The 55157-nt window shown below is 71.0% G+C and carries 58 protein-coding genes and 1 pseudogene (1 of these 59 cut by a window edge); 31 read left to right on the top strand and 28 right to left on the bottom strand.

The window, feature by feature from the left end; all coding sequences use genetic code 11:
• Positions 1-10: 10 nt before the first annotated feature.
• Positions 11-811 carry a CPBP family intramembrane glutamic endopeptidase gene (locus ACGFY9_RS13440; protein WP_393753849.1) on the top strand — a complete coding sequence of 267 codons (801 nt, stop codon included), beginning with the start codon at positions 11-13 and terminating at the stop codon, positions 809-811.
• Positions 812-846: 35 nt separating this feature from the next.
• On the opposite strand, the gene ACGFY9_RS13435 is transcribed toward ACGFY9_RS13440, so the two are convergent.
• Both ACGFY9_RS13435 and ACGFY9_RS13430 read right to left on the bottom strand, forming a co-directional pair.
• Positions 847-1656, bottom strand: coding sequence for a PhzF family phenazine biosynthesis protein (locus tag ACGFY9_RS13435; RefSeq protein WP_393753848.1), 810 nt, complete (start codon positions 1654-1656; stop codon positions 847-849).
• A gap of 72 nt (positions 1657-1728) precedes the next feature.
• Positions 1729-2403: a class I SAM-dependent methyltransferase gene (locus ACGFY9_RS13430; RefSeq protein WP_393753847.1), complete on the bottom strand. Its 675-nt coding sequence runs from the start codon at positions 2401-2403 to the stop codon at positions 1729-1731.
• 156 nt (positions 2404-2559) lie between these two features.
• Between ACGFY9_RS13430 and ACGFY9_RS13425 the strand changes: the two genes are divergently transcribed.
• On the top strand, positions 2560-3198 hold the full coding sequence (locus ACGFY9_RS13425; protein ID WP_078652573.1) for a PadR family transcriptional regulator: 639 nt from the start codon (positions 2560-2562) through the stop codon (positions 3196-3198).
• 105 nt (positions 3199-3303) lie between these two features.
• On the opposite strand, the gene ACGFY9_RS13420 is transcribed toward ACGFY9_RS13425, so the two are convergent.
• Both ACGFY9_RS13420 and ACGFY9_RS13415 read right to left on the bottom strand, forming a co-directional pair.
• Positions 3304-3732 (bottom strand): SRPBCC family protein, encoded by a 429-nt coding sequence (locus tag ACGFY9_RS13420; RefSeq protein ID WP_393753846.1) that lies wholly within the window; start codon positions 3730-3732, stop codon positions 3304-3306.
• A 112-nt stretch (positions 3733-3844) separates the two neighbouring features.
• Positions 3845-4012 carry a hypothetical protein gene (locus ACGFY9_RS13415; protein WP_393753845.1) on the bottom strand — a complete coding sequence of 56 codons (168 nt, stop codon included), beginning with the start codon at positions 4010-4012 and terminating at the stop codon, positions 3845-3847.
• Between the two features lie 219 nt (positions 4013-4231).
• Between ACGFY9_RS13415 and ACGFY9_RS13410 the strand changes: the two genes are divergently transcribed.
• Both ACGFY9_RS13410 and ACGFY9_RS13405 read left to right on the top strand, forming a co-directional pair.
• Entirely contained in the window at positions 4232-4783 is a 552-nt protein-coding gene (locus ACGFY9_RS13410; RefSeq protein ID WP_393753844.1) for a Clp protease N-terminal domain-containing protein, read from the top strand.
• Positions 4784-4844: 61 nt separating this feature from the next.
• The gene (locus ACGFY9_RS13405) at positions 4845-5855 is read left to right on the top strand and encodes a DMT family transporter (RefSeq protein WP_393753843.1); all 1011 of its coding nucleotides are present in this window, start codon (positions 4845-4847) and stop codon (positions 5853-5855) included.
• Between the two features lie 131 nt (positions 5856-5986).
• Here the strand turns inward: ACGFY9_RS13405 and ACGFY9_RS13400 are convergent, their stop codons facing one another.
• Both ACGFY9_RS13400 and ACGFY9_RS13395 read right to left on the bottom strand, forming a co-directional pair.
• The gene (locus ACGFY9_RS13400; protein WP_366497315.1) at positions 5987-6910 is read right to left on the bottom strand and encodes an RNA polymerase sigma-70 factor; all 924 of its coding nucleotides are present in this window, start codon (positions 6908-6910) and stop codon (positions 5987-5989) included.
• Positions 6911-6966: 56 nt separating this feature from the next.
• The gene (locus tag ACGFY9_RS13395) at positions 6967-7443 is read right to left on the bottom strand and encodes a carboxymuconolactone decarboxylase family protein (RefSeq protein ID WP_393753842.1); all 477 of its coding nucleotides are present in this window, start codon (positions 7441-7443) and stop codon (positions 6967-6969) included.
• Between the two features lie 269 nt (positions 7444-7712).
• On the opposite strand from ACGFY9_RS13395, the pseudogene ACGFY9_RS13390 reads away from it, so the two are divergent.
• Positions 7713-7964, top strand: a pseudogene (locus ACGFY9_RS13390) (EamA family transporter); the annotation flags it as partial.
• Between the two features lie 15 nt (positions 7965-7979).
• On the opposite strand, the gene ACGFY9_RS13385 reads toward ACGFY9_RS13390, so the two are convergent.
• Both ACGFY9_RS13385 and ACGFY9_RS13380 read right to left on the bottom strand, forming a co-directional pair.
• A complete protein-coding gene (locus tag ACGFY9_RS13385) occupies positions 7980-8615 on the bottom strand; it encodes an FMN-binding negative transcriptional regulator (protein ID WP_393753841.1) in 636 nt (211 codons plus the stop codon).
• Entirely contained in the window at positions 8615-9301 is a 687-nt protein-coding gene (locus ACGFY9_RS13380) for a pyridoxamine 5'-phosphate oxidase family protein (protein ID WP_393753840.1), read from the bottom strand. Before ACGFY9_RS13380 ends, ACGFY9_RS13385 begins: the two co-directional genes overlap by 1 nt.
• A gap of 88 nt (positions 9302-9389) precedes the next feature.
• Between ACGFY9_RS13380 and ACGFY9_RS13375 the strand changes: the two genes are divergently transcribed.
• Positions 9390-10721, top strand: a complete 1332-nt coding sequence (locus tag ACGFY9_RS13375; protein WP_393753839.1) for an aminotransferase class I/II-fold pyridoxal phosphate-dependent enzyme — start codon at positions 9390-9392, stop codon at positions 10719-10721.
• Positions 10722-10763: 42 nt separating this feature from the next.
• Here ACGFY9_RS13375 and ACGFY9_RS13370 read toward each other — a convergent pair whose 3' ends face one another.
• A complete protein-coding gene (locus ACGFY9_RS13370; RefSeq protein ID WP_393753838.1) occupies positions 10764-11714 on the bottom strand; it encodes a DMT family transporter in 951 nt (316 codons plus the stop codon).
• Between the two features lie 74 nt (positions 11715-11788).
• Between ACGFY9_RS13370 and ACGFY9_RS13365 the strand changes: the two genes are divergently transcribed.
• Positions 11789-12691, top strand: a complete 903-nt coding sequence (locus ACGFY9_RS13365; protein WP_393753837.1) for a LysR family transcriptional regulator — start codon at positions 11789-11791, stop codon at positions 12689-12691.
• A 19-nt stretch (positions 12692-12710) separates the two neighbouring features.
• Here the strand turns inward: ACGFY9_RS13365 and ACGFY9_RS13360 are convergent, their stop codons facing one another.
• The gene (locus ACGFY9_RS13360) at positions 12711-13178 is read right to left on the bottom strand and encodes a pyridoxamine 5'-phosphate oxidase family protein (RefSeq protein WP_393753836.1); all 468 of its coding nucleotides are present in this window, start codon (positions 13176-13178) and stop codon (positions 12711-12713) included.
• Positions 13179-13326: 148 nt separating this feature from the next.
• Between ACGFY9_RS13360 and ACGFY9_RS13355 the strand changes: the two genes are divergently transcribed.
• Positions 13327-13977 (top strand): cysteine hydrolase, encoded by a 651-nt coding sequence (locus ACGFY9_RS13355; RefSeq protein ID WP_393753835.1) that lies wholly within the window; start codon positions 13327-13329, stop codon positions 13975-13977.
• Positions 13978-13980: 3 nt separating this feature from the next.
• Here the strand turns inward: ACGFY9_RS13355 and ACGFY9_RS13350 are convergent, their stop codons facing one another.
• Positions 13981-14466 carry a Rieske (2Fe-2S) protein gene (locus ACGFY9_RS13350; protein WP_393753834.1) on the bottom strand — a complete coding sequence of 162 codons (486 nt, stop codon included), beginning with the start codon at positions 14464-14466 and terminating at the stop codon, positions 13981-13983.
• 193 nt (positions 14467-14659) lie between these two features.
• Between ACGFY9_RS13350 and ACGFY9_RS13345 the strand changes: the two genes are divergently transcribed.
• The 7 genes from ACGFY9_RS13345 to ACGFY9_RS13315 all read left to right on the top strand — a co-directional run bounded on the left by ACGFY9_RS13345 (position 14660) and on the right by ACGFY9_RS13315 (position 20731).
• Positions 14660-15415 (top strand): HipA family kinase, encoded by a 756-nt coding sequence (locus tag ACGFY9_RS13345; RefSeq protein WP_393753833.1) that lies wholly within the window; start codon positions 14660-14662, stop codon positions 15413-15415.
• Positions 15412-15828 carry a DUF3037 domain-containing protein gene (locus ACGFY9_RS13340; RefSeq protein WP_393753832.1) on the top strand — a complete coding sequence of 139 codons (417 nt, stop codon included), beginning with the start codon at positions 15412-15414 and terminating at the stop codon, positions 15826-15828. The genes ACGFY9_RS13345 and ACGFY9_RS13340 overlap by 4 nt, the downstream gene beginning before the upstream one ends.
• Before the next feature lie 135 nt (positions 15829-15963).
• A complete protein-coding gene (fabG, locus tag ACGFY9_RS13335; RefSeq protein ID WP_393753831.1) occupies positions 15964-16725 on the top strand; it encodes a 3-oxoacyl-ACP reductase FabG in 762 nt (253 codons plus the stop codon).
• Positions 16726-16737: 12 nt separating this feature from the next.
• A complete protein-coding gene (locus ACGFY9_RS13330) occupies positions 16738-17499 on the top strand; it encodes an SDR family oxidoreductase (RefSeq protein ID WP_019059412.1) in 762 nt (253 codons plus the stop codon).
• Positions 17500-17697: 198 nt separating this feature from the next.
• Positions 17698-19275, top strand: coding sequence for an ABC transporter substrate-binding protein (locus tag ACGFY9_RS13325; RefSeq protein ID WP_393753830.1), 1578 nt, complete (start codon positions 17698-17700; stop codon positions 19273-19275).
• 112 nt (positions 19276-19387) lie between these two features.
• Positions 19388-20071, top strand: coding sequence for a uracil-DNA glycosylase (gene ung, locus ACGFY9_RS13320; protein ID WP_393753829.1), 684 nt, complete (start codon positions 19388-19390; stop codon positions 20069-20071).
• 102 nt (positions 20072-20173) lie between these two features.
• Positions 20174-20731, top strand: coding sequence for a hypothetical protein (locus ACGFY9_RS13315; RefSeq protein ID WP_393753828.1), 558 nt, complete (start codon positions 20174-20176; stop codon positions 20729-20731).
• A 63-nt stretch (positions 20732-20794) separates the two neighbouring features.
• Here ACGFY9_RS13315 and ACGFY9_RS13310 read toward each other — a convergent pair whose 3' ends face one another.
• The gene (locus tag ACGFY9_RS13310; RefSeq protein WP_393753827.1) at positions 20795-21277 is read right to left on the bottom strand and encodes a hypothetical protein; all 483 of its coding nucleotides are present in this window, start codon (positions 21275-21277) and stop codon (positions 20795-20797) included.
• A gap of 130 nt (positions 21278-21407) precedes the next feature.
• Entirely contained in the window at positions 21408-21920 is a 513-nt protein-coding gene (locus ACGFY9_RS13305) for a DinB family protein (protein WP_393753826.1), read from the bottom strand.
• 105 nt (positions 21921-22025) lie between these two features.
• Here ACGFY9_RS13305 and ACGFY9_RS13300 point away from each other — a divergent pair, with 105 nt between their 5' ends.
• Positions 22026-22937 (top strand): Gfo/Idh/MocA family protein, encoded by a 912-nt coding sequence (locus tag ACGFY9_RS13300; protein ID WP_393753825.1) that lies wholly within the window; start codon positions 22026-22028, stop codon positions 22935-22937.
• Here ACGFY9_RS13300 and lnt read toward each other — a convergent pair.
• Together lnt and ACGFY9_RS13290 are read right to left on the bottom strand one after the other, a co-directional pair.
• Positions 22855-24429, bottom strand: a complete 1575-nt coding sequence (gene lnt / locus ACGFY9_RS13295) for an apolipoprotein N-acyltransferase (protein ID WP_393753824.1) — start codon at positions 24427-24429, stop codon at positions 22855-22857. The genes ACGFY9_RS13300 and lnt overlap by 83 nt on opposite strands.
• A 125-nt stretch (positions 24430-24554) precedes the next feature.
• Positions 24555-25064, bottom strand: a complete 510-nt coding sequence (locus ACGFY9_RS13290) for a nuclear transport factor 2 family protein (RefSeq protein WP_393753823.1) — start codon at positions 25062-25064, stop codon at positions 24555-24557.
• 146 nt (positions 25065-25210) lie between these two features.
• On the opposite strand from ACGFY9_RS13290, the gene ACGFY9_RS13285 reads away from it, so the two are divergent.
• Entirely contained in the window at positions 25211-25951 is a 741-nt protein-coding gene (locus ACGFY9_RS13285; RefSeq protein ID WP_393753822.1) for an SDR family NAD(P)-dependent oxidoreductase, read from the top strand.
• 3 nt (positions 25952-25954) lie between these two features.
• On the opposite strand, the gene ACGFY9_RS13280 is transcribed toward ACGFY9_RS13285, so the two are convergent.
• From ACGFY9_RS13280 to ACGFY9_RS13265, 4 genes are all read right to left on the bottom strand, one after another.
• Positions 25955-26524 (bottom strand): chloramphenicol phosphotransferase CPT family protein, encoded by a 570-nt coding sequence (locus tag ACGFY9_RS13280; RefSeq protein WP_393753821.1) that lies wholly within the window; start codon positions 26522-26524, stop codon positions 25955-25957.
• Complete coding sequence (locus tag ACGFY9_RS13275; protein WP_318015009.1) at positions 26525-26704, bottom strand: hypothetical protein; 180 nt, start codon at positions 26702-26704, stop codon at positions 26525-26527.
• A gap of 108 nt (positions 26705-26812) precedes the next feature.
• Positions 26813-26971: a hypothetical protein gene (locus ACGFY9_RS13270; protein WP_393753820.1), complete on the bottom strand. Its 159-nt coding sequence runs from the start codon at positions 26969-26971 to the stop codon at positions 26813-26815.
• A gap of 127 nt (positions 26972-27098) precedes the next feature.
• The gene (locus tag ACGFY9_RS13265; RefSeq protein ID WP_393753819.1) at positions 27099-27974 is read right to left on the bottom strand and encodes an undecaprenyl-diphosphate phosphatase; all 876 of its coding nucleotides are present in this window, start codon (positions 27972-27974) and stop codon (positions 27099-27101) included.
• 319 nt (positions 27975-28293) lie between these two features.
• Between ACGFY9_RS13265 and ACGFY9_RS13260 the strand changes: the two genes are divergently transcribed.
• The 3 genes from ACGFY9_RS13260 to ACGFY9_RS13250 all read left to right on the top strand — a co-directional run bounded on the left by ACGFY9_RS13260 (position 28294) and on the right by ACGFY9_RS13250 (position 31180).
• Complete coding sequence (locus ACGFY9_RS13260) at positions 28294-29496, top strand: Gfo/Idh/MocA family protein (RefSeq protein ID WP_393753818.1); 1203 nt, start codon at positions 28294-28296, stop codon at positions 29494-29496.
• Positions 29493-30437, top strand: coding sequence for a PmoA family protein (locus ACGFY9_RS13255; RefSeq protein ID WP_393753817.1), 945 nt, complete (start codon positions 29493-29495; stop codon positions 30435-30437). The genes ACGFY9_RS13260 and ACGFY9_RS13255 overlap by 4 nt, the downstream gene beginning before the upstream one ends.
• Before the next feature lie 80 nt (positions 30438-30517).
• Entirely contained in the window at positions 30518-31180 is a 663-nt protein-coding gene (locus ACGFY9_RS13250) for a cupin domain-containing protein (RefSeq protein WP_393753894.1), read from the top strand.
• 12 nt (positions 31181-31192) lie between these two features.
• On the opposite strand, the gene ACGFY9_RS13245 is transcribed toward ACGFY9_RS13250, so the two are convergent.
• Positions 31193-31684, bottom strand: a complete 492-nt coding sequence (locus tag ACGFY9_RS13245) for a winged helix-turn-helix transcriptional regulator (RefSeq protein WP_393753816.1) — start codon at positions 31682-31684, stop codon at positions 31193-31195.
• Between the two features lie 123 nt (positions 31685-31807).
• Here ACGFY9_RS13245 and ACGFY9_RS13240 point away from each other — a divergent pair, with 123 nt between their 5' ends.
• On the top strand, positions 31808-32977 hold the full coding sequence (locus ACGFY9_RS13240) for a thiolase family protein (protein ID WP_393753815.1): 1170 nt from the start codon (positions 31808-31810) through the stop codon (positions 32975-32977).
• A gap of 13 nt (positions 32978-32990) precedes the next feature.
• Here the strand turns inward: ACGFY9_RS13240 and ACGFY9_RS13235 are convergent, their stop codons facing one another.
• Positions 32991-33827, bottom strand: a complete 837-nt coding sequence (locus ACGFY9_RS13235) for a TVP38/TMEM64 family protein (protein WP_393753814.1) — start codon at positions 33825-33827, stop codon at positions 32991-32993.
• A gap of 50 nt (positions 33828-33877) precedes the next feature.
• Between ACGFY9_RS13235 and ACGFY9_RS13230 the strand changes: the two genes are divergently transcribed.
• The 4 genes from ACGFY9_RS13230 to ACGFY9_RS13215 all read left to right on the top strand — a co-directional run bounded on the left by ACGFY9_RS13230 (position 33878) and on the right by ACGFY9_RS13215 (position 38347).
• The gene (locus ACGFY9_RS13230) at positions 33878-34600 is read left to right on the top strand and encodes a DNA alkylation repair protein (RefSeq protein ID WP_393753813.1); all 723 of its coding nucleotides are present in this window, start codon (positions 33878-33880) and stop codon (positions 34598-34600) included.
• Positions 34601-34882: 282 nt separating this feature from the next.
• Positions 34883-36052 carry an elongation factor Tu gene (gene tuf / locus ACGFY9_RS13225; protein WP_393753812.1) on the top strand — a complete coding sequence of 390 codons (1170 nt, stop codon included), beginning with the start codon at positions 34883-34885 and terminating at the stop codon, positions 36050-36052.
• Positions 36053-36231: 179 nt separating this feature from the next.
• Positions 36232-37083, top strand: a complete 852-nt coding sequence (locus ACGFY9_RS13220; protein WP_393753811.1) for a patatin-like phospholipase family protein — start codon at positions 36232-36234, stop codon at positions 37081-37083.
• A gap of 418 nt (positions 37084-37501) precedes the next feature.
• Positions 37502-38347 carry a fused MFS/spermidine synthase gene (locus ACGFY9_RS13215; protein ID WP_393753810.1) on the top strand — a complete coding sequence of 282 codons (846 nt, stop codon included), beginning with the start codon at positions 37502-37504 and terminating at the stop codon, positions 38345-38347.
• Positions 38348-38531: 184 nt separating this feature from the next.
• On the opposite strand, the gene ACGFY9_RS13210 is transcribed toward ACGFY9_RS13215, so the two are convergent.
• A complete protein-coding gene (locus tag ACGFY9_RS13210) occupies positions 38532-39845 on the bottom strand; it encodes an MFS transporter (protein WP_393753809.1) in 1314 nt (437 codons plus the stop codon).
• Between the two features lie 83 nt (positions 39846-39928).
• Complete coding sequence (locus ACGFY9_RS13205; RefSeq protein WP_393753808.1) at positions 39929-40954, bottom strand: hypothetical protein; 1026 nt, start codon at positions 40952-40954, stop codon at positions 39929-39931.
• Positions 40955-41143: 189 nt separating this feature from the next.
• Between ACGFY9_RS13205 and ACGFY9_RS13200 the strand changes: the two genes are divergently transcribed.
• On the top strand, positions 41144-41581 hold the full coding sequence (locus ACGFY9_RS13200) for a DUF4442 domain-containing protein (protein ID WP_393753893.1): 438 nt from the start codon (positions 41144-41146) through the stop codon (positions 41579-41581).
• A gap of 107 nt (positions 41582-41688) precedes the next feature.
• Here ACGFY9_RS13200 and galU read toward each other — a convergent pair whose 3' ends face one another.
• On the bottom strand, positions 41689-42678 hold the full coding sequence (gene galU / locus ACGFY9_RS13195) for a UTP--glucose-1-phosphate uridylyltransferase GalU (RefSeq protein WP_393753807.1): 990 nt from the start codon (positions 42676-42678) through the stop codon (positions 41689-41691).
• 439 nt (positions 42679-43117) lie between these two features.
• Here galU and ACGFY9_RS13190 point away from each other — a divergent pair, with 439 nt between their 5' ends.
• From ACGFY9_RS13190 to ACGFY9_RS13175, 4 genes are all read left to right on the top strand, one after another.
• Positions 43118-44890, top strand: coding sequence for an RICIN domain-containing protein (locus ACGFY9_RS13190; protein WP_393753892.1), 1773 nt, complete (start codon positions 43118-43120; stop codon positions 44888-44890).
• Between the two features lie 273 nt (positions 44891-45163).
• On the top strand, positions 45164-47641 hold the full coding sequence (locus ACGFY9_RS13185) for a beta-glucosidase (protein WP_393753806.1): 2478 nt from the start codon (positions 45164-45166) through the stop codon (positions 47639-47641).
• A gap of 93 nt (positions 47642-47734) precedes the next feature.
• Complete coding sequence (locus ACGFY9_RS13180) at positions 47735-49228, top strand: amidohydrolase (RefSeq protein WP_393753805.1); 1494 nt, start codon at positions 47735-47737, stop codon at positions 49226-49228.
• A 101-nt stretch (positions 49229-49329) separates the two neighbouring features.
• Positions 49330-50007, top strand: coding sequence for an isochorismatase family protein (locus ACGFY9_RS13175; protein WP_393753804.1), 678 nt, complete (start codon positions 49330-49332; stop codon positions 50005-50007).
• 170 nt (positions 50008-50177) lie between these two features.
• Here the strand turns inward: ACGFY9_RS13175 and ACGFY9_RS13170 are convergent, their stop codons facing one another.
• Positions 50178-51503, bottom strand: a complete 1326-nt coding sequence (locus ACGFY9_RS13170) for a lysine N(6)-hydroxylase/L-ornithine N(5)-oxygenase family protein (RefSeq protein WP_393753803.1) — start codon at positions 51501-51503, stop codon at positions 50178-50180.
• Positions 51504-51583: 80 nt separating this feature from the next.
• On the opposite strand from ACGFY9_RS13170, the gene ACGFY9_RS13165 reads away from it, so the two are divergent.
• A complete protein-coding gene (locus tag ACGFY9_RS13165) occupies positions 51584-52537 on the top strand; it encodes a methionyl-tRNA formyltransferase (protein WP_393753802.1) in 954 nt (317 codons plus the stop codon).
• Positions 52538-52584: 47 nt separating this feature from the next.
• Here ACGFY9_RS13165 and ACGFY9_RS13160 read toward each other — a convergent pair whose 3' ends face one another.
• The 3 genes in view from ACGFY9_RS13160 to ACGFY9_RS13150 are tightly spaced (at most 4 nt apart) and all read right to left on the bottom strand, a layout consistent with a single transcriptional unit that may run on beyond the window.
• The gene (locus ACGFY9_RS13160; RefSeq protein WP_393753801.1) at positions 52585-53463 is read right to left on the bottom strand and encodes an ABC transporter ATP-binding protein; all 879 of its coding nucleotides are present in this window, start codon (positions 53461-53463) and stop codon (positions 52585-52587) included.
• Positions 53464-53467: 4 nt separating this feature from the next.
• Positions 53468-54550 (bottom strand): FecCD family ABC transporter permease, encoded by a 1083-nt coding sequence (locus ACGFY9_RS13155; protein ID WP_393753800.1) that lies wholly within the window; start codon positions 54548-54550, stop codon positions 53468-53470.
• On the bottom strand, positions 54547-55157 hold the 3' portion of the coding sequence (locus tag ACGFY9_RS13150; RefSeq protein ID WP_393753891.1) for a FecCD family ABC transporter permease. Its footprint extends 385 nt past the window's final position; 611 of the gene's 996 nt are visible here — the last part of the coding sequence; the start codon falls outside the window, past its right edge; it ends in the stop codon at positions 54547-54549. The genes ACGFY9_RS13155 and ACGFY9_RS13150 overlap by 4 nt, the downstream gene beginning before the upstream one ends.

Below are 55157 nucleotides of genomic sequence, written 5' to 3'. Positions count from 1 at the left end.
GAAGGCAGGTGTGCAGGTGGAGGCAGGGCAGGTGGCCGAATCTTTTCCGCTGGAGCGGCCCACACGGCGGACTCTCCGGTCCGAGGCACTGCTCGTTCTGGGGCTTTCGCTCGGTGCGAGTGGAGTGTCCGCCCTGATCAGCTTTGTCGGATCGGTCACGAAACCGGGAGGGCTCAAGGACCAGGCGGCCACCCTCAACGCCTCGGCCGCCCCGGGTCGTCCGTGGCTGGATCTCGCCTGGCAGCTGTTCGGGATCGCCTCGGCACTCGTCCCCGTCGCACTCGTCGCGCACTTCCTCCTGAGGGAGGGCGAGAGCCTGCGCACGATCGGCTTCGACCGCACCCGGCCCTGGCCCGACCTGGGGCGTGGGGCTGCGATCGCGGCGGTCATCGGCAGCACCGGCATCGCTTTCTACCTGTCCGCCCGCGGCCTCGGCTTCAACCTCACGGTGGTGCCGGAGGCGCTGCCCGACGTGTGGTGGAAGTACCCGGTCCTGATCCTCTCCGCGATGCAGAACGCGATCCTCGAAGAAGTGATCGTGGTGGGCTATCTCCTGCGCCGCCTCGGCCAGTTGGGCTGGACGCCGGGCACCGCGCTGGTGGCCAGTTCCGTACTGCGCGGCAGCTACCACCTCTACCAGGGCATCGGCGGCTTCGTCGGCAACATGGTGATGGGCGTGGTGTTCGTGTACCTGTACCGGCGTTGGGGTCGCGTGGGCCCCCTGGTGGTGGCGCATTCCCTGCTCGACATCGGGGCGTTCGTCGGCTACGCGCTGCTGGCGGGGAAGGTGGGCTGGCTGCCGACGGCGTAAGTCCCGTGCGGGGTAGGCCACTTGAGGCTTGAGGCTCAGGCGAGCAGCTCGCCGTCGATGACCGTGACCGCGCGTCCGGTCAACAGGGTCCGGTCGCCCCGGAGTTCGGTACGGACGCGCCCGGAGCGGGGTGAGGCCTGCAACCCGGTGAGGACCGTGCCCCCGAGACGCTCGGACCAATAGGGAGCCAGCGCCGTGTGCGCACTTCCGGTGACCGGGTCCTCGTCGATCCCGACATTGGGGAAGAAGCAGCGCGAGACGAAGTCGTAGCCCCGGGTGGGGTCTTCGGCCCGGGCGGTGGCGATGATGCCGCGCTCCGAGTGGGCGCCGAGGGCCTTGAGGTCCGGGGCGAGTCCTACGACGGTCTTCTCGTCGGCGAGTTCGACGACGAGGTCGCCGATGTTCGGGCCGGTGTCGAACGCGGTCAGCGGCTCGGCGCCCAGGGCCTCGGCGACACCGTCCGGGATCTCGACGGGGGTGAGCGGGGCCGTCGGGAAGTCGAGGGTGATCGACCCGTCCTCGGCCGGCGTGGCGACGAGCACCCCGCTCCGCGTGGCGAACCGCACGGGCCCCTCGTGGGTCCGGGTGGTGTGCAGCACATGGGCCGTGGCGAGGGTCGCGTGCCCGCACATCGCGACCTCGGTCGTCGGCGTGAACCAGCGCAACGCCCAGTCGGCGTCCCCGCCTTCGGGCAGCCGGCGCGCGAACGCCGTCTCCGCGTGATTCACCTCCGACGCGACCTTCTGGAGCCGGTCGTCCGCCGGGAAGGCGTCGAGGAGCAGTACCCCGGCCGGGTTGCCGGCGAAGGGGCGGTCGGTGAAGGCGTCGACGATTCGAATCCGCATGGCCCGACGCTAGGCGCCGCGTGGAGCCGCGGGCCAAGGCCAATCCGGGGGGACTGGACCTATTCGGTGCCGCTACGACGGTGACGGGCGCTCCGGTTTCCGGGCCAGGAAGGCGGCGTGGGTCCGCTTCGCCCCCTCGGCGGGTTCCAGGACCAGGCGCGCGGTGAGGGTGAGTCCGGCCTGGGTGAGCAGCCCGGCGATCCGGTCGGGCGGGAGCAGGTGGGACTCGTAGGACACGGGGTGGCCGCCGTACGCCTGTGTCGGGCGCAGGAGCCGGTCGTCGCCCACGTGTCCGGCCAGCATCAGGTGGCCGCCGGGGGCGAGCGTGCGGTGGAACTCGCCGAAGACGACGGGGAGTTGGTCGGGCGGTGTGTGGTGGGTGGAGTAGTGGGCGAGGACGCCGCCGAGCTCGTCGTCCCCGATCGGCGGTGCCGTCATCGAGCCCACGGTGAAGGTCAGGTCCGGGTGGGCGCGGCGGGCCAGTTCGATCATCCTCGGGGAGAGGTCGACGCCGAAGACAGGCACCCCCAGGCCCGCCATATAGGCCGTGATCTTGCCCGGCCCGCACCCCAGGTCCGCCACCGGCCCGAGGCCTGCCGCCCGCACGGTCTCGGCGAACGCGGCCAGCATCGCGCGGGACAGGGGATCCAACTCGCCCGGTTCCTTGACGAGTTGGACGTAGGCGGCGGCGACGGTGTCGTACGACTCCCGGATCGCGGCGAGGTAGGAAGGCGGCTGCTCGGTCACGCCGGTGACTCTAGGGGGGCCGTCGTCGGAAGGGGGCGGACGGGGCCGTCGGACCGGGCTCTGGGACCGGCCTGTCGGAAGGGGGTTGTCATCCGAACAGTTCCGATATATCGTTGACGCATCGCGACAGATCAACGATGGAATGGAGTGATTGCGATGCGTACCCACGGATACGAGCGTGGACATGGACAGGACGGCCCCTCCCGGCGCGGCCGGGGTGGCCCTGACGGGCGGCGTGGGGCTTTCGGTCCCTTCGGGCCCGGTGGACCTGGTGGTCCCGGAGGCCCCGGCTTCGGACCGGGCTTCGGTCCCGGCCCCTGGGGCGGACGAGGGCGCGGCGGCCCGAGGGGCGGCAGGGCGCGGCGCGGCGATGTACGCGCGTCGATCCTGGCCCTCCTCAAGGACCGGCCGATGCACGGCTACGAGATGATCCAGGAGATCGCCGAGCGCAGCGGCGGCGCGTGGAAGCCGAGCCCCGGCTCGGTCTACCCCACCCTGCAACTGCTGGAGGACGAGGGCCTGATCGCCAGTGAGTCGGAGGGCGGCAAGAAGCTGTTCGCCCTCACCGAGGCCGGCCGTACCGCGGCCGAAGAGGGCCCGGACGCCCCCTGGGAAGAGGCTTCCCGCGGGGTCGACTGGGAGGCCCTCAGTGAGATCCGTCAGGCCGGCTTCGGTCTGATGGAGGCCTTCGGCCAGGTCTGGAAGACCGGCAGCAAGGAGCAGCGCGAGAAGGCGCTGACCGTCATCAACGACGCCCGCAAGAAGCTGTACCTGATTCTGGCCGACGAGGACTGATGTCCTCGGGGTCGGAAGAGGCGGCAGGCCAGGGCGCCCCGCGGAACTTCCGTGGGGCGCCTTCCCTGTGCGCGTTCCCGTTCCTGCGGTGCCCCGGCGCGTTCCTCAGGCCACCAGCCCGGCCAGTTTGCGCAGCGACTCGTTCAGGGCAGCCGTACCCGAGTCCTTCAGTTTGCCCGCCATCAACGACACCGCCGCACCCGTGAACTCACCGTCGATCCGGACCGTCGTGGCGTCGCCGTCGGGCGTGAGCGTGTAGCGCGTGGCGACGTTCACGGCCATCGGGCCCTTGCCGCGGATGGCGAACACCCGGGCCGGTTCGACCTCCTCGATGGTCCACTCGACCTCGGCAGGGAAGCCCATCAGCTTCATGTTCTCCTGGAAGGTCCCGCCCACCGCGAGCACGTCCGGGCCGCCCTTGGGGAAGTTGGTGTGGGTCGCGTTCCACTCGCCGTACGCGGACCAGTCCGTGAGTTGGGTCCACACCTTCTCGGCCGGGGCCTCGATGCGTGATTCCGCGCTGATTTCGGCCATGCGACCACCTCTTCGTATCGGGCTACCGTGTCGCGGAACGTAGCCGCAGGGCGCGCAACATTCAATACTGATGAACCGTCAGAAATTGTGTGCCCGCACTGACTTGCCGGGTTCAGCTCACCTGTCGTATCACCGCCGCGTCGAACAGGTCCCACGCGCGCGGGTGGGTGCTTTCGTCGTGGCAGTGCCACGCGTCCCAGAACAGGTCGGCGAGCAGTGCGTCCTCCGGGGCGTACACCCGGTACACGTACTGCCTGCCGTCGACCGCCGGCAGTGCCACCAGCCAGCACCTGCTCTCCACGTTCGCGAAAGACGTACGCCGGGTGCGGCGCGGTTGCGCACGGGGCGCGCGGCGGGGAGGCGCGCGCCCCTCGGGGTTGCGGCCCGTGATCTCATCCGTAAGGAGGAGATTCCGTCGGCCCGGGTCCACTTTGTGTGGGACGCCGAAATGCAACCCTCCGGGGATGCCCTCGATGCGGGGGACTGATGGGGTGAGAGGGTGCAACCCCGGATCCCCAGGCAGTCGGCCCGCGAGCAAGGAATCCACCGCGCGGACAACGATGCCAGGCTCAGTGCAGAGCTGGCAGCGGTGGTCGCCGGTGCGCGCCGCCGGGCCCTGCGGGACGGGGACCGCCAGATCGACACGGCCCACCTGCTGCACAGCCTCCTGGAGTCGGACCCCGAGGCGCGCGCCGTCTTCGGCGACGGCCCGCAGATCGCCCGGCTGCTCGGCTACCTCGTCCAGCGCAGCATCGGCTACGGCCTCCGCTGGCAGGGCGCGGTCGAGGACTCCGGCGCGATCCCCGTGATCCCCGCGGCGGAGGGCTGGTCGCCGCTGGCCGCCGACGCCCTGGAGTACGCCTGCGAGCGGGCCGAACTCCGCGACGGCGACCTGGCCTGCGGCATCGACCTCCTCGCCGCGATCGTCGCGGACCCGGAGTCCCGCGCCGTAGAGGTCCTCCACCGTGCGGGCATCGAGTCCCCCGAGGTGCTGATCTGGATCGAGGGCCGCTCGGGGGAGTACGTCAGGGGCGCCGAGACGGGTTGCTGAGGGTCCACGTCCTGAGACAGGTGTCAACGGGGGTGACGGTCCTGTCATCCCCTGTCATCATGTGCCCGTGCATACGTCTGAGAGCAGTGCGGCCGGAGGTGGTGGTGGCAAGGGTGTCGGGCTGGGCCTGGCGCTCGGGTCCGCGTTGGCCTTCGGGGGATCCGGGGTCGCGGCGAAGCCGCTGATCGAGGCGGGGCTCGACCCGCTCCACGTGGTGTGGCTGCGCGTGGCCGGCGCGGCCCTCGTGATGCTGCCCCTCGCCGTACGGCACCGCGCGCTCGTCCGGAACCGCCCCGCGCTGCTCCTCGGGTTCGGGCTGCTCGCCGTGGCCGGTGTCCAGGCCTGCTACTTCGCCGCGATCTCCCGCATACCCGTCGGCGTCGCCCTGCTCGTGGAGTACCTCGCACCCGCCCTCGTGCTCGGCTGGGTGCGGTTCGTGCAGCGGCGCCCGGTCACCCGTGCCGCCGCGCTCGGCGTCGTCCTCGCGGCCGGCGGACTCGCCTGCGTCGTCGAGGTGTGGGCGGGCCTGAGCTTCGACGCCGTAGGACTGCTGCTCGCGCTCGCCGCCGCCTGCTGCCAGGTCGGCTACTTCGTCCTGTCCGACCAGGGCGGCGACGCCGGCGACGAGGCCCCCGACCCGCTCGGCGTGATCGCCTACGGCCTGCTCGTCGGCGCCCTCGTCCTGACCGCCGTGGCCCGCCCCTGGACCATGGACTGGTCGATCCTCGCGGGCGACGCCCACATGAACGGCACCGCGGTCCCGGCCACCCTCCTGCTCGCCTGGATCGTCCTGATCGCCACGGTCCTGGCGTACGTCACGGGAGTCGTCTCCGTCCGCCGCCTCTCCCCGCAGGTCGCGGGTGTCGTGGCCTGCCTCGAAGCGGTCATCGCGACCGTCCTGGCCTGGATCCTGCTCGGCGAACACCTCTCCGCACCGCAGATCGCCGGGGGAGCGGTCGTCCTGCTGGGCGCCTTCATCGCGCAGTCCTCCGCCCCCGCGAAGAGCTCCGGCGAACCGGTGGCCGGCGGCGGCCCGGAACGCGAGCCGGCCGCCCGGGAGACAACTGCCTGAGCGCCATACGGCAGCTCGCCCCGTCCCCCTCCGCAGGCTGGGGTTATTTCTAACCGGTCAACGGGGTGGACAGCAGTTAGATTTACCCCCAGCTTCCAGCACCCCCACACCGGACCGCCGTCCACCACCCGTCAGCTCGGCCGGCGGCGTGCCTGCCGCAGTTCGCGGTCGACCGCCCAGGCGTCGGCGACCGGGCCGATGTGGCCGAGCTTGTCGGGGTTGATCACCGCGCGGATGGTCTGGATCCGGCCGTCGAGCACGTCGAGGGCCAGGGTGTGGAGCACCTTCCCGTCGCGGTCCCGGAAGAGCGCGCCGGGCTGGCCGTTGACCTCGTGCGGCTCGCACGACACGTCGATGCGGATCAGCCAGGGGAAGACCGTGCCCAGCACCCGGGCCACGTTCTCCGCTCCGGCGACGGCCTTGGCCAGTTGGGGAGCCTTGCCGCCGCCGTCACCGACGAACTGCACGTCGGCGGCGAGCAGTTCACGCAGTCCGCCCACGTCACCGTCCCTCAACGCGTCGAAGAACCGGGTCGCCAGCTCTTCCCGCTCCTGCCGGTCCGCGGCGAACCGGGGACGCCGGTCCGCCATGTGCCGCCGCGCCCGTACCAGCAGCTGCCGGCACGCCGACTCCGAACGCCCCACGGTCGTGGCGATCTCGTCGAAGCCGAAGGCGAACACCTCCCGCAGCACGAAGACCGCCCGTTCCAGCGGGCTGAGTTGCTCCAGCAGCAGAAGGGCCGCCATCGACACCGAGTCGGCCAGCTCCACCGACCGCGCGGGATCCTGGTACGGGTCGCTCAGCAGGGGCTCGGGGAACCAGGGGCCGACGTACTCCTCCCGCCGTACCCGAGCGGAACGCAGTACGTCGATCGCGATCCGCGTCACCGTGGCCGACAGGAAGGCCTTGGTCGACGTGGGCCGGGTGGCCGTGCCGTCGAACCGCAGCCAGGTCTCCTGCACCGCGTCCTCGGCCTCGCCCACACTGCCCAGAATCCGATAGGCGATCGAGAACAGCAGCGGCCGCAGCTCCTCGAACTCCTCGACCTTGCTCACGCCGAATCCCCTTCCCCTGATGGCCTGTTGGTGTCCGCCCCGGGCAGCCGTCCCGCTCAGCCGAACAGGCCGGGCTCGTAGTCGCCCGCGCACGGCTGCCGGGTGATGATGTTCAGCCGGTTCACCGAGTTCATGAAGGAGACCAGGATGACCAGCGTGGTGAGTTGTTCGTCGTCGTAGTGCTGGGCGGCGTGCGCCCACACCTCGTCGCTCACCCCGCCGGCCGCGTCCGCGACCCGGGTCCCCTCCTCGGCCAGCTCCAGCGCGGCCCGCTCCGCCTCGGTGAAGACCGTGGCCTCCCGCCAGGCCGCGACCAGGTTCAGCCGTACCGAGGTCTCGCCCGCCGCGTCGGCCTCCTTGGTGTGCATGTCGATGCAGACGGCGCAGCCGTTGATCTGGCTCACGCGCAGCGCCACCAGCTCCTGCGTCAGGGCCGGCAGCGCCGACCCCTTGAGCGTCCTGCCCACTGCCATGAACTGCTTGGCGGCCTTGCCGGCGATCGGGCTGGAGAGGTAGTTCAGTCGTGCGTCCATGGTGTGCCCTCCGTGGGCTGTGGTCGTCCGTGGCTACACCCCCGAGACGAGACAGCCCGGCCCCCTGTGACATCGGCGAATATGACCTGCGTCTCTCACCCACCGGCACCTAGTCTGGCCGCCATGCACGCGAACGCACTCGTCCTTCCGCCGCCCGCCGTCTGAGGCGGGCCCCCGGAACACAGCCCCGGCACGGCACAAAGCGTCGCAGGGCGGGGCGCTCACCGGGCTCGCCGTCCTGTCCCTGGGCCCGGCCGCGACCGTTCGGATACATCGCGACGGTCCCGACAGCCCTCGCCTACGCGCTCTACTTCGCGGCCGCGGCGGTCGTACGGTCCGCCACGGTCTCCGTGGTCATGCTCCTCGAACCGGTGAGCGCGGCCGTCCTCGCCGTCGTCCTGCTCGGCGAACCACTGACCCCCACGACCCTGGCCGGCACCCTGCTGATGCTCGCCTCGGTCGCGGGCCTCGCGGTGACGGAGGCGCGCGGGGCGGCCACCGACGAACAAGCCGTTGTATGACGGGAGTTCGGCTCGTCAGCCCTCGCGCCGCCGCCGTAGCAGATGCTTCCGGGCCACCGCGTCCCGAGGGCCACCCCGCTCCACAAGTCCCGCCGCGATACGGTCCTGGACCTCGGTCGCGCGATGGCTCGCGTACTTGAACTTCGCGCGTACGCCGGTCACTTCGAGCCGCACCACCCGGATACCGGACAACAGCCGTCCGTACGGCGCCTCGCCCGCGGCGACCGGAGAGGAGCCGCCCTCGGGCTGGAAGTGGCCGACCTGGCGGTTGAGCAGGGTTGCCGTCTCGGCGGGGTCGTCCACCAGGTGGGCGGTGCACCGGAGTTGGACCGCCGTGTAGAAGCTGGTCGGCACGCCGTGCTCGGGCGGGCCGTCCGGTTCCGCCTGCCAGGGGCCGGGGACGTAGACGTAGTCGTCGACGACGCTCAGGACCACTTGCGGATCTGCCGTCAGCGCGCGCAACAGCGGGTTGGGACGGGCGAGATGGGTGATCGCCTCGCCGCGCTCCGGGGCGTAGGCGAAGTGGAGGGGCTGGACGAACGGGGGCTCGCCGGAAGGGCCGTTGACGGCCAGCTGGCCGAAGTCGTGGGCGGCGAGCCAGTGTTGCCACTCGGTGTCGTCCTGGGGTGCGTCCCAGGGGTGGATGAGCATTACAACGCGGCCAGGTAGGAGGGGAGTTCGGTGCCGGGGGTCAGGTCGTCGTTCGGGAGCGGGGCTCCGTAGACGGGGGAGAGCGGGACTACGCCGGCCCAGTGGGGGAGGTCCAGGTCCTCGGGGTCGTCGTTCGCGCCGCCGGTGCGGAGCTTGGCCGAGACCTCGTCGAGGTCGAGGCGGATCACCATGGTGGCGGCGAGTTCCTTCTTGTTGGCGGGCCGCGAGTCCGCCGACCGGCCCGGCACGACGTGGTCGACCAGCGCGTCCAGGGCCGTCCGCTTCTCCTCGGGGTCCGTCACCTGGTGGGCGATGCCGTGCACCACCACGGAGCGGTAGTTGATCGAGTGGTGGAACGCGGAACGGGCCAGCACCAGGCCGTCGACGTGCGTGACCGTCAGGCAGACCGGCAGCCCCGGGTCGGCCTGCCCTGTCATCCGCAGCGGGCGCGCGCCCGTCGACCCGTGCACGTACAGCCGCTCGCCGACCCGCCCGTACAGCGTCGGCAGCACGACCGGCCTGCCGTCGCGCACGAAGCCGAGGTGGCAGACGTAGGCCTGGTCGAGTATCGCGTGGACGAGGTCCTTGTCGTACGACGCCCGGTCCGCGGAGCGGGTGGGGACGGTCCGGTCGGTCGGCGTGTAGGCGGCGGGCTGTGACGTCGGCTGGGAGGTGGTCCCCTGCATGGTGCTCTCCATTGGTGTGTTCGCTGTCCGGGGTGTGGTGGCTGGCGTCGGGTTGCCATTCATATTGCACTAGTGCATAGTGTGCTTTGTGCTAGGAGGATATCGGATCGAGGGGCGACGCGCAGCAGACATTGCGGCGGACGTCGAGCGCGCGGTGGGTTCGGGAGAGCTGGAGCCCGGGCAACTGCTGCCGCCCATGCGGGAGTTGGCGGTCGAGCTGGGGGTGAACCCGAACACGGTCGCGGCCGCGTACCGGACGCTGCGGGAGCGCGGGGTCATCGAGACCGCCGGGCGCCGGGGCAGCCGGGTGCGGCCGAAGCCGGCCACGACCGGGCGCGAGCACATCCGGGTGGATGTGCCGGCAGGGGTGCGAGACGTCTCCCACGGCAACCCGGATCCGGCACAACTGCCCTCCCTGGTAAGGGCGTTCACCTACGCCGCTGAGCGCGCGGACCGCGAACCGGTCATGTACGGCGACGACCCGGTCGAACCGGAGCTGGCCCGCATCGCCCGGGCCGAGCTGGACGCGGACGGAGTGCCGGCCGGCCCCGTGGCCGTGGCCTCCGGCTCGCTGGACGCCATCGAGCGGGTCCTCGCCGCCCATCTGAAGCCCGGGGACACGGTCGCCGTGGAAGACCCGGGGTGGGGCAGCCTGCTCGACCTCGTACCGGCGCTGGGGCTGCGCGTGACCCCGGTCCGCGTCGACGACGAAGGACCGCATCCCGACGACGTGCGCGCCGCGCTGGAGTCCGGTGCGCGGGCCCTGATCGTCACCGACCGGGCGCAGAACCCCACCGGAGCCGTGGTGAGCGCCACGCGTGCGCGTGCGCTGCGTTCCGCGCTCCGCCGCCACCCGGAGACCCTGCTGATCGAGGACGACCACGGCCACGGCATCGTCGACCAGCCCCTGCACCCCCTGGCCGGCACCACCCGCACCTGGGCCTTCGTCCGCTCGGTCGCCAAGGCCTACGGCCCCGACCTGCGGCTCGCCGTGCTCACCGGCGACGCCGTCACCCTCGACCGCGTCCGCGGCCGGCAACGGCTGGGCCCGGGCTGGGCCAGCCGTATCACCCAGCGGGCCGTGGCCCGGCTGTGGTCCGACGGCGCGGTGGACACACCGGCGGTGGCGGCCGCGTACGGCGCCCGCCGCGCCGCGCTGATCGCCGCGCTCGCCGAACGCGGGGTCGCGGCCCACGGCATCAGCGGCCTCAACGTGTGGATTCCGGTACCGGACGAGACCGGCGCGGTCTCCCGCCTCCTCCACGCCGGCTGGGCCGTGGCCCCGGGCGCCCGCTTCCGCCTGAGCGCACCCCCGGGAATCCGCGTCACGGTCTCGACGCTGACGGCCGACGAGGCTGGACCACTGGCGGAGGCGATCGCTTCCGCGAGTGGTCCGGCGCCGGTTCGCGGTTACGTCTGATGCTTCGAGGGCGCTTACGGCCCCTCGCCCGCGCCGCGTCAGCTACCGCTTCCCCCTCGGCCGCACCTGTGTGAGTGCCGCCCCCGCCAGCACGATCACCGCCCCGACCGGGGTCGACCAGGTCAGCGACTCGCCCAGGATCGCGACGCCCGCCGCCGTGGCGATGACCGGGATGAAGTACGTGACCATCTGGGCGGTGGTGGGGCCGACTTCGGCGACCAGGCCGTACTGGAGGAGGACGGCGAGGCCCGTGCCCAGGGCGCCCAGTGCGGCGATCGCCAGCAGGGGGAGGAGCGGGAAATGGGTCGGTGCGGAGGTGAACAGCGGGGTGATCACGGCCAGTTGGAGGGTGGCCAGCAGCAACTGGGCGCCCGTCAGAGAGAGATGCGAGGCGCCGGTGCCCGCCAGCGTGCGGCGGACGTAGATCCAGCCGATCGGGTAGCTGAGCGAGGCCAGCAGGGCCATCGCCGTGCCTGTGGCGTCCAGGCCGCTGAAGCCCTGCCAGGCGCCGAGGACCGTGAGGACGCCCAGGAAGCCGAGGCCGAGGCCGGCGACGCGGACGCGGGTCGGGCGGTCCTCGGAGAGGGCGACCAGGGAGAGGACCATGCCCCACAGTGGTGAGGTCGCGTTGCAGATGCCCGCCAGCGTGGACGGGATCGTCAGCTCGGCATAGGCGAAGAGGGAGAACGGCAGGGCGTTGAGCAGGAACGCGGCGACGGCCAGGTGGGCCCATGTGCGCGCGCCGCGCGGCAGCCGCTCCCGCTTCACCGCCATCGCCGCCGCGAGCACCGCCGTCCCGAACAGCAGCCGCCCGAACGTGACGTGGAAGGGCGCGTAACCGTGTGTGCCCACCTTGATGAGCAGGAAGCTGAAGCCCCAGATGAGCGAGAGCGCCCCGAAGCGCAGCCGCCAGTCGAGGGCGCGGCGGGGGAGGGGCGTGGTGGTTTCCCGGGCCTGCTTCCGGGTGGCGGCGGTGGTGCTGACTGCGCTCATGGGTACCAAGATCCTGGCCCCAACCTCGTAGCACAAGCGAGATTTCGCGACATCTATCTCGTAGTATCGCTTACATGTTGAATCTGGAGCGCCTGCGCACCCTGGACGCCCTCGCCCGGCACGGCTCGGTCAGCGGCGCGGCCGAGGGGCTGCATGTGACGACCTCCGCCGTGTCGCAGCAGATGTCCAAACTGGAGCGGGAGGTGGGGCAGCAGCTCCTCGCCAAGAACGGTCGGGGGGTGCGGCTCACCGACGCCGGCCGACTGCTCGCGGAGCACGCGGGCCGCATCCTCTCCCAGGTGGAGCTGGCCCAGGCCGACCTGGAGGCCCAACGCGGGCAGGTGGTAGGCGAGTTGAGGCTCTCCGCGTTCCCGACCGCCGCCCGCGGCCTGTTCCCCACCGCGCTCGCCGACCTGCGCGCCCGCCACCCCGCCCTGCGCGTCCGCTCCACGGAACAGGAGCCGGAGAGCGGCATCGCGGGCGTCGTACGCGGCGACCTCGACCTCGCCGTCGTCCTCGACTGGTACAACAAGCCGATGCCTCTCCCGGACGGCCTGGTCAAGGCGCCGATCCTGGACGACCCCGCCGACGTGGCCATGCCGTCCGGTCATCCGCTGGCCGGGCGCGACGAAGTGGACCTCGGGGAGTTCGCCGACGACGAGTGGATCACCTGGGCCGAGGGCGAGTTCTGCCACGAGTGGCTGATGTTCACCCTGCGCTCCCGCGGCATCGAACCGATCATCGGCCACCGCGCCGCCGAAACACACACCCAACTGGGCCTGGTGGCCGCCGGGTTGGGCGTCTGCGTCGTCCCCCTGCTGGGCCGCAACCCGATGCCCGCCGGAGTCGTCACCGTCCCCCTGAAGCAGCGGGTCCGCCGACACGTCTACGTCGTCTGGCGTGCCGACGCCGACCGCCGCCCGTCCATCCGCGCGGCGGTCGAGGCGCTGCGGGCGGCCGCGGAGACCGTCACCTGAGAGGCACCGGTCAACTGCCTTACAGCGCCCCCAGCTTGCGGAAGTCCCAGGACGCGAGCGTCTCCGGCGTCAGCCGTATCCACGCGTGCCTGCCGTCGTACGGCATCGCGTCCAGCCCGAAGTTCTTCTGGGCGAACAGCTTCTCCACGGCGACGAGTTCGGGATGAGGCTCACCCGTGCGCGGGGCCTCTCCGACGAACTCGACGGTGCCGGACAGCTCGACGCCCCGCAACTCGTCGTAGGCGTCCCCGCCGTCGATCACCACCGCGACGCGCGGGTCGCGGCGCAGATCGGCCCAGCGCTTGCTGCGCGTGATCGAGTACAGCCACAGCGAGGTGCCGTCCCAGGCGAACCAGAGCGGGCTGACATGTGGGGCCCCGTCCGAGGACACGGTCGCGACGCGGCAGGTGTGCTCGGTGGCGAGGAACTCGTCCAGTTCCTCGGGTGTCATCATGATCTTCCGGCCTCGACGCTGAGTGGCGGTCATGCGATCCCCTTCGGCTACGGCACGAGCGGCGGGCAGCCGCGTCTGACGCCGCGTCAGAAGTCGGGCCGGAGGAGCGTCGGCCGTCTTCCCTCCGCACGCGATGCTCGTTACTGTCGCCCGCCCCGGCCGTCGACGACAAGGGAGAGCCATGCCGTCGCACGAACAACTCAGTGAGATCCTCGACACGGTGAGTACTGCCCTGCTGACCGTCGAATGTCAACAGGGGGTGGTCGGACCGGACAGCGCACTGCCCGAACTCGCCCTCGCCGCACGCCAGTCGGGCGCGCTCGCGAATGTGGCCCGGCTGGTCGCCGCCGCGCACGAGAGCGGGGTGCAGGTGATCCACGCCGTTGCCGAGCGCCGCCCGGACGGGCGCGGCGCGAACCGCAACGCCCGGCTGTTCCGCGCCGCCGAACGCCTGCCCGTGCAGCAGCTGTCGGGCACCACGGCGGTGCGCGTGGCACCCCCGATCGAGGTCGCCGAGGAGGACTTCGTCGTACGACGGCTGCACGGTCTGTCACCGATCCAGGGCACCGAAGTCGACACGCTGCTACGGAACTTGGGCTGCCGCACACTGATCGTCACCGGCGTCTCGGCCAACGTGGCCATTCCCAACGCGGTGTTCGACGCCGTCAACCGGGGCTACACCGTCGTCGTCCCCAGGGACGCCATCGCGGGGGTGCCCGCTGACTACACCCCCGCGATGATCCGCAACACCCTCGCATTGGTCGCTACGGTCGCGACCACGGACGAGGTGCTGGGCTGTCTCAAACGACCGCGCAGGGCACGCCGTGGCTGACCGTCACGCCAGCGTGATCGAGTCCCCGGAGACAGTGATCTGCTCGGCGGGCAGGCCCTGGGTGGCCGGGCCCTTCTTGACGCTGCCGTCGGTGACGGAGAACTCGCTTCCGTGGCACGGGCAGACGATGGCCCCGCTGCTGATGCTGCTCACCGCACAGCCCTGGTGGGTGCACTTCGACGAGAACGCCTTGTAGGTGCCCGCCGTCGGCTGGGTGACCACCACGCCCTGGCTGGCGAAGATCTTGCCGCCGCCCTCGGGGATGTCGGAGGTCTTCGCGAGTTCGGTGCCGCCCGCGTCACCCTGGGCGGTGGACGAGCCGGCCGTGCTGGTGGAGCCCGAGGTGTCCGAGGAGCTCGACGTGTCCGACGACGAGTCGTCGCTGGACGAGCACGCGGTCAGCGCGACGGCGAGTCCCGCCGCGCCGACCGCCGCCAACGCGGTGCGACGGGACGGCGCCGTGACGGGTTCGAACGATTCGCTGGTCATGCTGACGTTCCTTCCATGGGAAGCATGTGTGGGTCTGCAAAGGGGTACGAGGTGCGGGCGACCGTCGTTCAGACGGTGTCGAGAGCTTGGCCTGATCGAGATCAGGCAGACGTAAAACGTCCCTGTCGTTGTGCTGTCGACCGCGCATAAGCCCTGACCAGGCACCAGGAACAGGCACCAGTAACCTGGGGCGATGCTCAAGGAAGTCATCGCGACCCGCTTCATCACCCCCCTGCGCGAGGGCGGCTCGCTGCCGGGACTCGTCGAGGGCGACGACTTCGGGACGTACGTCATGAAGTTCAGCGGCGCCGGGCAGGGCCGCAAGACACTCGTCGCCGAGGTCGTCGTGGGGGAGCTGGCCCGCAGGCTGGGCTTCCGGGTGCCGCGCCTGGTGACCCTCGACCTCGACCCGGTGCTCGGCCTCGGCGAACCCGACCAGCAGGTCCAGGAGCTGCTCAGGTCCAGCGGCGGCACCAACCTTGGCATGGACTTCCTGTCCGGCGCGCTCGGCTTCGATCCGCTGGCCTTCGCGGTGAGCCCCGAGGAGGCCGGCCGGATCGTCTGGTTCGACGCCCTGGTCAACAACGTCGACCGCTCGTGGCGCAACCCCAACCTGCTGATGTGGCACGGCGACCTGTGGCTCATCGACCACGGCGCCACCATGATCTGGCACCACAACTGGCCCGGCGCCCAGACCTCCGCGGCCCGCCCCTACGACGCCGCCGACCACGCCCTCGCCGGCTTCGCACCGGACGTCGCGACCGCGGCCGTGGACCTGGCACCCAAGGTCACCGAGGAACTCCTCGCCGAGGTCACCGCCGAGATCCCCGACGCCTGGCTGACCGACGAACCCGGCTTCCACACCCCGGACCTCCTCCGTGAGGCGTACGCAGCACCCCTCCTCGCGCGCGTGCCCTTCCTCCATGAGCGCATCAAGGGACTCCAGTGACCGAGCGCCACATCATCCGCCCGAGCGAGGCGAACACCCGGGACGTCTTCGAGTACGCCCTCCTCCGGGTCGTACCGCGCGTCGAGCGCGGCGAGTGCGTCAACGCCGGGGTGCTCGTCTACTGCCGCGCCCAGTCCTACGTCGGCGCCCGCACCCATCTGGACGAAGCGAGGCTGCTCGCTCTCGACCCGGCCGCCGACGTCGCCGGAATCCGGGCTGCCCTGGGGGCCGTGGAAAAAGTGTGCGCGGGGGGCGCGGCCGCCGGGCAGGCGAGGGAGGACGATGCCGGGCGGCGGTTCCGGTGGCTGATCGCGCCGCGGTCCACCGTGGTGCAGCCGGGGCCCGTGCACACCGGTCTCACCGTCGATCCGGCGGCCGAGGCGGAGCGCCTGCTGGACCTGCTGGTGAGGTAATGGATCACACCCGGCCGCGCGCACGTTGACACCGAGTGCCAGGGCTTCTAGCGTCACGTAGGCCGAAGGTACTAAGCGGTCGCTCACCGGCGGGCCGCGAGGGCGAGAGATTCTCAAGGGCGAGGAGAACCAGCAATGTCCACCACTGAGCAGCGGGTCGCGATTGTCACCGGCGGGGCGCGGGGCATCGGCGCCGCCACCGCCGTACGCCTCGCGGCCGAGGGCCGTGCGGTCGCCGTGATCGACCTCGACGAGGCTGCCTGCAAGGACACCGTGGAGAAGATCACCGCGGCCGGCGGCACGGCCCTCGCGGTCGGCGCCGACGTCTCCGACGAGGCACAGGTCGAGGCCGCGGTCACGCGGATCGCCGCGGAGCTGGGCGCGCCGACGATCCTTGTCAACAACGCGGGCGTGCTCCGCGACAACCTGCTCTTCAAGATGAGCGTCGCCGACTGGGACACCGTCCTCGGCGTCCACCTGCGCGGCTCGTTCCTGATGACCAAGGCCGTCCAGAAGCACATGGTCGACGCGGGCTTCGGCCGGATCGTCAACCTCTCCTCGTCCTCCGCCCTCGGCAACCGCGGCCAGGCCAACTACTCCGCCGCCAAGGCCGGTCTGCAGGGCTTCACCAAGACCCTCGCCATCGAGCTGGGCAAGTTCGGCATCACGGCCAACGCCGTCGCCCCCGGCTTCATCGCCACCGACATGACCGCCGCCACCGCCGCCCGCGTCGGCATGGGCTTCGACGACTTCAAGGCCGCGGCCGCCACCCAGATCCCGGTGCAGCGCGTCGGCGAGCCCGACGACATCGCCAACGCCGTCGCCTTCTTCACGAACGAGGCGGCCGGTTTCGTCTCCGGCCAGGTGCTGTACGTCGCCGGCGGACCGCTCAACTAGGGAACACGGAAAATGACTGAACTCCCCGAACTCTCCGGCAAGGTCGCCGTCATCACCGGCGCCAGCCGCGGCATCGGCTACGGCGTCGCCGAGGCGCTGCTCGCCCGCGGCGACCGGGTCTGCATCACCGGCCGCAGCGAGGACGCCCTCAAGGAGGCCGTCGAGGCCCTCGGCGCCGAGCGCGTCATCGGCGTCGCCGGCAAGGCCCACGACGAGGCCCACCAGACCGTCGTCGTCGAGCGCACGATGGAGGCCTTCGGCCGCGTCGACTTCCTGGTCAACAACGCCGGTACGAACCCGGTGTTCGGCCCGATCGCCGACCTCGACCTGAACGTCGCCCGCAAGGTCTTCGAGACCAACGTCATCTCGGCGCTCGGCTTCGCCCAGAAGACCTGGCACGCCTGGCAGAAGGACAACGGCGGCGCCATCGTCAACATCGCCTCCCTCGCCGGCGTCTCCGCCTCGCCGTTCATCGGCGCGTACGGCGTCAGCAAGGCCGCGATGATCAACCTGACGCTCCAGCTGGCGCACGAGTTCGCGCCCGGCGTACGGGTCAACTCGATCGCCCCGGCGGTCGTGAAGACCAAGTTCGCCGCCGCCCTGTACGAGGGCCGCGAGGCGGAGGCCGCCGCCTCCTACCCGCTGGCCCGCCTCGGCGTGCCGTCCGACATCGGCGGCACCGCCGCGTTCCTCACCTCGGACCAGTCCGACTGGATCACCGGCCAGACCCTCGTCGTCGACGGCGGCATCCTCCTCAACGCCGGAGTCGGCTGACCCCACCACCCGGGCGCCGGTTCTTTGCTGTTCCCTGTACGGAACCGGCGCCCGTGTCGAGACATAAAGCGCGCACAGCCGAATGACAACGTCGTCATAAACACGCTGCTCAACAGCCCCGCCCGAACCGCCTTTTCGGGCCGGGGAACTGCGGTACGGTCTGCCGACCCTTGGTACGGCGGATCGAGGAGCGTGCGTGTGTTCAACCGGAACCGAGGCCTGAGGGCGGGCGCGGCGATCGCGTCGATATCCCTGGCGGCCGGATGCGGAGTGTTCTCGGACGGGAATTCCGACGACCGGGGACCCATCGTCGTCGGCACCACCAGCGCCCCCAGCACACTCGACCCGGCCGCCTCCTGGGACGGCTCCTGGGAGCTGTTCCGCAACATCTACCAGACGCTGCTCGCCTACCCGTCCGGCGCGACCACCCCCGAGCCGGACGCGGCCAAGAGCTGTGAATTCACGGACAGTTCGAACACGACGTACCGCTGCGAACTCCGCACGGGCATGAAGTTCGCCGACGGCGACACACTCGACGCCAAGGCCGTCAAGCACTCGATCGACCGGATCCGGCAGATCGACGTGGCGGGCGGACCCGCCGGCCTGCTGGGCAGCCTCGACCGCGTGCAGGTCCTCGGCGACCGCGAGGTCGTCTTCCACCTCAACAAGCCCGACGCCACCTTCCCGTTCGTGCTCGCCACCCCGGCCATGTCGATCGTCGACCCCGACGACTACCCCGCGCACTCGCTGCGCAAGGACGGCAAGGTCTTCGGCTCCGGGCCGTACACACTGAAGTCGTACGACGACGGGAAACAGGCCCAACTCGTCAAGAACGACCGCTACAAGGGCTTCGCCCAACGCGAGAACAGCGCGGTGACGATCCGCTACTTCCAGGACTCCGGCACCATGGTGAAGGCGCTGCGGGACAAACAGATCGACGTCACCTACCGCGGCCTCGCCGCCGACGACATCATCGCCCTCCAGGGCCGCGCCTCCAAGAGCCTGCAACTGGTCGACGGCTCCGGCACCGACATCAACTACCTGGTGTTCAACCCCAAGGACAAGTGGGCCGGGAACCTCGCCGTCCGCAAGGCCGTCGCCCAGCTCGTCGACCGCGGGGCGATCACCCACAAGATCTACCGCGACACCGCGGACCCCCTCTACTCGATGGTCCCGAAGGGCCTCACCGGCCACACCACCGCCTTCTTCGACGACTTCGGAGACCCCAGCGTCCCCAAGGCCCGCAAGCTCCTCACCGACGCGGGCATCCACCAGCCCGTCCCGCTCACCCTCTGGTACACGACCGACCGCTACGGCTCCGAGACCGCCCTCGAATTCAGGGAACTCAAGCGGCAGTTGGACGACTCCGGGCTGTTCTCGATCACCCTGAGGAGCCGCCCCTGGAAGACGTACGTGACGGGCTACCAGAAGGGCGAGTACCCGGTGTTCGGGCGCGGCTGGTCCCCGGACTTCCCCGACGCCGACAACTTCATCGCGCCGTTCGTGGGGAAGCAGAACGCGCTCGGTACGCCCTATCCGTCGACCAGGATCACCGACGTCCTGCTGCCCGAGTCCCGCAAGGAGAGCGACCGGGCCGACGTGGTCAAGGAGTTCGAGGACGCCCAGCAGGTCCTGGTGGACGACGCCCGGCTGCTGCCGCTGTGGCAGGGCCGGCAGTACGTGGCCGCGAGCGAGGACGTCTCCGGCGGGGAGCAGGCCCTCGACCCGTCGACGATCATGATGATGTGGGAGCTGTACCGCAAGACCAGCTGGTGACACGGCTTTCGGCACCCGTTGTCAGTGGCCGCCTGTAGGTTCTGGGCATGGCAGCGACCGCACCGCGCGGTCGCTCCTCATCGCAGTCGCCGCACACGGTAAGGAAGTTGACGTGACCGACATCTCCATGCTCCCCGAGTCCTGGCGCGGGGTCCTGGGCGACGAGCTTCAGCAGCCCTACTTCAAGGAGCTGACCGAGTTCGTCGAGGAGGAGCGGGCGAAGGGTCCGGTCTACCCGCCGCGCGAGGAGGTCTTCGCCGCGCTGGAGGCGACCCCGTACGACCAGGTGAAGGTGCTGGTTCTCGGCCAGGACCCGTACCACGGCGAGGGCCAGGGCCACGGCCTGTGCTTCTCGGTCCGCCCCGGCGTGCGGACCCCGCCCTCCCTGCGGAACATCTACAAGGAGATGAAGGAGGAGCTCGGCCTCCCGATCCCGGACAACGGCTATCTGATGCCGTGGGCCCAGCAGGGCGTCCTGCTCCTCAACGCCGTGCTCACCGTCCGCTCCGGCGAGGCCAACTCCCACAAGGGCAAGGGCTGGGAGAAGTTCACGGACACGGTGATCCGCGCGGTGGCCGACCGCCCCGACCCGGCGGTGTTCGTCCTGTGGGGCAACTACGCGCAGAAGAAGCTCCCCCTGATCGACGAGAAGCGCCACGTGGTGGTCAAGGGCGCGCACCCCTCCCCGCTGTCCGCCAAGAAGTTCTTCGGCTCCCGCCCGTTCACCCAGATCGACGAGGCCGTCGCGCAGCAGGGCCATACCGCGATCGACTGGCACATCCCGAACCTGGGCTGACCTCACGGGGGCCGGTCCGGGGCCGCCTGACGGGGATTGTCAGTGCCTGCGGTTAGCGTCGATGGGGACAGCCAAGGCGGCTGACGAGGTGCGGAGGACGCGGTGGCGGAGCGACAGGAGCAGGCGGCGCCGGACGCTCTGCTGACGCGGATCGGGCAGATCGTCATGCTGCACCACGGCGGCGACCGCGAGGAGGCCAGGGACCGGCTGCTGGGCCTGTGGGCGGAGCTGGGCGAGGACGGCGACCCACTCCACCGCTGCACACTGGCCCACTACCTCGCCGACACCCAGGACGACCCGACCGACGAACTGGCCTGGGATCTCCGGGCGTTGTCGGCGGCGGACGAGCTGACGGACGGTCGGGACGCGGGAGATTCCGGAGACCCCGGAGACGGTGCCGACGTCGGTCAGGAGGAGGCGGTCGCGATCCGCGCCTTCTACCCCTCCCTGCACCTCAACCTCGCCGCCGACTACGTGAAGCTCGACCGCCCGGACGCCGCCCGCACCCACATTCGCCGCGCCCGCAGCGCCTGTGCTGTCCTCGCCGACGACGGTTACGGCAACGGGGTGCGGGCCGCGATCGGGCGGCTGGAGCTGCGGTTGGGTGACGGGGGCGCGGGCGGGGGCGAGACCTGGGGGCCGCCGAGACAGCGGCCGTAGGTCCGGTCGGGAAGGGGGTCCTGGGGTCCTGGTGGTGGCAGTGGCTCCAGAGTCCCGCTCGTCTCAACGGCCGTACGTCTGGCCGCAGATGATCGACTGCGGGCTGTCCGACTGCCAGCCGCCGTACTTCTTGCCCAGGGCGCAGACGTCCTGCGTGTTCTTCGGGACCGACTTGACCACGTCGGGGATGTCCGCGCCCGGCTGCCGGGGGTGGTGCGGCTTCGGGTGCGGATGGGGATGCGGGTGAGGGTGCTGGGGTGAGTGGGGGACCGGTGCCTGGGCCGCGCTCGGGGGCTGGACCGGTGCGCGGTGTGGCGGATGCGTGGCCGGTTTCGGGCGGTGGGACGGGTCGATGAGTTCCAGCGCCTCCCGCGCCGGGGCCTGTACGACCTGCGGCTCCGCGCTGCCGTCCGGGCGCGGTACCGACGCCTGGGTCGGTACGGCCGGGGGAGCGGGGGCCGCCGGCCGCTGGACCGTCACACAGCCGGAGAGGGCCGAGACAGCCACGGTGACCAGGAGCGTTGCGGTGGTCGTCGTTCGATGCACCCGCGCAACTCTGCTGGTTCCGGACCTGATGGGGACAGCGGACGAGCGGATGATGCCCCACACGGGTGATCTCCGCCCCCTTACGGACGGCGCGCGCCCACTCCGGGTGACGTGACGTCAGCCGCCCGTGTCAGTCGCCGGTGTTCCCGTCGATCCGCTCGCGGAGCAGGTCGGCGTGGCCGTTGTGCCGGGCGTACTCCTCGATCATGTGGGTGTGGATCCAGCGCAGGTTGAAGCGCTCGCCGGTGCGCCGGTGCTTGCCGAGGGAGAGATCGTCCAGGCTGAACCGGCCCGCGACCGCGTTCGCCGCCTCGATCTCGGCCTGCCAGGTGGCGTACGCCTCCGCCCAGGTGTCCGCTTCGGTGAGACGGAAGTCGCCGTCCGGGTCCTCGGCGCTGGAGTAGATCGGGTCCATGCCCTCGTCCGCCATGACATTGCGGTACCAGCCCTGCTCCACCTCCGCCATGTGCCGCACCAGGCCCATGAGCGTCAGGTTGGACGGCTCCACCGACGCGGTCCTCAACTGCTCGTCGGTCAGCCCCTCACACTTCCAGGCCAGGGTGTCCCGGTGGTACTTGAGCCAGCCGTCCAGCATGGCGCGTTCGTCGGCGGTGGTCCCGGGTTCACTGCGCTCGATCGTCATGCCCGCATCCTCGCGTGCTCCGACCGCCCGCACCAGCGGTTATTCCCGGCCGTATGCTTCCGAGGAGGTACAGGCGGTACCGCTCGGCGAGCGTTGGGAGACTCCGTGAAAGTCGGCTGCATCGGGCTCGGTGACATCGCGCAGAAGGCGTACCTGCCGGTTCTCGGCGGGCTGCCCGGGGTCGAGCTGCATCTGCAGACCCGCACCCCTGCCACGCTCGCCCGGGTCGCCGACGGCCTCCACGTACCGGAGGGCCGACGCCACACGGACCTCGACGCGCTCCTCGCTCAGGGCCTCGACGCCGCCTTCGTGCACGCGCCCACGATCGTGCACCCCGAGATCGTCACCAGGCTGCTGGAGGCGGGCGTACCGACGTACGTCGACAAGCCGCTCGCCTACGAACTCGCCGACTCCGAGCGGCTGGTGCGGCTCGCGGAGGAGCGGAACGTGTCGCTCGCGGTCGGCTTCAACCGCCGCTACGCCCCCGGGTACGCGCAGTGCGTCGACCACCCGCGCGAGCTGATCCTCATGCAGAAGAACCGGATCGGGCTCCCGGAGAAGCCGCGCGCGATGATTCTGGACGACTTCATCCACATCGTGGACACCCTGCGGTTCCTGGTGCCGGGGCCGGTCGAGGACGTGACAGTGCGCGCCCGTACCGAGGACGGACTGCTGCACCACCTCGTGCTCCAGCTCTCCGGCGACGGCTTCACCGCGCTCGGTGTGATGAACCGGCTCAGCGGCTCGGTGGAGGAGATCCTGGAGGTCTCGGGCCAGGACACCAAGCGTCAGGTCCTCAACCTCGCCGAGGTCGTCGACCACAAGGGCCAGCCGACCGTACGGCGGCGCGGGGACTGGGTCCCGGTGGCCCGGCAGCGCGGCATCGAGCAGGCCGTGCTCACGTTCCTCGACGCCGTACGCTCCGGCAAGGTGCTCAGCGCCCGGGACGCGCTGGCGACTCATGAACTGTGCGAGCGGGTGGTACGAGAGGTCGAGGATCGGTCCGCCGCAGCCTGAACGCCTGCGCGCCCTCCCCGGCGCACATGCCCGCGAGCACCAGCAGGGCCACGCCCACGGGCCAGGCGCCGTAGCGGACGTACGGCGTGATGCCGTGGGCGAGCGGGACGTCGTAGACCTGGGTGGTGCTCTTGTTCGTGCCCAGCCATGATCCGATGCGCTGGCCGCTCGGGCCGTAGACGGCGGAGACGCCGGTCAGGGTGGCGTGGACCACCGGGCGGCCGGTCTCGGCGGCGCGCAGGGCGGCGAGGGTGGCGTGCTGTTCGGGGGCCCAGCTGTTCTGGAACGACGAGGTCGAGGACTGGGCGAGCAGGACGTCCGCGCCGTCCTGGGCGAGGTGGCGGCTCATGTCGGGGAACGCGGTCTCGAAGCAGATCAGCGGGCCGATGCGCAGCCCGTGCCCCACGTTCATCACGACCTGCTCGGTGCCGTGCCGACGGTCCACGCCCGCCGCCTTGCCGACGGAGGTGGCCCAGCCGAGCAGCGAGCGGAACGGGATGTACTCGCCGAACGGGACGAGCCGCATCTTGTCGTAGCGGTCGCCGGTGAGACCCTTCGGGCCGACCAGGATCGAGCTCTTGTAGATGCCGGGCTTGTCGGAGCGCTGGGCGTCCACGTTGACCAGGATGTCGGCGCCGGTCTCCTCGGAGAGGGCGGCGATACGGCGGGCGAGGTCGGGCCGCTTGCCGAGGTCGAAGCCGACGCTGCTCTCGCCCCACGCGATCAAGTCGACGTTCTGACCGGCCAGTTGGCGGGTCAGCTGCTCCTCACGGTCGAAGCGCCGGGTGCCGCTCTCGTCACCGTCGATGATCCCGGGCTGTACGACGGCGATCCGCACGCGGCCGTCGACGTCGGGGCGCGGCGACCACACCCAGGCGGCGGAGGTCGCGGCGGCGGTGGCCAGGAGTCCGGCGACGGCGGGCACCCGGGACTCGCGCACGGCGACGAGGACGGCGACCGCGACGTTGACGGCCACGACCAGGAAGCTCAGCAGCCACACCCCGCCGACGGACGCGAGCCGCAACGCCGGTTCCACCTGCCACTGGGTGGAGCCGAGCAGACCCCAGGGGCCGCCCAACCCCTGCCAGGACCGCACGAGTTCGACCATCAGCCAGCCCGAGGGCAGCACGAGCAGCGCGGCACCGCCCCGCCGGGGCGACGGCACGCCCCCGAGGAAGCGGCGCACCAGCCAGCCCCACGGCGCCCACAGCACGCCCAGCAGTCCCGCGATGACCACGATGAACACACTCAGGCTCGGCACCAGCCAGCTGTGCACGGCCAGCATGAACCCGAGCCCCCCGAACCAGCCGTCGTAGACCGCCCGCCGCCCGGTCGGCGCCGAGCGGGTCAGCAGGATCCAGGGGACGAGAGCGACGTAGGCGAACCACCACAGGGACGGCGCCGGAAACGCGAACACGGGCAGGGCGCCCGAGAGCACGGCGAGCAGGGAACGCCGCCACGGAGAGGCGAGCCAGTCGCCGAAGGTCTTCATACGGCCCCTCCCTACCCGCTGGTCGCTCCAGTGTGCGTGCCGCGGACGATCTCGCACAGAGGACGTACGTCGACCGGGCCGTCCGAGTCTGGCCATCCCAGTCACGCCATCCCGGTCCGGCCGTCTCAGTGGACCACGGCTTCCGGGCGCCGCTCGGGGAGGCGCCGCCACTTCTCCTCCACGACGACCTCGGTCAGCCGCCAGCCGTCGTCCGTCCGCAGCAGCCCGAACGCGTACCGCCCGCCGCACACGAAGTCGGGCGCGGTGGAGGAGCCACCGTTGCTGTCACTGTCGCCGTTCTCATCTTTGGCGAAGCGCATCGGATTGACGTAGTCGGCCTGGACGCGGGCGGTGTCGTCGGTGTGCTGGTCCAGGGCTCCGAAGCGGATCCGCCGGTTCACGATCAGATGCTGCCGCATCGAGAACAGCCGCAGGCTCTCCGCGAGCCACCCGGCGACCTGTTCCCCGGTCCCCTCGATCCCTCCGGCGGACCGGTAGTCGGCGCGCCCGTCCGGGGCGAACAGTTTCCGGTACGCCTCCCAGTCGCCGTCGTCCACCGCCACCGCGTATTCGGTGATCACTTCGTCCACGGCCAGCCGGTCCATCACAATCGCCAGTTCCACACGCTGCGTCATCGGCTCAGTGTTGGCTACGGAGCGTGTCGCGCCAAGAGGGACGCGGATACAAGGTGGGGAACATTCGGTGGTGTTCGACGGTTCTTCGCCGGACTTCGTCATTGTGCGCTCTTGTTGTTCGTCGGTTTCCGTCGCGAGGAGTACTCATGAAACGTCTTGTCACGGTCGTCACCGGGGGCAGCCGCGGGATCGGCGCCGCGACCTGCCGACGGCTCGCGGAGGACGGGCACGACGTGGTCGTGGGTTACCTCCGGGACGCGCAGGCGGCCGAGGAAGTCGCGGAGGGGGTACGGCGGGCAGGGGCCCGTTCGGTGTGCGTGCCCGGGGACACCTCCGTCGAGGCGGACGTGGAGCGGCTCTTCACGGTGGCCGAGAAGCAACTCGGCCCGGTCACAGGGCTGGTGAACAACGCTGGGGTGACCGGTCCGTTCGGCCGCCTCACCGACACCGACCCCGCCGGCCTGCGCCGCGTCGTCGAGGTCAACCTGCTTGGCACACTGCTCTGTTCACGCCGCGCCGCACAGGTGATGACGGCACGGGGAAACGGCGTGATCGTGAACGTCTCGTCCGCCGCCGCGACCCTCGGCAGCCCCGGCGAGTACGTCCACTACGCCGCGACGAAGGCCGCCGTCGACACCCTCACGCTCGGCCTGGCCAAGGAACTGGGCCCCGCCGGCATCCGCGTCAACGCGGTCGCGCCCGGCGTCATCGACACGGAGATCCACGGGCGGTCCGGCGACCCGGACCGCCCCGAGCGCTTGGCCGCGTCGATCCCGCTGCGCCGCGCCGGTCAGCCCGAGGAAGTCGCCGCGGCGATCGCCTGGTTGATGTCACCGGAGGCGTCCTACGCGACGGGGACGGTGGTGCGGGTGTCGGGCGGGCGATGAACGCTATGCCGCGGCCCGCAGCCGCTCGAACGCCGTCGGTCTGGGCCTGCCGGGCAGGAAGTCCCTGATACGGCGGGCGCATTCGGCCGCGTCCCATCGGCCGGTGTCGCACTCGATGTCGTAGACGCCGTGCGCGTGGACCTGGGTGACCTGGAGCGAGGCGAGCCCCGCCGGCCGGTCGGCGCGGTCGCGCTCGCGGCGCTCCAACTCCTCCGGCGGACAGTGCACGCCGACGAGCACCACGTCCTCGGGGACGAACAGCGAGAGGCAGTCCCGCAGTCGCCACTCGGCACTCAACACATGGTCCATGACGACGTTGTTGCCGGCGGCGGCCATCCCGGCGACGGCGCGGTGGTAGCCCCGCCAGGTGCGGTGCAGCATGGTGTCGCGCTGATCGGGTGCGACCGGCACCGGTGCGCGCATCGCGTGGAACGTGTCGACCGGCATGTGGAAGTACGGCTCGTCCAGGATCGGCAGCAGCTCGGCGGCGATGCTCGACTTGCCCGAACTGGACGTGCCGTTGAGGAAGATGACGAGTCCCTGGCGCGGCGGCACGCTGCTGAGATGCTCCACTCAGGCCGCCGCGATGACCTCGTCCCGTATCGCCGCGGCCCACTCGACCACCAACAGCTCGTATTCCTCCCGCTCTTGGGTCGAGAGCGAGCCGCCCGCACGCAGCCAAAGTGCCCGGATCTGCTCGTTCACCTCGGAAGCAGACCGCACGGAACCAGGGGCCACGAAATCGGGGGACATGCGAACAGCCTAGGGGCAAGGACTGACACTGCGCTACCAGACGGCTACTCAGGCCGTATGTGGTTGGTCACGGGCGGGGGAGAGGAGCGCCCGGCGCGGCCCGGACACTCAGTCGACCCAGGTGACGACACACTCGGTGTGACGTGCGGCGGTTCGGTGGAACTCCCGCAGGGCGGTGCGGTGTTCGGTCAGATGTTCCCGTACGTCGATGTCGAACCCGGCGCCGAATCCACAGACGGCGGCCGCGACTTCGGCGGACGCCGACAAGTCGGCGAGCGGGTCGCCGAGTTGGAGGCGGTCCAGGGTGCCGGTGAGCTGCCGGGGTGGATCGCGGCCCGGTCGAGGTACCCGGGCGTCAAACAGGCGAACTGCTGCGGCGGCGCCATGAGTTGGCTCAGCCCGCCGACTCCGCCGCGTGCGGGCTCAGTGCGCCCGCCGTCACCAGCGCGATGATGACGATGCCGAGGGCGACGCGGTAGTAGACGAACGGCATGAAGCTCTTGTGGGAGATGAACTTCATGAACCAGGCGATGACCGCGTATCCGACGACGAAGGCGATCACCGTCGCGAACATCGTCGGCCCCCACGCGACATGCCCTTCCTCCGCCGCGTCCTTCAACTCGAAGGCGCCCGAGGCGAGTACGGCGGGCATGGCGAGGAGGAAGGAGTAACGGGCCGCCGCCTCGCGGGTGTAGCCCATGAAGAGGCCGCCGCTGATGGTCGCGCCCGAGCGGGAGACGCCGGGTACGAGGGCCATCGCCTGGCAGAGGCCGTAGAGCAGGCCGTCCTTGGTGTTGAGGTCCAGCAGGGTCTTGCGCTGCTTGGGGGACCGGTGCCGGCCGCCGTTCTCGTCGCGGGCCGCGAGGCGGTCGGCGATGCCGATGACGATGCCCATCACGATCAGCATCGTGGCGGTGACGCGCAGATCGCGGAACGGGCCCTCGATCTGGTCCTTGAGGGTCACGCCGAGCACGCCGATCGGTATGGAGCCCACGATCACCAGCCAGCCCATCTGGGCGTCGTGGTCGCGGCGCATCTCCTTGTTGGTGAGCGACCGGAACCACGCGGCGAGAATCCGCCCGACATCCTGGCGGAAATAGATCAGCACCGCCGCCTCCGTGCCGAGCTGGGTGATCGCCGTGAAGGCCGCGCCCGGGTCCTTCCAGCCCGAGAAGGCCGCCGTCAGCCGCAGATGCGCGCTGGAGGAGACGGGGAGGAACTCGGTCAGCCCCTGGACGAGTCCGAGGATGAGGGATTCAAACCAAGACATGGAGATACGGCGTCCAAGTGCTGATCGAGGAGGGGCAAAGGACACACCAAAACGCCGCGCGCGGTGAACGAGTGTGTGTGAGGGGCAGCGTAGCGTCCCGGTGTGACAGGCCCGACACAGGGGTTTCACGGCGGTTGTGCGACTCCGGGCACAGAGGTTTCAGGGCCGTTGCGCGACTCCGCACACAGAGGTTTCACGAGTGGTCCGGCGGCTCCGGGTTCGCGGTGTTGACCAGCTGCGGGGGCGGCGCATACGTTGCAGCGGAGGAAAGCGCTTGCTGCACGCGCTCGCTGTCCCCGGAGGAGTGCTGATCACGACCATGTCCACACAAGCCACCAACCCCGGGGCATTCGAGCCCTTGCCACCGCTCACCGGCCGACGCGTCCGGGCCGCCGTGGTCGGCGCCGGTGCCATCGGCCGCGGTTCCCACTTCCCCGCGCTGGCTCGGCTCGCCGAGGAGGGCGAGACCGACGTCGTCGCGGCCGTTGACATCGATGCCACGTCGGTCGAGTCCTTCTGCGCCGAGGCCGGGATCCCGCACGCCTACACCGATCTGGAGCAGATGCTCCGGGAACAGCGGCCCGACCTCGTCACCATCTGCACCCCGCCCACCCTGCACCGCGCGCAGACGATCGCCGCACTGCGGTCCGGCGCCTGGGTCTGGTGCGAGAAGCCGCCGGTGCCGACCCTGGCCGACTTCGACGCCGTGGAGGACGAGGAAGGACCGGCAAAGGGCCGGGAGAAAGAGGGACAGCCCGGGGGACCGTACGCCTCGATCGTCTTCCAGCACCGCTTCGGGTCGGGCTCCCGGCATGTGCGCCGACTGCTGGCCGAGCAGGCCATGGGGCGGCCGCTCGTGGCGCACTGCCAGACCACCTGGTACCGCGACACCGCTTACTACGCCGTGCCCTGGCGCGGACGCTGGGAGACCGAGGGCGGCGGACCCGCCATGGGACACGGCATCCACCAGATGGACCTCCTGCTCGATCTGCTCGGGCCGTGGAGCGAGGTGAAGGCCATGGCCGGACGGCTGGTCCACGACGTGGAGACCGAGGACGTCTCGACCGCGCTGGTGCGCTTCGAGAACGGCGCCATGGCCACCGTCGTGAACAGCGTGCTGAGCCCCGACGAGGTCAGCCGTATCCGCATCGACTGCGAGCGCGCCACCGTCGAACTCACCCACCTCTACGGGCACAGCAACGACAACTGGCGCATCACGCCCGCCCCGGACGTGTCGGGCGAGGAGGCCGCGGCCTGGCAGGACTTCGGGCCGGACGTGCCGAGTTCGCACCTGGAGCAGCTGCGTGAACTCGTCGTGAGCATGCGGGCCGGCGAACGGCCGCGCAGCAGCGGCACGGACGGGCGCACCAGCCTCGAACTGATCACCGCGCTCTACAAGTCGGCGTTCACGGACACGACCGTACGGGCCGGCGAGATCGGCCCCGGAGACCCCTATTACACGGCGCTGCACGGCGGCGCCCCCGGCTGGGCGCCCGTGGCGCGCGAGGAGGTGTCGGCGTGACCGGCCTGCGTATCGTCCATGCCCACGGGGACCGCATCACGGTGACCGAACCGGTCACCGGCGTCGAGTTGTTCAGCTATGTGTACCGGCCCGAGGCCGCCTGGGAGGCGCCGAAGCCGTACCTGCACCCGATCCGGACGCTGGCCGGTGACGTGGTCACGGACTACCGGCCCAACGACCACCGCTGGCACAAGGGCCTGCAGTTCACCGCCTCGCATCTGTCGGGCCAGAACCTGTGGGGCGGCAACACATACGTTCACGGCGAGGGGTATCTCCAACTCCCAGAGCGGGTCGGGTCGATGGCCCATGTCGCCTTCGACGAGATCGACATCCACACCGACTCGGGCGGCGAGCGTCTCGTCATCGCCGAACGGCTGACCTGGCACCCGTACAGCGGTGAACTCTGGGCCGACGAGCAGCGCCGGATCGAGGTGCACGATGTGGACACGGACGGGGAGTCGCGTTCGTGGGCGCTGACCTGGACGAGCGCCGTGACCAACCGCCGTGACGAGCCCCTGCGGTTCGGCAGCCCGACCACCCACGGGCGCGAGGCGGCCGGCTACACGGGCCTCTTCTGGCGCGGCCCGCGCGCCTTCCGTGACGGCCGGATCATCGGCCCCGAGGGCGAGGGCCCCGAGCTGATGGGCTCCCAGGGTCCCTGGCTCGCCGTCTCCGGCGAGCACGACGGCACCGACGGCCACGCGACCATCGTCTTCGCGCACGCCCCCGAGAACGACGAGTCCGGCGCCCAGGGCACTCACCCCGCCCACTGGTTCGTCCGCAACGAGCCGTTCGCGGGCATCGCCCCCTCCTTCGCCTTCTACGACGAGCTGGAACTCGCCCCCGGCGACACCCTCACCCGGCGCTACCGGGTCGTCGTGGCCGACGGCGCGTGGGAGCGGGAGGAGATCGCCAAGTACCTGGAGGCGCACCCGTGGTGAGTTCTGGGATCGCTGAGGGCTTCTCCGGGCTACCGGGAGGGGTCGCCGTCTCGCATCTGTCGGTCTACGACTGGCCGGCCATGGACGGTGTGTGCGGGGGAACTCCCCATATGCACCTGACCTGTTCTGAGGGGTACGTCGTCACCGGCGGGCGCGGTGCGGTGCAGACCCTCACAATGTCCGGCACGACTCCCGGGTACGAGGTCACGCCGCTGGAGACCGGAACGGTCGCCTGGTTCACGCCGGGTACCATCCACCGGCTCGTCAACGAGGACGACCTGCGCATCACCGTCCTCATGCAGAACAGCGGCCTGCCCGAAGCGGGGGACGCGGTACTCACGCTGCCCCCGCAGTACCTCACCGACCCGGAGACGTACGCCTCCGTCACCGTGATCCCGGCCGACGCGCCCGAGGCGGAGCAGGAACGGGTCGCCCGGGCTCGGCGCGACCTCGCCCTGGAGGGCTACCGGGCGCTGCGCGACGCCGAGGGACCGGAAGCGCTGGCCGCGTTCCACCGGGCCGCCGCCGCGCTGGTACGACCCCGGCTCGCGGAGTGGCGCGAGCGCTGGGAGCGGGGGGCGCGTGCCGCCGCTACGGCTACGGGGGAGCAGCTCGACCGGCTCGAACAGGGTGACTTCTCGCACCTCGCCGGTGCCGCCGTACGGGCCGAACAGCCGTCCGCGTACGGAAAGTTCGGGATGTGCGGGCGGTTGGACGTCTACGACGTCCACAAGGGGGCGTAGGCCCCGCAGATTTCAGGCCGCCGTCGGGCCCGTCACCGTCCAGCCGGGTGTCTGCGGGTGGGCCGTCAGGTCCTCGTGGTGCACAGCGGCGCCGCAGGCGGTGCAGGTGACGGCGGGGACCAGTTCGTTGCCGCAGATGTGCTCGACCACCATGGGGCGGTCGAGCACGTCCTTGCGAAGATGGCGGTCGCCCCACGCCATGAGGGTCATCAGGACCGGCTCCAGTTCGAGCCCCGCCTCCGTGGGCCGGTACTCGAAGCGCTGCGGGTGCTCGCTGTAGGTCCGCCGGGTCAGGATCCCGGCGTCGACGAGGCGGCGCAGCCGAGCGGCCAGGACATCGCGCGGGGCACCGATGTTGCGGACCAGCTGGTCGAAACGGCGATTGCCGAGGCACACCTCCCGCAGGACGAGGAGGGAGTACTTCTCGCCGACGAGTGCGAGGGCGTCGGCGATCGAGCAGGGGCGCGGGTCTTTGGGGGCGGGCTTGTCTTTGCGGGTGGGCATGGCGTCCAGTCTAGGGCCGACCCAAGGGTGGGTTTGTTTTTCCAACTGACGGGGCTATGGTGAGTTTGGATTTCCTACTCACTGGTAGTGCTTGCTGGAAAATAAATAACGGAGGCCCGTCCCATGCGTGACGCAGTGATCGTCGAAGCCGTACGCACGCCCGTAGGCAAGGGCAAGTCGAACGGCACACTCGCCCAGGTCCACCCCGTCGAACTCCTCTCGCACACTCTGCGCAGCCTCGTCGAGCGCACCGGGGTCGCCCCAGCCCTCATTGACGATGTCATCGGCGGCACGGTCACCCAGGTCGGTGAGCAGGCCGTCAACATCACCCGGCAGGCCGTGCTGTCGGCGGGCTTCCCGGAGTCGGTGCCCGCGACCACGGTGGACCGCCAGTGCGGCTCGTCCCAGCAGGCCGTGCACTTCGCGGCGCAGGGCGTGATCTCCGGGGCGTACGACATGGTCGTGGCCTGCGGAGTGGAGTCCATGGGGCGGGTGCCGATGGGGTCGAGCGTGCTGCCCGGCACCGACCCCTTCGGCCCCGGCGTCGCGGGGCGCTACCCGGAGGGCCTCGTCCCGCAGGGCATCAGCGCCGAACTCATCGCCGCCAAGTGGTCGATGACACGCGACCAGTTGGACGCCTTCGCGGTCTCCTCGCACCTCAAGGCGGCCGCCGCCTGGGACGCGGGCCTCTTCGACGCCCAGGTGGCACCCCTGGCGGGTGCCTCGCGCGACGAGTGCGTACGGCCCGGCAGCACCACCGAGGTTCTCTCCGGCCTCAAGCCCGCCTTCTACGACGCGACGTACGCCGAGCGCTTCCCGCAGATCGAGTGGAACATCACCGCCGGCAACTCCAGCCCCATCAACGACGGGGCCTCCGCCGTGCTCATCACGTCGAGCGAGACCGCGGCCCGGCTCGGGCTGCGCCCGCTCGCCCGGCTGCACAGCTTCGCCGTGACAGGCTCCGACCCGCTGCTCATGCTCACCGGCGTCATCCCGGCCACCGAGAAGGTGCTGCGCCGGGCGTCGCTCACCCTCGACGACATCGACCTGTTCGAGGTCAACGAGGCGTTTTCCAGTGTCGTTTTGGCCTGGCAGCAGGAGACCGGCGCGGATCTCGCCAAGGTCAACGTGCACGGCGGGGCCATCGCGATCGGGCATCCGCTCGGGGCGAGTGGCACGCGGCTGACGACCACGCTGGTGCACGCGCTGCGGGACCGGGGCGCGCGTTACGGGCTGCAGACGATGTGCGAGGCGGGCGGCCTCGCCAACGCGATGATCATCGAGGCTGTCTGAAGCCGCCGGCGCGTCAGTCGCCCCGCAGGTGGTGGCGCTTGCGCCAGGCCACCACCGCGCCGCCCAGAGCGGGCAGGGCGATGCAGGCCATCGCGATCAGGAAGGCCGGCGACGTGGGGCTGGAGGCACGGGCGCCCGCGACGACGTAGGCGGCGGTGTTCGGGATCGAGCCGAGTGCCGTCGCGAGCAGGAACGGCGTCCAGCGCATGCGGGAGACGGCTGCGCAGTAGTTCACGCCCCAGAACGGCAGGCCCGGGAAGAGCCGCGCCGCCATCATCGAACGGAAGCCGTGCCGGCTGAGCTGGCCGTCGGCTGCCTTCAGCCAGCGGCCCCGCAGCAGCGGGCGCAGGGCGTCCTGGCCCAGCACGCGGCCCAGGCCGAAGGAGATCCCGGCGCCGAGCACCGTGCCCGCCAGTGCCGCGCCGGTGCCCAGCTGGGAGCCGAACAGCGCGCCCGCACCGAGGTTCAGCAGGGGGCGCGGTACGAACGCCACGCTGCACAGGCCGTACGCGGCCGCGAACACCAACGCGGCCATGGCGCCGCTGAGTTGGGGCGGCCAGCCGTCGGAGAGCAGGCGCTGCGGGTGGAAGAGCAGGACGGTCGCCGCCGCACCGGCGAGCAGCACGAGGAGCAGCGACAGCCGCGACCACGGCGAGAGCAGGGCTCTCGTGCAGCGCACGGCGAAGCCGGTCGCGACGACGGGCGGCAGCGGCGCTACGGCCATGGCCGCGGGGACGGTCACGACGGCGGCGAGTGCCGTGCCGGTGATCGGGGCAGGGGCCTGGGGAGTGGCCGTGGCGGTGCCCCCGGAGCGGGTGCCCCCAGAGTCGGTGGCGGCATCGGCGAGCATGTCGGCGACACTAACCGACCTGTGTATGTGATCGCCGTATGGTTCGTCCCATGAGCGTCACAGGTGCGGGCACCGTGCGGGTGCCGGGCAGCGTTCTCGCGGACACCGTGCTGGAGCGGCTCACGACCACGTACGCCGCCGCGGCCGACCCGGAGCGGGCCGTGCCCATGCGGGCGTACATGAAGGACATCGCGCCCTTCCTGGGCCTCACCACACCCGTACGCAGGGCGTTGTCCCGTACGGTCCTGGAGGGCACGCCCCGCCCCGACGAGGCCGACTGCACCGCGATCGCCCTGCGCTGCTGGGAGTTGCCGGAGCGCGAGTACCAGTACTTCGCGGTGGACTACCTGCGCCGCCATGTGAGGCACTGCACGTCCGGCTTCCTGCCGGTCGCCCGCCACCTCGTCTCGACGGTGCCCTGGTGGGACACCGTCGACGCACTCGCCTCCCACGTAGTGGGAGGCCTGGTGGCCGCCGATCCGAAGCTGGTCACCGACATGGACGCGTGGATCGTCGACGAGGACCTGTGGGTCGTCCGTACGGCCCTCCTCCACCAACTGCGTTACAAGGAGCGCACCGACGCCGAGCGCCTCTTCGCGTACTGCCTGCGTCAGTCCGGGCACCCGGAGTTCTTCATCCGCAAGGCGATCGGCTGGTGCCTGCGCGAGTACGCCAAGACGGGCCCGGAGGCGGTACGGGGCTTCCTGGCCCGGGAGAAAGGGCGGTTCGCGCCGCTGTCGGTGCGCGAGGCCCTGAAGAACATCGGCGCCTGACGTCCCACGTGCTGATAAATCGTTCGACGCCGGGCAAAGCGTCGGCAATGATCGGAGCCATGTTCCGGTACGCCTTCCACCACGCAGCATCCGCGGTCGCGGATGCTCCGAAGGCTGCCGTTCCCGTGCTCGATCCCGTTCTCCTCGCCGCAGTCGACGGCGCCCGAAGCTGACCCTCTCCGGATCGTCCGGCGGACCCCGCAGGGGGAGGGTCGGCGAGTCCTCGGGGTCCCGTTTTCACCACTGGGCTTTTCACCTCTGGAGAGGCTTCGAGGTACCGCCATGTCCAAAACGGCATACGTCCGCACGAAACCGCATCTGAACATCGGCACGATGGGCCATGTCGACCATGGCAAGACCACCCTGACCGCCGCCATCACCAAGGTCCTCGCCGCGCGCGGCGCGTCCACCTTCGTACCGTTCGACCGGATCGACCGGGCGCCGGAGGAGGCCGCGCGCGGCATCACCATCAACATCGCGCACGTCGAGTACGAGACCGACACCCGGCACTACGCGCACGTGGACATGCCGGGCCACGCCGACTACGTCAAGAACATGGTCACCGGGGCCGCGCAGCTCGACGGGGCGATCCTCGTCGTCTCCGCGCTCGACGGGATCATGCCGCAGACCGCCGAACACGTGCTGCTCGCCCGCCAGGTGGGCGTCGACCACATCGTGGTCGCGCTCAACAAGGCCGACGCGGGCGACGACGAGCTCACCGACCTGGTCGAGCTGGAGGTCCGCGAACTGCTCACCGCGAACGGCTACGGCGGCGACTCCGTGCCCGTCGTACGGGTGTCCGGCCTCAAGGCCCTTGAGGGGGACCCCCGTTGGGAGGCGTCGATCGACGCGCTGCTCGACGCCGTGGACACCTATGTGCCCATGCCCGAGCGGTATCTGGACGCGCCGTTCCTGTTGCCGGTCGAGAACGTGCTCACGATCACCGGGCGCGGGACGGTCGTCACGGGTGCGATCGAGCGCGGCACGGTCCGGGTGGGCGACCGGATCGAAGTGCTCGGCGCCGCCGTCGACACGGTGGTCACCGGCCTGGAGACCTTCGGCAAGCCCATGGCGGAGGCGCAGGCCGGCGACAGCGTGGCGCTGCTGCTGCGCGGTGTCCCACGCGACGCGGTCCGTCGCGGGCACATCGTCGCGGCGCCCGGCAGCGTCGTACCCAGCCGCCGTTTCTCGGCGCAGGTGTACGTCCTGTCGGCCCGCGAGGGCGGCCGCACGACCGCCGTGTCGACCGGCTACCGGCCGCAGTTCTACATCCGCACCGCGGACGTGGTCGGCGACATCGACCTCGGCGAGACGGCGGTCGCCCGCCCCGGCGACACCGTCACGATGTCGGTCGAACTCGGCCGTGAGGTCCCGCTGGAGCCGGGGCTCGGCTTCGCGATCCGCGAGGGCGGGCGGACGGTGGGGGCCGGGACGGTGACGAAGGTGGGCTGAGCGAGGTCGGTTGAGCGGGGTGGGTGCCCGTCCCTTCGGGGGCGGGCACCCACGTGTGTTCTCGGACGAGCGGTCCTCCGCGTCCCAGGCCAGGGGCTCGTAACCGTGATTGTCAGTGGCGTGCGCAAGACTTGATCGCGGCGGCAGTCGAGGCGAGGCGTGGGGAAGGTGGGATCACCGTGGCGGGCAAGGCACTTGTGCTGGGTGGCGGGGGCAGCAGTGGGATCGGCTGGATGGCAGGCGTGCTGTACGGGCTGGGCGAGGCCGGCGTCGATCTCTCCGACGCCGATGTCGTGATCGGTACGTCGGCGGGGTCGACCGTCGGGGCCCAGCTGCGGGCCGGCACGCTCAAGGAGGTCTACGAGCGTCAACTCGCCGCCCCCGAGGGCGAGATCCCCGGCCGACTCGGTATCGGGCTGTTGCTCCGCTACGCCTGGGCGACGATGACCTCGCGCACTCCGGAGGCCTACGGGCGGAAGATCGGCCGTATGGCACTCGCGGCGAGAACGCCCAGCGCGGCGGCGCGGCGCGCGGCGATCGAGACCCGGCTCGTCTCACCGGAGTGGCCTGAGCGCGCGTTGCGCATCACGGCGGTCGACACGGTGACCGGTGAACTCCGGGTCTTCGACAAGGACAGCGGGCTGCCCCTGGGCGACGCCGTGGCCGCCAGCTGTGCCGTCCCCGGGGTATGGCCCCCGGTCACCATCGAGGACCGCCGCTGGATCGACGGCGGCATCCACTCGGCGGCCAACGCGCAACTCGCCGAGGGGTACGACCAGGTCGTCGTCCTCGCGCCGATGACGCTCGGGAGTGGCCCCCTGGTGTCTCCGGCCGCCCAGACCCGGCGGCTTGTGGAGCGGGGTGCGCGTGCGGTCGTAGTGTCGCCGTCCCCGGAAGCGAAGCAGGCGTTCGGCCGTAATCCGCTCGACCCTTCCGTACGGGCGGCTGCGGCGCGGGCGGGGCGGGAGCAGGCGGCGGCGCTTGCGGGGGAGGTGGGGGAGGTCTGGGGGACTGGCGGGGCGGATGAGTGATCGGCTTGCTGGTCGTTCGCTTGCTGAGGGACGGGTCGACCGGGTGGGGCGCCGAGTTGGTGGGCTCGTGGGCCGGCTGAAGAAAGTGAGCGCAGGCCGGGTATTGGCGGGGTGGGTGGACGGTTTGCGGCGCGCCGGCTGACGGGTGGCGGTGCTGGTCTCGCGGGCTGACCGGAAGATGCACGCTGGGCATCGGCGGCGGCTGGACTGCGCGGGGCGCACGGTGCCGGGATCACGCGGGCCCCGCGCTCACCGGAATCTCCCGCACAGCCTGCGCCCGCTTCCCGCTGGTCAGCGTTCCACCCGCACGTCAGCGCTACACCCGCACTGCCGCGCGCTCCCACAGCCAACCCCCGCACGAGCCCACCACGAGCCCATCCCGTCACCTTCCACCCCAGCGCCCCGGCACAATGGACCGGTGAACGAGCCGATACCCGTGACCCGGGACGTAGATCACGGGGTCGCCAAACTCATGCCCGACGTGGACCGGGAGCGGGCCTGGCTGCTGACTGTCGACGGGGCGCCCCAGTCCTACGTGGATCTGGACGCGCCGACGCACCTGGAGTTCGAGTACACGCGGCGGCTCGGACACGTGCTGGACACCCTCGCGGAAGCGGGGCGCCCACTGGACGTACTGCACCTGGGCGGCGGGGCGCTCACGTTGCCCCGGTACGTGGCGGCGACCCGGCCAGGTTCGCGGCAGGACGTGGTCGAGGCCGACCTGGGGTTGCTGGCGTTGGTCACCGAGCACCTGCCGTTGCCGGACGGCGCCGGTGTCACCGTGCACGGTGCGGATGCCCGCGCGTGGCTGGAGGCGGCGCCGGACGGCTCGGCGGACGTGATCGTCGCCGATGTCTTCGGCGGCTCACGGGTCCCGGCGCACCTCACATCCGTGGCGTACGCCGGCGAAGCCGAGCGCGTCCTGCGCGTCGACGGCGTCTACCTGGCCAATCTCGCGGACGCCGCCCCCTTCGCCTTCCTGCGTGCCCAACTCGCCACGTTCGGCGCGGTGTTCCAGGAGCTGGCGCTGATCGCGGAACCGGGCGTACTGCGAGGCCGCCGCTTCGGCAACGCGGTACTCGTCGCAGCGCACCACCCGATCGACACCGCGCCCCTGACCCGCCTCGTCGCCTCGGACGCGTTCCCGGCACGGCTCGAACACGGGTCTGCGCTACGGGACTTCATCGGCGGGGCGCTGCCGGTCCGGGATGAGGACGCCGTCCCGTCGCCCGTGCCCCCGGACGGGGCGTTCGGTATCGGCTGAGCTGACGCCTGGCCTCGCACGTTTTCCCGACGTGGCCCTGAACACAGGTCTGCGCCAAGCGAGTTCACCCGCGCCGAGCAGCCCGTCCGCGATGAGAGCGCCGTACCGCGTCACCTGAACGCGCCTACCCGCAAACCCCGCCCACCTTCTCCGAACCCCGAACACAGCCCCGTCCCACGGCACTTCACCCAAGCCCCTCGACCGACCGCCCCGCATCATCGACCGCCCCACCCACGGCCCCCGGCGTCCCCTTCGCGTCGCTCATCCCACCCCGCCGCCGCAGATTCCGCACCTCCGGCACGCACAGCACCGCCCCCGTAACCACCGTGACCAGAGCCGCGCACCCCCACAGTGCGGCCGTACGCCCGAAGGCCGACTCCGTCGGGCCCGCTGCCGCCGCGGCTAGGGGCATCAGGGCGATGGAGCCGAACCAGTCGTAGGCGGAGATACGGGAGAGTTTGTCCTCGGGGATTTCCTGGTGCAGGGCGGTCATCCAGCTCACCCCGAAGATCTCGACCGTCGTGCCCGCGACAAACATCACCGCGAACAGGACGCCGATCGGGACCGGGACGGCGAGTGCGGCGGACGGGAGGGCCAGGGGGAAGATGCCGAGCATGCCCGCCAGGAGGAGGCGGCGGGGTTTCCAGCGGGTCATCAACAGGGCGCCGGCGACCGTGCCCGCGCCGAATGCCGCCAGGGCCAGGCCCCAGGGGCCCGCGCCGCCGAGGCTGTCGCGGGCGACGAGCGGGCCGTAGACCGCGTCCGCCGCGCCGACGACCGCGTTGGCGATGGAGAAGGCCACGACGATGGACCACAGCCACGAGCGGCCGATGAACTCCCGCCAGCCGTCCCGGAGATCGGCCAGCATTCCGCCGCCTAGTGCGCGCGGCGGGATGTGGCTCACGTCGAGGAAGGACCGGAGGGCCCCGGCGATCGCGAACGCCGCCGCGTCGATCGCCAGCACCCAGCCCGGGCCGACCGCCGCGACCAGCGCGCCGCCGAGGGCCGCGCCGCCCAAGGACGCGCCCTGCATCGCCATCCGGAAGACCGCGAACGCCCGGCCGGCCTGTTCGCCGCTCACCGTGGACATGAGCATGCCCTCGGCCGCCGGGCCGAAGAACGCCTGGCCGGTGCCGCCGAGCGCGGTCAGCAGCATCATCTGCCAGAGGTGGGGGTCGCCGGTCAGGACCAGTACCGCGAAGGCCGCCTGCGAGACGCAGCTGAGGGCGTTCGCCGCGACCATGACGTGGTGCCGGGGTACCCGGTCCGAGATCGCGCCGCCGATCAGCAGGAACAACACCAGCGGCAGTGTGCGCGAGGCGGCCACCAGACCCACGTCCCCGCTGTCGCCGCCCGCGTCCAGCACGGCGAACGCGGAGGCGATCAGCGCGCCGTTGCCCCCGAGACCGGTCGCCACCGCGGCGGCGGTCAGCAGGGTGTAGTTGCGGCCCGCCCAGTCGGGTCGGTGCGGTAGGCGGGAGGCGGGGGTGGCGGTCACCGGCCGACTATCGCCGCCCAGGCCACACCCCGCCAAACGGATTGCCGCCAGAATCGAGCCAAACGGTCAACGCCCCACGGCCGTCAGCTCGTTGCGCCCGTCGGATCCCCGTGCAGTCGTACGGTGCTCAGGATCTTCTGGATCGTCGCGTCGGGGATCTCCTCGCTGACGCCCTTCGCGCCGTAGAGGGTCCAGGAGACGAAGTCGTCCGCCGAGTTCTTGAAGGCGAACGTGGTCGCCTTGCCGTCGGAGGAGCACTTGCCGGACTTCGGCACGCCGGACGTGTACGACGTGGCGACGCTGCCGACGACACCCGACTTCGTCGTGTACGGCTTGGCCGCGCCGATCTTCAGGTACTTCTTGGACGAGTCCTTCTGGTCCGTGTACCCGCCGAAGGCGAACGCGGCCGCGTCACCGCGCGCGGTGCTCGCCGTGTCCTTCGCGCCGTCCTCGCCCTTGGTCCCGCTCGACGCCAGCGACGAAGTCTCCTTCGTGCCGTCCTTGTTGTCGTCGGACTCGCACCAGTCCTGCTTGAGGTAGGCGGGCGCGGAGAAGCCGATGTACGGGGAGCCGTCGCCCTTCACCTCGTCCTCGAAGAAGGTGAAGGTGCCCGGCTTGCCGACCTCCCAGGTGGCGGGGACGTCGAACGCGGTGCCGTACTTCTGGTTGACGACGACCTTCCAGCCCGCGATCGTCGGCTGCTCGGTCTCGTTGCCGCGCGGGTTGTCGTCCGAACCGGAGGAGGAGGCACTCGGGTCCGCGGATGCCGACGGCGACTGGCTCGCCTTGTCCGTGCCGCCGTCCGCCTTGTCGTCCTTGTTGCCGCCGAGGACCAGGAAACCGGTCACACCCGCGGCCACGACGACGGCCGTCGCCGCGACGATCGCGACCAGCTTCGTCCGGTTTCCGCCGCCCCCGCCCTGCGGCGGCTGAGGCGGCTGCGGTCCGCCCGCGGGACCCGGAGCGCCCCACTGCGGCTGCTGCCCATAGGGGTTGGGCTGCTGGTAGCCGGGCTGCTGATACGGATTCGGCTGCTGGTACCCCGGCTGCTGGTACGGGTTGTCCTGCGGGTTCTGCTCGCCCCCGGGCGGCTGCTGTCCTGGCCACATGGGCAGTAACCCTAGTGCGGCGCCGGACACGGTTGGGTCACTGCCCCTTGTCAGGGTCGTATCAACCTACTGGCCAACCTAGTGGCCAACTTGGTGGCCGACGCGTTGGGTGGGTGGTGTGTGCGGCCGCACACATCTGGCCAGGCCTGGCTACTCGTGGGTAACATGCCCTTCATGAGCGCAGATCAGATGTCCATCGGCGAGTTGCTCGCCGCGACGGTGCCGATGGTTCGCACGTTGAACCTGGAGTACCTGGAGACCAGTCCGGAGCGGGCCGTGCTGGCCCTGCCGGATCAGAGCGAGTACCGCAACCATGTCGGCGGACCGCACGCCGGTGCCATGTTCACCCTCGGCGAGTCCGCCAGCGGCGCGATCGTCCTCGCCGCCTTCGGCGACCAGCTCTCGCGGGCCGTGCCGCTTCCGGTCAACGCCGAGATCGCGTTCAAGAAGATCGCCCTCGGCCCGGTGAAGGCCACCGCGACCCTCGGCCGCCCCGCCGCCGACGTCGTCGCCGAACTCGACGCGGGCGAGCGCCCCGAGTTCCCGGTCACCGTCGCCATCCAGCGCGAGGACGGCGCCGTCACGGGCGAGATGACGGTCGTCTGGACCCTCCGGCCGAACAGCTGATCAGCTCAACTCCGTTACGGGGTCCGGTTGTTGCCCATGGATGACCGACTCCGCTACGAGGGCCCGGTCGTCGGCTGCCGATGACCGGGCCCTCGTGCGTGTGAGGTTCAGGCCGCGATCCGCGCACCCTCGCTCCCGCCGCCCTCACCGGGCTCGCCGGCCCTGCTGCTCTCCCCGCTCTCCAGGCCCGCCACGAACTCCTTGAGCCACGCGACGAATTCGGGGCCCAGGTCCTGGCGGTCGCAGGCCAGCCGGACCACCGTGCGCAGGTAGTCGGCCTTGTCGCCGGTGTCGTAGCGCAGGCCCTTGAAGACGACCCCGTGCACCGTGCCGCCGACGGCCAACTCCTGGAGGGCGTCGGTGAGTTGGATCTCGCCGCCGCGGCCGGGCGGGGTGCGCTCCAGGGTCGGGAAGATCGTGGGGTCGAGGACGTAGCGGCCGATGACGGCGTAGCGGCTCGGCGCGTCCTCGCGGGACGGCTTCTCGACCAGGCCGGTGACCCGTACGACACCCTCCTCGCCGGTCGGCTCCACGGCCGCGCAGCCGTACAAGTGGACTGATTCCGCAGGGACTTCCATGAGGGCGACCACGCTGCCGGTGTAGCGCTCGCGGACCTCCAGCATCTGGCTGAGCAGGGTCTCGCGCGGGTCGATCAGGTCGTCGCCGAGGAGGACCGCGAAGGGCTGGTCGCCGACGTGGTGCCGGGCGCAGAGCACCGCGTGCCCCAGGCCGAGCGGGTCGCCCTGGCGGATGTGGTGGATGTCGGCGAGGCGTGCGGGGTCGCGCACGGCGTCCAGGCGCACGGTGTCGCCCTTGGCGGCCAGGGCCTGTTCGAGTTCGAAGGCGTGGTCGAAGTGGTCCTCGATGGCGCGCTTGTGCCGGCCGGTGACCATCAGGATGTCGTCGAGTCCGGCCGCGGCGGCCTCCTCGACGACGTACTGGATCGCGGGCTTGTCGACGACCGGGAGCATCTCCTTCGGCGTCGCCTTCGTCGCGGGCAGGAACCGCGTGCCGAGCCCGGCGGCCGGCACGACGGCCTTGCGGACCGTGGGGACGCGGGCGGGTGCTGGGGTGGCTGAGGAGTGGGGGGCGATCATGCGGCCCATGGTGGTGCACGGCGATGAGAGCACCCCGAGAGAAACATCGGAGTTCCCTGTGTGCCTTCCTTAGTTCGCGGGGGAGTTGGAGATTTCGTGTAGACGCCTGTGGATACCGCGGGTAACCAATCTGAATTCTCTGCGTTTTGAACATCGGTCACTCGAACTCCTTGTTTCCTGTCAGCCGCTTGTGCGAGTGTGAGCCACCCCGTGAGACCGGCTGTCAGTAGGTATCGGAAGGCAATGGTCAGCGTCTCTTCCGGCACCTTCTGACATCTCATAGGTATGCACCAATCAAGTACCTGCTTTCCGAGGGCGGTCATTCCGTGTGCCGTCCTGCGGCTTGGAAGGAAATGGTTCCGTGCAATCCCCCAACCCCCCACGCCCGCCGTTCCCGCCCCGCCCCGGATCGAGCCCGGGGGAGTCCGACCGCAATCTCGTGGCGCAACTCGGCGATAAGGCGGCGGGCACCCGTGCCGTGGCACTGCTGCTGGCACGACACTGGCAGGCGACAAGCGAATATGCGGTCATCTGCCTCGCCACCGCCGGGAGTTCGGCGTCCATGGTGACCGGCGCCGCCTTCCACCAGGTACTGGCGGGCCGCGCCACCGGCGGCGCCCTGCGTCCCCAACTCCTCGTGGCCGTAAGGGAGATGGTGAAGAAGTGGGCGGCGGAGGAGCGAATTTCCGCGGTGCTGCCGGAACTTCGTAAACCTACGGGCGCCCGAGGTCTACGCGCGGCGAGGTCCGGCACCTCCGAAAGGCGGAAGCTCGCCGAGCGCGCTTTCGGGGAGCTGTCCGGTGCCTCCCAATGCCTGCTGTGGCACTCCGAGGTCGAGGCCGAACACATATCCGTACCGGGCGGTTTGCTGGGCGTGGACGAGGTCACCGCGACCGCCGCGCTGGATCAGGCACGTGAACAATTCAGGCAGGGCTGTGCGCGCGCCCACCGGGAACTCGCGCCGACCCCGGAATGCCGCCACTACAACCGACTCCTCGACGTCCCGATCCGCCGCGGCGGCGGCCTGCTGCCCGATGTGCAACGGCATCTGATCACGTGCCGCTACTGCCGCTTCGCGGCCGAGCAGTTGAGCCATTTCGACGGCGGCCTCGAAGTACTGCTCGCCGAGACCGTCCTCGGCTGGGGCGCCCGCCGCTACCTCGACTCCCGGCCCGGCCGTGCGACCCCCGAGTCCGTGGCCCGCGCCGCCCGCCGTCCGATGGGCCGTCACCGCCCCACACCGGAGGGCCGGTTGGCCTTTCCGCGCAGGCACCCCAAGGTCGCGCTCGTGGGCGTGGGCCTGACCTCCCTCGCCCTGCTCGCGACCGTGCTCGCCACCAAGGGCTGGACCGAAGGGGACAACACGCCTGGCTCGCACGTCACTTGGGGCGCGCCCAGCGGCAGCTCGACCCGCCCGAGCCCTGTCGGCGCACCCTCGTCGGACGGTTCCGCGGCCTCCGCGTCGGCAGCCGGTGCCGACGGGGGAGTCGGGGGAGTCGTCCAGCAGGGCGTCCTGCGCGGCCTCGCCTCCGGCCTGTGCCTCGACATCCCGGGCGGCCAGGTGCGGTCCGGCGCCGCCGTCACCATGGCGGCGTGCTCGACCGCCGGGTCACAGCAGTGGTCGTACGACCAGGACGGTCTGCTGCGCAGCCTCACCGACCCGGGACTCTGCCTCGACGCCGACACCGACGCCCGCACGGTCACTCTGGCCGGCTGCCTGGTGCACGCGGGCGAGGTGCACTACGACCTGACGGTGCGTGGCGAGTTCCTGCTCCGCTGGAGCCAGGGGCTGGCCGTCGCTCCCGCGAGCGCGAAGGCCGGGGCGCGGGTCGTGGTGACGGACCGGGACGGGTCCGCCGGGCAGCGGTGGGCGCTGGAATCCGTGGCCGACGCGCGGGTGAAGCTGGGCGCCCCGAGCGGCAAGGGCGAGGTGGAGGGGAAGGGGACCGGGAAGGGGACGGAGAAGGGCGAAGTGCCGGGGAACGGCGCACCGGGCGCACCCCAGGGTGACGTCCCGCCGCCTCCCCTCTCGAACCTTCCGCAACAGGACCAGCCGCAGTACGCACCCCGCGCCGCGCAGGTCGCCTGCTGCGACGAGCCCGCGCCGGAACCCGGGCCGTCGGGCGGTGTCGGCGAGGCCGTGCAGCCGCTGACGACGGTCGTGGCGGCTGTCGCGGACACCGTCAACTCCCTCCTCCCCTCCCTTCGCTGAACCGCGGGGCCGCCCCGACCCGGGCGGCCCCGCACCCTTCTCACCCTTCGGTTCTTGTGGGCTCGCGGCCGATTCCTGTTCATGTCATTGACACGAGTCAGTGGCGGTCATAGTTTTCCCGCCGCGCCAGTGGTGCCAACGGGTCGTCAAGTCGGTGTTCGCACATGGCGAGTTCAGATACCGAACACGGACGGATACCGAAGACAGTCCGGGGCATCGAGACGCACCAGCGGTCCACAACGTCGTGCCCGCACACCGAAGGAGTGACGGCTCATGACCGACACCGTGTCCCGGCGATCCGCCCTGCGTCTGCTGGGCGGCGCGATCGCGGTCGCCAGCGCGGCCACCACCGGACTCGTCTCCCCGTCGCACGCGTACGCGCAGGCCAGACCCGAGGCGGGGGCCGGTCCCCGCGTCGAAGGTCTCCTGGCCAAGCTCACCCTCGACGAGAAGATCTCCCTCCTGCACGGCGCCACCGACCCGGCCTCGCTCGGCCAGGCCGGCTACATCCCCGGCGTCCCGCGCCTGAAGATCCCGCCGCTACGGCTCACCGACGGACCGGCCGGCGTCCGCGTCACCGCACACGCCACCGCCCTCCCGGCGCCCGTCCTGCTCGCCTCCGCCTTCGACCCCGAACTCGCCCGCCGCTACGGCCAGGTCGTGGGCCGGGAGGGTCGTGCCCTCGGCCAAGACGTCCTGCTGTCGCCGATGGTCAACCTCATCCGCACCCCGTACGCGGGCCGCAACTTCGAGACCCTCAGCGAGGATCCGCTGCTCGCCGGCGATCTGGTCGCCGCCGAGATCAAGGGCATCCAGGGCGAGGGACTCATCGCGACCGTCAAGCACTTCGCGATGAACAACCAGGAGAAGGACCGCGACTCCATCGACGTACGGGTCGACGAACAGACCATGCACGAGATCGAGTTGCGCGGTTTCGAGGCGGCCGTCGGCGCGGGCGCGGGCGCGGTGATGGGCGCGTACAACAAGGTCAACGGCACCTTCGCCTGCGAGAACAAGACCCTCCTCACCGACGTCCTGCGCGGTCAATGGGGCTTCGAGGGCTGGGTGATGACCGACTGGTTCGCCGCGCACAGCACCGTCGCCGCGATCACGGCCGGCCTCGACATGGAGATGCCGGACGGCACTTACTTCGGCGCGCCCCTCAAGTCGGCCGTACAGAACGGCAGTCTGCCCGAGCGGTACGTCGACCGCGCGGTGCGAAGGATTCTCGGCGTCATGGACCGGTTCGGGCTCCTCGACGGCAGCGTGCCGCCGCGCCCGGCCCGCGACGCGAAGGCGGGCGCCGCCGTAGCCCTGGAGGTCGCCAAGGCGGGCGCGACCCTGCTCCGCAACGAGAACCACACCCTCCCGCTGGCCAGTGGCGGCACCATCGCGGTGATCGGCCCGACCGGCACCCTGCCCTTCGTCAGCGGCGGCGGCAGCGCGCATGTCGTGCCGGACCGCGCGGACAGCCCGCTCGACGCGATCAGGGCGCGGGCCGGTTCCCGGACCCGGGTCACGTACGCGCTCGGCGAGGACCTGTTCGGCAAGGCCATCCCCGCCTCCTCCCTCACTCCGGCTTTCGACAGCGAGGGGCAGCGGGTGGACGCGGGCAAGACCTGGGAGTACGACGGCTCGCTCGCCGTGACCGAGTCCGACGAGTGGACGTTCGTCCTGCACTTCTCCTCGGCCCCGACCGCACGCCCCAAAGTCCTCCTGGACGGCGAGGAGTTGTTCCCCCTCGCGGCCGGATACGGCGAGTACTTCTCCGGCGGCCTGGTCTCGGTCGACCCCGACGGCCTCTCCGTCCGCCGCAAGACCCTCACCCTCGTCAAGGGCGCCCACACCCTGAAGATCACGGCCGAGGGCGGCGACGCCGGACTGCTGTTCCGGCTGCGGCGCATCACCGGCGGGACCCGCGCCCAGGACGTCGCCGAGGCGGTCACCTCCGCGCGCGCCGCCCGCGGTGTCGTCCTGTTCGCCTACGAGGACGCCACCGAGGGCCTCGACCGCACCACTCTCGAACTCCCGGGCAACCAGGCTGAGTTGATCGACGCGGTCACGGCCGCGAACCCGCGCACCACGGTGGTCCTCAACACCTCGTCGTCCACGTCGATGCCCTGGCTGGCCCGCACCGGCGCGGTCCTCCAGATGTACTACCCGGGCCAGGAGGGCGCCGCCGCCACGACCGCCGTCCTGTTCGGCGACTGCGACCCCGGCGGCCGCCTCACCCAGTCCTTCCCGGTCGACGACGCCCACCATCCGGTCGCCGGCGACCCCCACCGCTACCCCGGCGTGAACGGCGTCGAGGAGTACTCGGAGGGCATCCACGTCGGCTACCGCTGGTACGACGCGGAAGGCGTCCGGCCCCTCTACCCCTTCGGGCACGGACTCTCGTACACCTCCTTCTCCTACGAGGACGCTTCCGCGCGGTGGAACCGGCACGGGCTCGACGTGACCTTCACGGTCCGCAACACCGGCCGACGGGACGGTGTTGCGGTGCCGCAGGTGTACGTCGGCCGCTCACCGGAGCTCCAACTCGACCAGGCGGTAAGGGCGTTGGGCGGCTATCGGCGACTCGCGCTGCGGGGCGGGGAGCGGCGGCGGGTCACCGTGCATGTCGATGCGCGTACCTTGTCGTCGTGGGACGCGAAGCGGCACGCGTGGGTGCTCGGGAGCGGACGGCGGGCCGTGTGGGTGGGGGCCTCGGCGGGGGATCTGCGGGTGCGGACGAGTGTCGACGTGAAGTGAGCGGCGAAGGGCGCGATCCGCGAGGTAAGGTAAGCCTTACTTAATGTGGTGAAATCGTTGGAGGAATGCCCCGGCATTCCCCTGGAGGCCCTTATGGCGGACAACCCAAGCGCCCTGATCCTCACCCGGGTGCGGCTCGGTGCCGGTGGGCCGCTCGCCCGGGTGCGGGTGGCGGACGGCCGGATCACTCACGTCGTACCGGAGCCGGACGCGGGCTCGGGCGTCGAGGTCGGCGGTGGGCGCCAACTCGACCTGGACGGACGGGTGTTGCTGCCCGGGCTGTGGGACGCGCATGTCCATCTGGCGGAGTGGGCGAGCGCCCGGCACCGGCTAGACCTGGCCGGTACCGGGTCCGCTCGGGCCGTCTCCGACCTCGTCCGGGAGCGGGCCGGGGCGGCCGACGGCTCGGTGCTCTACGGGTACGGGTTCCGGGACGGGCTGTGGGCCGATGCCCCGCACAAGGCGCTGCTGGACGCGGTGTTGCCCGATCGGCCGGTCGCTCTGGTCAGTGCCGATCTGCATGCCGCGTGGCTCAACTCCGCCTGCCTCGCCCTCGTCGGGCGGGGCGACCACCCCACCGGCCTGATCCGGGAGCACGAGGCGCACGAGGTGCTGTCCGCCCTGCCCGCCGCGCCGGTCGACGTGGTCGACGGGTGGATCGAGGAGGCCTGCCGGGCCGCCGCCGCGCGCGGGGTCAGCGGTGTCATCGACTTCCAGTACGGCGACACGGTCGCGGACTGGGAACGGCGTTCGGCCCGGTTCCGGCCCGCCGTACGGGTGTCGGCCGCGGTGTATCCGAGCTACCTGGACGCCGCGATCAAACGCGGGCTGCGGACCGGGGCCGAGGTCGGCGCCGACGGGAGCCTGGTCCAGGTCGGGCCGCTGAAGCTCTTCACGGACGGTTCGCTCAACACCCGAACCGCCCTGTGCCGCGACCCCTACCCGGGACTTGAGGGCACGGACGGCGCCCACGGCATCGAGGAGACGGCGCCGGACGAGCTCGTACGGCTGATGCGGCATGCCGCCGCGCACGGCATCGAACCCGCCGTGCACGCCATCGGCGACCGCGCCAACACCGTTGCCCTGGACGCCTTCGAGGCGGTGCGCTGCCGCGGCCGGATCGAGCACGCGCAGTTGCTCAGCCCCCAAGACCTGCCGCGTTTCGCGCAGTTGGGGGTCACGGCGGGCGTGCAGCCCCGGCACGCGACGGACGACCGCGACGTGGCCGACCGGCACTGGGCCGGACGCACCGAACGCGCCTTCCCCTACGGCGACCTGCTCGCCGCCGGCGCCCGGCTGGAGTTCGGCTCGGACGCCCCGGTCTCGCCGCTCGACCCCTGGCTGGCCATCGCGTCCGCCGTCAACCGCACCGACGACGAACGCCCCGCCTGGCACCCTGAGCAACGCCTGTCCGTCCCGGACGCGTTGGTCGCCGCGGCCCGCGGACGCCGGCTCATCAGGGTCGGTGACCCGGCCGACCTGGTGGTCGTCGACGCGGACCCGCTGGACGCCGACCCGGACACCCTGCGCGCGATGCCCGTGCACGCCACGATGGCCAACGGCCGCTGGAGCCACGGGCCTTACTGAGCCGGTCGGATCCCGTGTTCTCCAACCGACGACGTAACCCCGCGACACAACCCCACGACGTCTCTCCACGACATCCGACGAGCGGTGAGAGGCCGACGCGTATGCCGTCGTCCGACATGGTCCCGTACGTCATGCCCGGTTCCGCCGTGCTGCCCCCGGACCGGACGGGCTGGGCCATCGACCCGGGCCGCGCGGCGCTGGTGGTCCTGAACGTGCAGAACCACTTCCTGCACGTCCTGCGGGAGTCCTCCGCGCCGGTCGGCGAACTCCCCTCCGGAGTCGGCCTGTTGACGGAGTCCGCGCGGGCCGCGGGGATTCCCGTCCTCTACACCCTCAAGACCGCCGAGCGGGAACCGGACGGCCGGGAGACCGGCTTCGGGCATCCGCGCCTGCCCGGCGGCGAGGACTCCCGTGACGTCGTGGACGCGATCCGCCCTGAGGTCGGCGACAGTGTGCTGGTCGCGAAGCGGTTCAGTGCCTTCGCCGGTACCCGACTGCGGCGCAGACTCGCGGAGTTGGGGCGCGACCAGCCGGTGATCGTCGGGGTGTTCGCCCGCACCCAGGTGCTGCTGACGGCGGCCGACGCCTGGATGCAGGACATGGAACCGTTCGTCGTCGCGGACGCGGTGGCCGACCGGGCGCCCGACGACCACCGGATGGCCGTGGACTGGATCGCGGCGACCTGCGGGGCGGTCAGGACCGTGCGGCGTGGCGGACGTGTTCGGCGGACCCGGTCCCGGCACCGTGGAGAGAGCGGGCCTCCAACACCGCTGATGTGACCGGGGTTTGATCCGCGGCGAGCAGTAGGGCCCCCTCCCCGGCGACCGGCCTGGGCTGCGCCCTCCGCGCATAGAACCCTGCCCCGGACGTGCAAAACCCCGCCCTGGCACGGAAAAGCCCCGGGCCCGGAAGGGACCGTACCCTCCGGGCCCGGGGAGTCGGGGTGGCGTCAGACGGGCAACTTCGCCGTCTGTACCGACCGGTGGATCTCCTCCGCCCGCACCGCGACCGTCGACAGCAGCGTGCTGGTCAGGCCGTGCGTGTGCTCGGTGCCGCCCTGGAGGTAGAGGCCCGCGGTGACTTCGGGGACCGTCTCGACCCGGTGGTCGCGGCCCACGCGGATCTCGTCGCCGTCGTCCCTCAGGCAGAGCTTCGCCGCCTCGCCGAGCAGTGAACTCAGGTCACGGGGACGGTAACCGGTGGCGAGCACCAGCACATCCGCGGGCAGCACCTGCTTCTCGCCGGTGGGCAGGAACTCCACGGCGACGTCGAGACCGCCGTCCGTCGCGGGGTCGACGGCGCGGATCCGGGAGACGTTGAGGAAGCGCAGCCGCTCCCGACCGGCCACCTTCTCCCGGTACGCGGTGGCGTACAGGGCCTCGATCAACTCCATGTCGACCACGGAGTAGTTGGTCGAGCGGTGGTAGTCGATGAGTGACTGCTTGACCTCGGACGGGGCCGAGAAGTAGACGTCCACCGCCTCCGGGTCGAAGATGCGGTTCGCGAACGGGCTGTCGTCGGCCGGGGTGTAGCCGTATTTGGCGAACACCGAGCACACCTCGGCGTCCGGGAAGGTGCGGTGCAGATAGTCCACCGCCTCGGCGGCGCTCTGTCCGGCGCCGAGCACCACGGCCCGCCGCACGGGCCTGCCCTCGTCGGCGAGTCGGGTCGCGCGGGGGATCAACTCGCTGTTGTGCCAGATGCGTTCGGCCAGTTCGAGACCCGGCGGCACGTGCGGCTCAAGTCCCATCGCGACGCTGATGTTGCGCGCCCGGCGGGTGATGGCCGTACCGGAACCTGAAGGATTGTGGCTGGTGACGTCGAAGGAGGCGATCTCGCCGTCGTCGCCGCGCACCGGGTCGACGGCGATGACCTCGCTGCCGTAGGAGACCAGGTGGGAGACCCGTTCGGCCGCCCACTCGAAGTACTCGTGGAACTCGACGCGCAGCGGGAACAGCGTCTTCTGGTTCAGGAAGTCGATCAGTCTGCCCTGCTCGCGCAGGAAGCAGAGGAAGCTGTAGTCGCTGGTCGGATTCCGCAGCGTGACCAGGTCCTTGAGGAACGACACCTGCATCGTGGCGTCGTCGATCAGCATGCCCCGGTGCCAGCCGAAGCGCGGCTGGCGTTCCAGGAACAGGGCGCCCAGACGGCTGTCTGCCGGAAGGCTCTTGTTGTGCTCCTCAACCGCTATGGACAGAGCGAGATTTGACGGACCGAATCCGATTCCGAGTATGTCGTGGACCACTTCGGAATCCAGTAGCGGTGACTTCACCATGGCATCGCCTCCCTCAGGCAGCCCAATGCTAGATAAGGTAAGGCTTACCTTGCAATGAGTCGTTGAAGGGAAGGACCGTCATGCGGGTCGTCATGCTCGGCTATCAGACCTGGGGTCACCGCACGCTGCAGGCGTTGCTGGACTCCGACCACGAGGTCGTGTCCGTCGTCACCCACCCGAAAAGTGAGCATGCCTACGAGAAGATCTGGGACGACAGCGTCGCCGAACTCGCCGAGAAGAACGACGTCCCCGTCCTGCTGCGCAACCGCCCCGACGACGCCGAACTCCTCGACGCCGTACGGGAAGCACGGCCGGACATCATCGTCGCCAACAACTGGCGGACCTGGCTGCCCCCGGAGCTGTTCGACCTCCCGCCGCACGGCACCCTCAACATCCACGACTCGCTGCTGCCGTCGTACGCGGGCTTCTCGCCGATCATCTGGGCGCTCCTGAACGACGAGCCGCGCGTCGGCGTCACCGCGCACCGCATGAACGGCGAACTCGACGCCGGGGACGTCCTGATCCAGCGCTCGGTACCGGTCGGGCCCACCGACACGGCGACCGACTTGTTCCACCGGACCGTCGACCTCATCGCGCCCATCGTGCGCGAGTCGCTCGACCTGATCGCCTCCGGCCGCGACGCCGGCCAGTGGGTCCCGCAGGACCGCAGCCGCGCCAGCTTCTTCCACAAGCGCTCGGCCGAGGACAGCCGTATCGACTGGAGTTGGCCCGCGGAACGCCTGGAGCGCCTCGTCCGGGCCCAGTCGGACCCGTATCCGAACGCCTACGCCTTCCATCGCGGTGAGCGGCTGAGGATCGTCTCGGCGGCCGTCTCCGAGGGACGCTACGGAGGCACCCCGGGCCGGATCTTCATCCGCGAGGGCGACGGCGTGGTCATAGTGGCGGGCGCCGAAGCCCATACCGGGCGCGGTCGGGGGCTGTTGGTGCGCCGGGTGCGCACGGACGACGGCACCGAGTACGCGGCCGGTGACTACTTCCGCACCATGGGCGGGTACTTGGCGTCCCGGCCCTGATGTCCCGCTTCTGAACGACCGGGCCCCCGCCCGCACCGGCGGGGGACTCAGCGGGTCGAAACGGCGTCCTCGGTACGGGAGTTGCCGTCGTGGTGGTGCCGCCCCAGCGGGATCACCAACGGCGTGCCGCTGACCGGGTCGGGCGTGATCCGGCAGCGCAGGTCGAAGACGTTCTCGACGGTTGCCTCGGTGACCACGTCGGCGGGTGCGCCCTCGGCGACGATGCGGCCGGCCTTCATGGCGATGACGTGATCGGCGTACCGGCAGGCCTGGTTGAGGTCGTGCAGGACCATGACGATCGTGCGGCCCTCGCGCCGGTTGAGGTCCGTGATCAGGTCGAGTACGTCGATCTGGTGGGCGAGGTCGAGATAGGTGGTCGGCTCGTCGAGGAGCAGGACCGGGGTGCCCTGGGCGACGGCCATGGCGATCCACGCGCGTTGCCGCTGGCCGCCGGAGAGTTCGTCGACCGGGCGCTCGGCGAGGTCGGTGAGGCTGGTCGCCTCAAGGGCCGCGTGTACGGCCTCCTCGTCGGCCGCCGACCACTGCCGCCACCAGGTCTGGTGCGGGGAACGGCCCCGGCCGACCAGGTCGAGCACGGTCAGGCCCTCCGGCGCCACCGGCGTCTGCGGCAAGATGCCCAGTTTGCGGGCGAGTTCACGGGTGGGGACGGAGCGCAGCGCGACGCCGTCCAGCTCCACGACCCCCTGACGCGGGGCCAGTAGCCGGGCGAGCGCCCGCAACAGGGTCGATTTCCCACAGGCGTTGGCGCCGACGATGGCCGTGATCCGGCCGGTCGGCACGGTCAGGTTCAGGTTCTCGACCACGGGCCGTCCGTCGTAGGCGAGATGAAGATCACGTGCCCGCAACTCGGGCCCCGGGGCCGGTGCTTCGGATGTCCGCGGGGTGCGCGGGTCAGTGGTCGACATGCGATCAGCCTCCAGAGCCCGCGCGGTTGGCGCGGATGAGCAGCCACAGCAGGACCGGCGCGCCGAGGGCGCCGGTGACGATCCCGACCGGAAGTTCCGTCCCCGGGATCGCCTCGCGGGCGAGGAGGTCGGAGCCGAGGACGACGAGCGCGCCGGTGAGACCGGAGACGAGCGGGGGCGGCGACGAGGTACCCGCCAGCCGCTGGGCGATCTGCGGGCAGGCCAGCGCGACGAACGCCACCGGACCGGCCGCCGCCGTACCGAAAGCGACGAGGCCCACCCCGGCCAACAGCAGGGCCAGCCGGACGGGTTGGACGGGGGTGCCGAGTCCGGCGGCCACGTCGTCGCCGAGCATCAGCGTGCGCATCCAGCGGCCCATGCCCAGCGTGATCGGCAGCAGTACGGCCAGGGCGATGGCCAGGGAGTCCACCTGGTTCCAGGTCCGGCCGTTGAGGTTGCCGACCAGCCAGCCGAGCGCCGCCTCCGCCTCGAACCGACTGCCGCGCGCCACAAGGAAGTTGGTCGCGCTGGAGCAGATCCAGGACACCCCGATGCCGACGAGGATGATGCGGTATCCGGTGGCCCCGCCCTTCCACGCCAGCACGTACACGAGCAGCGCGGTGGCCAGTGCGCCGAGCAACCCCAGCGTGGACAGCCCGAGTCCGCCGGTCCAGCCGAGAACCACCGCCGCCACCACGGCAGTTCCGGCGCCTTCGGTGAGTCCGATCATGTCGGGGCTGGCCAGTGGGTTGCGGGTCATCGTCTGGAACACGGCCCCGGAGACCCCGAACGCGACTCCGACCAGCAGCCCGACGAGGGCGCGAGGCAGCCGTAGATCCTGGACGACGATGACCGTGCCCGGGTCGCCGGAGCCCCACAGGGCCCGGATGACGTCGGTGAAGGCGACGGGATAGTCGCCGATGGTCAGGCCCCAGCAGAACAGCAGGAACGCGCCGAGCGCTACACCAACTCCCGTGAGCAGCAGGCGCGGACGCAGTACGCCGGACACCGGGGGCACGGTCAGCCGGAACGGCCGGTCGGCGAGGGCGGCACGCGGGGGAGCGGCAACGGGTGTGGGCACGGTCATACCTCCGCGAGCTTCCGGCGGCGGACCAGGACGATGAAGAACGGGCCGCCGAGGAAGGCGACGAGGACACCGGCCTGGATCTCGGTCGGGCGGTCCACCATCCGGCCCAGGATGTCGGCGGACAGCAGCAGGAGGGGCGCCAGCGCGGCCGAGAGCGGCAGCAGCCAGCGGTAGTCGGGGCCGATCCCGGCGTACTGCGCGAGCACGCGCGCGATGTGCGGGACGACCAGGCCGAGGAAGACCACGGGACCGATGACGGCGACCGACGCGCCGGTCAACAGCACCACGGCGGTGACCCCTTGGAGCCGCACCAGACCCAGCCGCCGTCCCAGGGAGGCGGCCACGTCGTCGCCGAGGGCCATGCTGTTGAGGGCGGGCGCGCAGGCCAGCGCCAGGATCGCGCCCACGACGAGGAACGGCAGGATGCGCACCAGTTCGCCGGAGTCCTGGTCGGCGAGGGTGCCGGCCGACCAGAAGCGGTAACGGTCGAGCGCGTCCTGATCGGTGAGGACGATGGCGCTGGTGAACGACTGGAGCAGCGAGGTGATGGCGACCCCGGCGAGCGCCAACTTGACCGGTGTGGCCCCGGACCGGCCCATCCGCCCCA

Source organism: Streptomyces sp. NPDC048504, assembly GCF_043200035.1.
In the GTDB taxonomy this organism is placed as follows: Bacteria; Actinomycetota; Actinomycetes; order Streptomycetales; family Streptomycetaceae; genus Streptomyces.
Note: the sequence above shows the minus strand (reverse complement) of the source record. Positions and strands in the feature narration are given on the sequence as shown.

Excerpts from the sequence above, each read along its gene's own strand:
- ACGFY9_RS13370 (WP_393753838.1), bottom strand. The coding sequence starts at position 11,714 with ATGAGCGCAGTCAGCACCACCGCCGCCACCCGGAAGCAGGCCCGGGAA.
- ACGFY9_RS13160 (WP_393753801.1), bottom strand. The coding sequence starts at position 53,463 with ATGTCGACCACTGACCCGCGCACCCCGCGGACATCCGAAGCACCGGCC.
- ACGFY9_RS13395 (WP_393753842.1), bottom strand. The coding sequence starts at position 7,443 with ATGGACGCACGACTGAACTACCTCTCCAGCCCGATCGCCGGCAAGGCC.
- ACGFY9_RS13380 (WP_393753840.1), bottom strand. The coding sequence starts at position 9,301 with ATGCAGGGGACCACCTCCCAGCCGACGTCACAGCCCGCCGCCTACACG.
- ACGFY9_RS13435 (WP_393753848.1), bottom strand. The coding sequence starts at position 1,656 with ATGCGGATTCGAATCGTCGACGCCTTCACCGACCGCCCCTTCGCCGGC.
- ACGFY9_RS13330 (WP_019059412.1), top strand. The coding sequence starts at position 16,738 with ATGACTGAACTCCCCGAACTCTCCGGCAAGGTCGCCGTCATCACCGGC.
- ACGFY9_RS13425 (WP_078652573.1), top strand. The coding sequence starts at position 2,560 with ATGCGTACCCACGGATACGAGCGTGGACATGGACAGGACGGCCCCTCC.
- ACGFY9_RS13345 (WP_393753833.1), top strand. The coding sequence starts at position 14,660 with ATGCTCAAGGAAGTCATCGCGACCCGCTTCATCACCCCCCTGCGCGAG.
- ACGFY9_RS13290 (WP_393753823.1), bottom strand. The coding sequence starts at position 25,064 with ATGACGCAGCGTGTGGAACTGGCGATTGTGATGGACCGGCTGGCCGTG.
- ACGFY9_RS13355 (WP_393753835.1), top strand. The coding sequence starts at position 13,327 with ATGCCGTCGCACGAACAACTCAGTGAGATCCTCGACACGGTGAGTACT.
- ACGFY9_RS13235 (WP_393753814.1), bottom strand. The coding sequence starts at position 33,827 with ATGCTCGCCGATGCCGCCACCGACTCTGGGGGCACCCGCTCCGGGGGC.
- ACGFY9_RS13360 (WP_393753836.1), bottom strand. The coding sequence starts at position 13,178 with ATGACCGCCACTCAGCGTCGAGGCCGGAAGATCATGATGACACCCGAG.
- ACGFY9_RS13165 (WP_393753802.1), top strand. The coding sequence starts at position 51,584 with ATGCGGGTCGTCATGCTCGGCTATCAGACCTGGGGTCACCGCACGCTG.
- ACGFY9_RS13250 (WP_393753894.1), top strand. The coding sequence starts at position 30,518 with ATGGACGGTGTGTGCGGGGGAACTCCCCATATGCACCTGACCTGTTCT.
- lnt (WP_393753824.1), bottom strand. The coding sequence starts at position 24,429 with ATGAAGACCTTCGGCGACTGGCTCGCCTCTCCGTGGCGGCGTTCCCTG.
- ACGFY9_RS13260 (WP_393753818.1), top strand. The coding sequence starts at position 28,294 with ATGTCCACACAAGCCACCAACCCCGGGGCATTCGAGCCCTTGCCACCG.
- tuf (WP_393753812.1), top strand. The coding sequence starts at position 34,883 with ATGTCCAAAACGGCATACGTCCGCACGAAACCGCATCTGAACATCGGC.
- ACGFY9_RS13275 (WP_318015009.1), bottom strand. The coding sequence starts at position 26,704 with ATGTCCCCCGATTTCGTGGCCCCTGGTTCCGTGCGGTCTGCTTCCGAG.
- ACGFY9_RS13185 (WP_393753806.1), top strand. The coding sequence starts at position 45,164 with ATGACCGACACCGTGTCCCGGCGATCCGCCCTGCGTCTGCTGGGCGGC.
- ACGFY9_RS13420 (WP_393753846.1), bottom strand. The coding sequence starts at position 3,732 with ATGGCCGAAATCAGCGCGGAATCACGCATCGAGGCCCCGGCCGAGAAG.
- ACGFY9_RS13265 (WP_393753819.1), bottom strand. The coding sequence starts at position 27,974 with ATGTCTTGGTTTGAATCCCTCATCCTCGGACTCGTCCAGGGGCTGACC.
- fabG (WP_393753831.1), top strand. The coding sequence starts at position 15,964 with ATGTCCACCACTGAGCAGCGGGTCGCGATTGTCACCGGCGGGGCGCGG.
- ACGFY9_RS13155 (WP_393753800.1), bottom strand. The coding sequence starts at position 54,550 with ATGACCGTGCCCACACCCGTTGCCGCTCCCCCGCGTGCCGCCCTCGCC.
- ACGFY9_RS13200 (WP_393753893.1), top strand. The coding sequence starts at position 41,144 with ATGTCCATCGGCGAGTTGCTCGCCGCGACGGTGCCGATGGTTCGCACG.
- ACGFY9_RS13385 (WP_393753841.1), bottom strand. The coding sequence starts at position 8,615 with ATGCTCATCCACCCCTGGGACGCACCCCAGGACGACACCGAGTGGCAA.
- ACGFY9_RS13245 (WP_393753816.1), bottom strand. The coding sequence starts at position 31,684 with ATGCCCACCCGCAAAGACAAGCCCGCCCCCAAAGACCCGCGCCCCTGC.
- ACGFY9_RS13365 (WP_393753837.1), top strand. The coding sequence starts at position 11,789 with ATGTTGAATCTGGAGCGCCTGCGCACCCTGGACGCCCTCGCCCGGCAC.
- ACGFY9_RS13230 (WP_393753813.1), top strand. The coding sequence starts at position 33,878 with ATGAGCGTCACAGGTGCGGGCACCGTGCGGGTGCCGGGCAGCGTTCTC.
- ACGFY9_RS13175 (WP_393753804.1), top strand. The coding sequence starts at position 49,330 with ATGCCGTCGTCCGACATGGTCCCGTACGTCATGCCCGGTTCCGCCGTG.
- ACGFY9_RS13205 (WP_393753808.1), bottom strand. The coding sequence starts at position 40,954 with ATGTGGCCAGGACAGCAGCCGCCCGGGGGCGAGCAGAACCCGCAGGAC.
- ACGFY9_RS13305 (WP_393753826.1), bottom strand. The coding sequence starts at position 21,920 with ATGACGATCGAGCGCAGTGAACCCGGGACCACCGCCGACGAACGCGCC.
- galU (WP_393753807.1), bottom strand. The coding sequence starts at position 42,678 with ATGATCGCCCCCCACTCCTCAGCCACCCCAGCACCCGCCCGCGTCCCC.
- ACGFY9_RS13180 (WP_393753805.1), top strand. The coding sequence starts at position 47,735 with ATGGCGGACAACCCAAGCGCCCTGATCCTCACCCGGGTGCGGCTCGGT.
- ACGFY9_RS13170 (WP_393753803.1), bottom strand. The coding sequence starts at position 51,503 with ATGGTGAAGTCACCGCTACTGGATTCCGAAGTGGTCCACGACATACTC.
- ACGFY9_RS13285 (WP_393753822.1), top strand. The coding sequence starts at position 25,211 with ATGAAACGTCTTGTCACGGTCGTCACCGGGGGCAGCCGCGGGATCGGC.
- ACGFY9_RS13240 (WP_393753815.1), top strand. The coding sequence starts at position 31,808 with ATGCGTGACGCAGTGATCGTCGAAGCCGTACGCACGCCCGTAGGCAAG.
- ACGFY9_RS13350 (WP_393753834.1), bottom strand. The coding sequence starts at position 14,466 with ATGACCAGCGAATCGTTCGAACCCGTCACGGCGCCGTCCCGTCGCACC.